At 71.4% G+C, this 56,776-nt stretch carries 47 protein-coding genes, 1 tRNA gene and 2 pseudogenes (1 of these 50 cut by a window edge); 27 read left to right on the plus strand and 23 right to left on the minus strand.

Going from position 1 to position 56,776, the window contains the following annotated elements; translation table 11 throughout:
• Positions 1-44: 44 nt before the first annotated feature.
• The 5 genes from ACFV7Q_RS16995 to ACFV7Q_RS17015 all read right to left on the minus strand — a co-directional run bounded on the left by ACFV7Q_RS16995 (position 45) and on the right by ACFV7Q_RS17015 (position 5,752).
• A complete protein-coding gene (locus ACFV7Q_RS16995) occupies positions 45-2,270 on the minus strand; it encodes an NADP-dependent isocitrate dehydrogenase (protein WP_385429091.1) in 2,226 nt (741 codons plus the stop codon).
• Between the two features lie 221 nt (positions 2,271-2,491).
• Positions 2,492-2,845 carry a DUF805 domain-containing protein gene (locus tag ACFV7Q_RS17000; protein ID WP_385429093.1) on the minus strand — a complete coding sequence of 118 codons (354 nt, stop codon included), beginning with the start codon at positions 2,843-2,845 and terminating at the stop codon, positions 2,492-2,494.
• A 387-nt stretch (positions 2,846-3,232) separates the two neighbouring features.
• On the minus strand, positions 3,233-4,315 hold the full coding sequence (gene corA, locus ACFV7Q_RS17005) for a magnesium/cobalt transporter CorA (RefSeq protein WP_385429095.1): 1,083 nt from the start codon (positions 4,313-4,315) through the stop codon (positions 3,233-3,235).
• A gap of 72 nt (positions 4,316-4,387) precedes the next feature.
• Complete coding sequence (locus ACFV7Q_RS17010) at positions 4,388-4,780, minus strand: molybdopterin-binding protein (RefSeq protein WP_385429097.1); 393 nt, start codon at positions 4,778-4,780, stop codon at positions 4,388-4,390.
• A gap of 9 nt (positions 4,781-4,789) precedes the next feature.
• Entirely contained in the window at positions 4,790-5,752 is a 963-nt protein-coding gene (locus tag ACFV7Q_RS17015; RefSeq protein ID WP_385429099.1) for a LysR family transcriptional regulator ArgP, read from the minus strand.
• Positions 5,753-5,821: 69 nt separating this feature from the next.
• On the opposite strand from ACFV7Q_RS17015, the gene ACFV7Q_RS17020 reads away from it, so the two are divergent.
• The 3 genes from ACFV7Q_RS17020 to ACFV7Q_RS17030 all read left to right on the plus strand — a co-directional run bounded on the left by ACFV7Q_RS17020 (position 5,822) and on the right by ACFV7Q_RS17030 (position 9,453).
• The gene (locus ACFV7Q_RS17020) at positions 5,822-6,445 is read left to right on the plus strand and encodes a LysE/ArgO family amino acid transporter (protein ID WP_385429100.1); all 624 of its coding nucleotides are present in this window, start codon (positions 5,822-5,824) and stop codon (positions 6,443-6,445) included.
• Between the two features lie 98 nt (positions 6,446-6,543).
• Positions 6,544-7,665 carry an NUDIX domain-containing protein gene (locus tag ACFV7Q_RS17025; protein WP_385429102.1) on the plus strand — a complete coding sequence of 374 codons (1,122 nt, stop codon included), beginning with the start codon at positions 6,544-6,546 and terminating at the stop codon, positions 7,663-7,665.
• Positions 7,666-7,899: 234 nt separating this feature from the next.
• Positions 7,900-9,453: a DHA2 family efflux MFS transporter permease subunit gene (locus ACFV7Q_RS17030; RefSeq protein ID WP_385429104.1), complete on the plus strand. Its 1,554-nt coding sequence runs from the start codon at positions 7,900-7,902 to the stop codon at positions 9,451-9,453.
• Here ACFV7Q_RS17030 and ACFV7Q_RS17035 read toward each other — a convergent pair.
• The 4 genes from ACFV7Q_RS17035 to ACFV7Q_RS17050 form a co-directional block, all read right to left on the minus strand.
• Entirely contained in the window at positions 9,442-10,434 is a 993-nt protein-coding gene (locus ACFV7Q_RS17035; RefSeq protein ID WP_385429106.1) for a hypothetical protein, read from the minus strand. The genes ACFV7Q_RS17030 and ACFV7Q_RS17035 overlap by 12 nt on opposite strands.
• Positions 10,435-10,527: 93 nt before the next feature.
• A complete protein-coding gene (locus ACFV7Q_RS17040; protein ID WP_385429108.1) occupies positions 10,528-11,064 on the minus strand; it encodes a cupin domain-containing protein in 537 nt (178 codons plus the stop codon).
• Positions 11,061-12,278 carry a cytochrome P450 gene (locus ACFV7Q_RS17045; RefSeq protein ID WP_385429109.1) on the minus strand — a complete coding sequence of 406 codons (1,218 nt, stop codon included), beginning with the start codon at positions 12,276-12,278 and terminating at the stop codon, positions 11,061-11,063. Before ACFV7Q_RS17045 ends, ACFV7Q_RS17040 begins: the two co-directional genes overlap by 4 nt.
• A gap of 28 nt (positions 12,279-12,306) precedes the next feature.
• On the minus strand, positions 12,307-13,356 hold the full coding sequence (locus ACFV7Q_RS17050) for a type III polyketide synthase (protein WP_385429111.1): 1,050 nt from the start codon (positions 13,354-13,356) through the stop codon (positions 12,307-12,309).
• Between the two features lie 223 nt (positions 13,357-13,579).
• Here ACFV7Q_RS17050 and ACFV7Q_RS17055 point away from each other — a divergent pair, with 223 nt between their 5' ends.
• Together ACFV7Q_RS17055 and ACFV7Q_RS17060 are read left to right on the plus strand one after the other, a co-directional pair.
• Entirely contained in the window at positions 13,580-14,824 is a 1,245-nt protein-coding gene (locus ACFV7Q_RS17055; RefSeq protein ID WP_385429112.1) for a cytochrome P450, read from the plus strand.
• A complete protein-coding gene (locus ACFV7Q_RS17060) occupies positions 14,821-15,045 on the plus strand; it encodes an acyl-CoA carboxylase subunit epsilon (RefSeq protein ID WP_385429114.1) in 225 nt (74 codons plus the stop codon). Before ACFV7Q_RS17055 ends, ACFV7Q_RS17060 begins: the two co-directional genes overlap by 4 nt.
• 48 nt (positions 15,046-15,093) lie before the next feature.
• On the opposite strand, the gene ACFV7Q_RS17065 is transcribed toward ACFV7Q_RS17060, so the two are convergent.
• A complete protein-coding gene (locus ACFV7Q_RS17065; RefSeq protein ID WP_385429116.1) occupies positions 15,094-16,941 on the minus strand; it encodes a VanW family protein in 1,848 nt (615 codons plus the stop codon).
• A gap of 308 nt (positions 16,942-17,249) precedes the next feature.
• Between ACFV7Q_RS17065 and ACFV7Q_RS17070 the strand changes: the two genes are divergently transcribed.
• On the plus strand, positions 17,250-17,981 hold the full coding sequence (locus ACFV7Q_RS17070; RefSeq protein ID WP_385429118.1) for a YitT family protein: 732 nt from the start codon (positions 17,250-17,252) through the stop codon (positions 17,979-17,981).
• 162 nt (positions 17,982-18,143) lie between these two features.
• Entirely contained in the window at positions 18,144-18,692 is a 549-nt protein-coding gene (locus tag ACFV7Q_RS17075) for a hypothetical protein (RefSeq protein WP_385429119.1), read from the plus strand.
• 3 nt (positions 18,693-18,695) lie between these two features.
• On the opposite strand, the gene ACFV7Q_RS17080 is transcribed toward ACFV7Q_RS17075, so the two are convergent.
• A complete protein-coding gene (locus ACFV7Q_RS17080; protein WP_385429121.1) occupies positions 18,696-19,334 on the minus strand; it encodes a TetR/AcrR family transcriptional regulator in 639 nt (212 codons plus the stop codon).
• Between the two features lie 96 nt (positions 19,335-19,430).
• Here ACFV7Q_RS17080 and ACFV7Q_RS17085 point away from each other — a divergent pair.
• Positions 19,431-20,488: pseudogene (locus ACFV7Q_RS17085) on the plus strand (aldo/keto reductase).
• Positions 20,489-20,534: 46 nt separating this feature from the next.
• Here ACFV7Q_RS17085 and ACFV7Q_RS17090 read toward each other — a convergent pair.
• Positions 20,535-21,476 (minus strand): NAD-dependent epimerase/dehydratase family protein, encoded by a 942-nt coding sequence (locus ACFV7Q_RS17090; protein WP_385429123.1) that lies wholly within the window; start codon positions 21,474-21,476, stop codon positions 20,535-20,537.
• A 221-nt stretch (positions 21,477-21,697) separates the two neighbouring features.
• Here ACFV7Q_RS17090 and ACFV7Q_RS17095 point away from each other — a divergent pair, with 221 nt between their 5' ends.
• Positions 21,698-23,767, plus strand: coding sequence for a phosphocholine-specific phospholipase C (locus tag ACFV7Q_RS17095; protein WP_385429125.1), 2,070 nt, complete (start codon positions 21,698-21,700; stop codon positions 23,765-23,767).
• 580 nt (positions 23,768-24,347) lie between these two features.
• Here ACFV7Q_RS17095 and ACFV7Q_RS17100 read toward each other — a convergent pair.
• Together ACFV7Q_RS17100 and ACFV7Q_RS17105 are read right to left on the minus strand one after the other, a co-directional pair.
• A complete protein-coding gene (locus ACFV7Q_RS17100; protein WP_385429126.1) occupies positions 24,348-25,346 on the minus strand; it encodes a bile acid:sodium symporter in 999 nt (332 codons plus the stop codon).
• A gap of 202 nt (positions 25,347-25,548) precedes the next feature.
• Positions 25,549-26,061 carry a universal stress protein gene (locus ACFV7Q_RS17105; RefSeq protein ID WP_385429128.1) on the minus strand — a complete coding sequence of 171 codons (513 nt, stop codon included), beginning with the start codon at positions 26,059-26,061 and terminating at the stop codon, positions 25,549-25,551.
• A 292-nt stretch (positions 26,062-26,353) separates the two neighbouring features.
• Here ACFV7Q_RS17105 and ACFV7Q_RS17110 point away from each other — a divergent pair, with 292 nt between their 5' ends.
• Positions 26,354-26,725, plus strand: coding sequence for an SAV_915 family protein (locus tag ACFV7Q_RS17110; protein WP_385429130.1), 372 nt, complete (start codon positions 26,354-26,356; stop codon positions 26,723-26,725).
• Between the two features lie 20 nt (positions 26,726-26,745).
• Complete coding sequence (gene lysA, locus ACFV7Q_RS17115; RefSeq protein ID WP_385429131.1) at positions 26,746-28,080, plus strand: diaminopimelate decarboxylase; 1,335 nt, start codon at positions 26,746-26,748, stop codon at positions 28,078-28,080.
• A gap of 6 nt (positions 28,081-28,086) precedes the next feature.
• On the opposite strand, the gene ACFV7Q_RS17120 is transcribed toward lysA, so the two are convergent.
• The 3 genes from ACFV7Q_RS17120 to ACFV7Q_RS17130 all read right to left on the minus strand — a co-directional run bounded on the left by ACFV7Q_RS17120 (position 28,087) and on the right by ACFV7Q_RS17130 (position 31,721).
• The gene (locus ACFV7Q_RS17120; protein ID WP_385429133.1) at positions 28,087-28,251 is read right to left on the minus strand and encodes a hypothetical protein; all 165 of its coding nucleotides are present in this window, start codon (positions 28,249-28,251) and stop codon (positions 28,087-28,089) included.
• 76 nt (positions 28,252-28,327) lie between these two features.
• Complete coding sequence (locus ACFV7Q_RS17125; RefSeq protein WP_385429134.1) at positions 28,328-30,262, minus strand: amino acid transporter; 1,935 nt, start codon at positions 30,260-30,262, stop codon at positions 28,328-28,330.
• A 268-nt stretch (positions 30,263-30,530) separates the two neighbouring features.
• On the minus strand, positions 30,531-31,721 hold the full coding sequence (locus tag ACFV7Q_RS17130; protein ID WP_385429135.1) for a cytochrome P450: 1,191 nt from the start codon (positions 31,719-31,721) through the stop codon (positions 30,531-30,533).
• Positions 31,722-31,904: 183 nt separating this feature from the next.
• Here ACFV7Q_RS17130 and ACFV7Q_RS17135 point away from each other — a divergent pair, with 183 nt between their 5' ends.
• Positions 31,905-32,582: a helix-turn-helix domain-containing protein gene (locus tag ACFV7Q_RS17135; protein ID WP_385429136.1), complete on the plus strand. Its 678-nt coding sequence runs from the start codon at positions 31,905-31,907 to the stop codon at positions 32,580-32,582.
• 82 nt (positions 32,583-32,664) lie between these two features.
• Here ACFV7Q_RS17135 and kdpB (ACFV7Q_RS17140) read toward each other — a convergent pair whose 3' ends face one another.
• Together kdpB (ACFV7Q_RS17140) and ACFV7Q_RS17145 are read right to left on the minus strand one after the other, a co-directional pair.
• On the minus strand, positions 32,665-34,815 hold the full coding sequence (kdpB, locus tag ACFV7Q_RS17140; RefSeq protein ID WP_385429138.1) for a potassium-transporting ATPase subunit KdpB: 2,151 nt from the start codon (positions 34,813-34,815) through the stop codon (positions 32,665-32,667).
• Between the two features lie 267 nt (positions 34,816-35,082).
• The gene (locus ACFV7Q_RS17145; protein ID WP_385429139.1) at positions 35,083-36,969 is read right to left on the minus strand and encodes an APC family permease; all 1,887 of its coding nucleotides are present in this window, start codon (positions 36,967-36,969) and stop codon (positions 35,083-35,085) included.
• 268 nt (positions 36,970-37,237) lie between these two features.
• On the opposite strand from ACFV7Q_RS17145, the gene ACFV7Q_RS17150 reads away from it, so the two are divergent.
• The 9 genes from ACFV7Q_RS17150 (at position 37,238) to ACFV7Q_RS17190 (ending at position 47,828) form a co-directional block, all read left to right on the plus strand.
• A complete protein-coding gene (locus ACFV7Q_RS17150) occupies positions 37,238-37,990 on the plus strand; it encodes a DUF4118 domain-containing protein (RefSeq protein WP_385429141.1) in 753 nt (250 codons plus the stop codon).
• Between the two features lie 250 nt (positions 37,991-38,240).
• Positions 38,241-38,330, plus strand: a complete 90-nt coding sequence (kdpF, locus tag ACFV7Q_RS17155) for a K(+)-transporting ATPase subunit F (RefSeq protein ID WP_360623224.1) — start codon at positions 38,241-38,243, stop codon at positions 38,328-38,330.
• An 8-nt stretch (positions 38,331-38,338) separates the two neighbouring features.
• On the plus strand, positions 38,339-40,003 hold the full coding sequence (gene kdpA / locus ACFV7Q_RS17160; RefSeq protein WP_385429143.1) for a potassium-transporting ATPase subunit KdpA: 1,665 nt from the start codon (positions 38,339-38,341) through the stop codon (positions 40,001-40,003).
• Complete coding sequence (gene kdpB / locus ACFV7Q_RS17165; protein ID WP_385429144.1) at positions 40,000-42,153, plus strand: potassium-transporting ATPase subunit KdpB; 2,154 nt, start codon at positions 40,000-40,002, stop codon at positions 42,151-42,153. Before kdpA ends, kdpB (ACFV7Q_RS17165) begins: the two co-directional genes overlap by 4 nt.
• Positions 42,154-42,158: 5 nt before the next feature.
• A complete protein-coding gene (locus tag ACFV7Q_RS17170) occupies positions 42,159-42,836 on the plus strand; it encodes a potassium-transporting ATPase subunit C (RefSeq protein WP_385429146.1) in 678 nt (225 codons plus the stop codon).
• A gap of 119 nt (positions 42,837-42,955) precedes the next feature.
• Positions 42,956-43,642, plus strand: coding sequence for a response regulator (locus tag ACFV7Q_RS17175; RefSeq protein WP_385429147.1), 687 nt, complete (start codon positions 42,956-42,958; stop codon positions 43,640-43,642).
• A 70-nt stretch (positions 43,643-43,712) separates the two neighbouring features.
• Positions 43,713-46,256: an ATP-binding protein gene (locus tag ACFV7Q_RS17180; RefSeq protein ID WP_385429149.1), complete on the plus strand. Its 2,544-nt coding sequence runs from the start codon at positions 43,713-43,715 to the stop codon at positions 46,254-46,256.
• 673 nt (positions 46,257-46,929) lie between these two features.
• Positions 46,930-47,736 (plus strand): SDR family NAD(P)-dependent oxidoreductase, encoded by an 807-nt coding sequence (locus tag ACFV7Q_RS17185; protein WP_385429151.1) that lies wholly within the window; start codon positions 46,930-46,932, stop codon positions 47,734-47,736.
• 14 nt (positions 47,737-47,750) lie between these two features.
• The gene (locus ACFV7Q_RS17190) at positions 47,751-47,828 is read left to right on the plus strand and encodes a 50S ribosomal protein bL37 (RefSeq protein ID WP_385429173.1); all 78 of its coding nucleotides are present in this window, start codon (positions 47,751-47,753) and stop codon (positions 47,826-47,828) included.
• 74 nt (positions 47,829-47,902) lie between these two features.
• On the opposite strand, the gene ACFV7Q_RS17195 is transcribed toward ACFV7Q_RS17190, so the two are convergent.
• On the minus strand, positions 47,903-48,364 hold the full coding sequence (locus ACFV7Q_RS17195) for a DUF1648 domain-containing protein (protein WP_385429153.1): 462 nt from the start codon (positions 48,362-48,364) through the stop codon (positions 47,903-47,905).
• Positions 48,365-48,908: 544 nt separating this feature from the next.
• On the opposite strand from ACFV7Q_RS17195, the gene ACFV7Q_RS17200 reads away from it, so the two are divergent.
• The 4 genes from ACFV7Q_RS17200 to ACFV7Q_RS17215 all read left to right on the plus strand — a co-directional run bounded on the left by ACFV7Q_RS17200 (position 48,909) and on the right by ACFV7Q_RS17215 (position 53,733).
• Positions 48,909-49,721 carry an SDR family NAD(P)-dependent oxidoreductase gene (locus ACFV7Q_RS17200; RefSeq protein WP_385429155.1) on the plus strand — a complete coding sequence of 271 codons (813 nt, stop codon included), beginning with the start codon at positions 48,909-48,911 and terminating at the stop codon, positions 49,719-49,721.
• An 80-nt stretch (positions 49,722-49,801) separates the two neighbouring features.
• The gene (locus ACFV7Q_RS17205; protein ID WP_385429157.1) at positions 49,802-50,581 is read left to right on the plus strand and encodes a GNAT family N-acetyltransferase; all 780 of its coding nucleotides are present in this window, start codon (positions 49,802-49,804) and stop codon (positions 50,579-50,581) included.
• A gap of 513 nt (positions 50,582-51,094) precedes the next feature.
• Positions 51,095-51,184, plus strand: coding sequence for a K(+)-transporting ATPase subunit F (gene kdpF, locus ACFV7Q_RS17210; RefSeq protein ID WP_385429159.1), 90 nt, complete (start codon positions 51,095-51,097; stop codon positions 51,182-51,184).
• Positions 51,185-51,186: 2 nt separating this feature from the next.
• Positions 51,187-53,733 carry an ATP-binding protein gene (locus ACFV7Q_RS17215; RefSeq protein WP_385429160.1) on the plus strand — a complete coding sequence of 849 codons (2,547 nt, stop codon included), beginning with the start codon at positions 51,187-51,189 and terminating at the stop codon, positions 53,731-53,733.
• Positions 53,734-53,929: 196 nt separating this feature from the next.
• On the opposite strand, the gene ACFV7Q_RS17220 is transcribed toward ACFV7Q_RS17215, so the two are convergent.
• Positions 53,930-54,003, minus strand: a tRNA-Pro gene (locus ACFV7Q_RS17220).
• A gap of 146 nt (positions 54,004-54,149) precedes the next feature.
• On the opposite strand from ACFV7Q_RS17220, the gene ACFV7Q_RS17225 reads away from it, so the two are divergent.
• Both ACFV7Q_RS17225 and ACFV7Q_RS17230 read left to right on the plus strand, forming a co-directional pair.
• On the plus strand, positions 54,150-54,851 hold the full coding sequence (locus ACFV7Q_RS17225; protein WP_385429162.1) for a transketolase: 702 nt from the start codon (positions 54,150-54,152) through the stop codon (positions 54,849-54,851).
• Between the two features lie 12 nt (positions 54,852-54,863).
• Complete coding sequence (locus tag ACFV7Q_RS17230; RefSeq protein ID WP_385429163.1) at positions 54,864-55,760, plus strand: transketolase family protein; 897 nt, start codon at positions 54,864-54,866, stop codon at positions 55,758-55,760.
• A 16-nt stretch (positions 55,761-55,776) separates the two neighbouring features.
• Here ACFV7Q_RS17230 and ACFV7Q_RS17235 read toward each other — a convergent pair.
• Positions 55,777-56,159, minus strand: a pseudogene (locus ACFV7Q_RS17235) (MmcQ/YjbR family DNA-binding protein).
• A gap of 85 nt (positions 56,160-56,244) precedes the next feature.
• On the minus strand, positions 56,245-56,776 hold the 3' portion of the coding sequence (locus tag ACFV7Q_RS17240; RefSeq protein ID WP_385429165.1) for a GAF domain-containing protein. Its footprint extends 20 nt past the window's final position; only the last 532 of its 552 coding nucleotides appear in the window; the start codon falls outside the window, past its right edge; the stop codon is at positions 56,245-56,247.

The following is a 56,776-nucleotide window of genomic DNA, read 5'->3' on the forward strand; positions in this document are numbered from 1 at the left end:
CCCGTGGATGACCTGCGGAGGCCTCAGAGCGAGGCCCGGGGACTTCAGGCCAGGGTCGCGAGCGCCTGGTTGAAGGTCGCCGACGGCCGCATGACGGCAGCGGCCTTCGCCGGGTCGGGCTGGTAGTAGCCGCCGATCTCGGCCGGGGAGCCCTGGACGGCGATCAGCTCGCCGACGATGGTCTGCTCGGCCTCGGTCAGCGTCTTGGCGAGCGGGCCGAAGGCGGTCGCCAGCGCCGCGTCGTCGGTCTGCTTGGCCAGCTCCTGCGCCCAGTACAGGGCCAGGTAGAAGTGGCTGCCGCGGTTGTCGATGCCGCCGACGCGACGGGTCGGCGACTTGTCCTCGTTGAGGAAGGTGCCGGTGGCGCGGTCGAGGGTGTCGGCCAGCACCTGGGCGCGGGCGTTGCCGGTGGTGGTGGCGAGGTGCTCGAAGGAGGCGGCCAGCGCGAAGAACTCGCCGAGCGAGTCCCAGCGCAGGTAGTTCTCCTTGACCAGCTGCTGGACGTGCTTCGGGGCGGAGCCGCCGGCGCCCGTCTCGAACAGGCCGCCGCCCGCCATCAGCGGGACGACCGACAGCATCTTGGCGCTGGTGCCCAGCTCCAGGATCGGGAACAGGTCGGTCAGGTAGTCACGCAGGACGTTGCCGGTCACCGAGATGGTGTCCTCGCCGCGGCGGATGCGCTCCAGGGAGAACTTGGTGGCCTCGACCGGGGACAGGACCTTGATCTCCAGGCCCTCGGTGTCGTGCTGCGGCAGGTACGCGTTGACCTTCTCGATCAGCTGCGCGTCGTGGGCGCGGGTGGAGTCCAGCCAGAAGACGGCCGGGGCGCCGGTGGCGCGGGCGCGGGTGACGGCCAGCTTGACCCAGTCCTGGATCGGGGCGTCCTTGGTCTGGCAGGCGCGGAAGATGTCGCCCTCGGACACCTCCTGCTCCAGGACGACGTTGCCGGCGGCGTCGACGAGGCGGACGGTGCCGGCCGCGGCGATCTCGAAGGTCTTGTCGTGGGAGCCGTACTCCTCGGCCTTCTGCGCCATGAGGCCGACGTTCGGGACGGAGCCCATGGTGGCCGGGTCGAAGGCGCCGTGCGCCCTGCAGTCCTCGATGACGGCCTGGTAGACGCCGGAGTAGCTGCTGTCCGGGAGGACGGCGAGGGTGTCGGCCTCCTGACCGTCCGGGCCCCACATGTGGCCGGAGGTGCGGATCATGGCCGGCATCGAGGCGTCGACGATGACGTCGGACGGGACGTGCAGGTTGGTGATGCCCTTGTCCGAGTCGACCATGGCCAGGGCCGGGCCCTCGGCGAGCTCGGCGTCGAAGGAGGCCTTGATCTCGGCGCCCAGGCCGTGCGGGACGGAGTCCAGGCCGTTCAGGATGGCGCCGAGGCCGTCGTTCGGGGACAGGCCGGCGGCGGTCAGGACCTCGCCGTACTTGGCGAAGGTCTGCGGGAAGAAGGCGCGGACGACGTGGCCGAAGACGATCGGGTCGGAGACCTTCATCATCGTGGCCTTGAGGTGTACGGAGAACAGCACGCCCTCGGCCTTGGCGCGGGCGACCTGCTCCGAGAGGAAGGTGCGCAGGGCGGCGACGCGCATGACGGAGGCGTCGACGACCTCGCCGGCCAGGACCGGGACGGAGTCGCGCAGGACGGTGACGGCGCCGTCGGCGGCGACGTGCTCGATGCGGAGCGTGCCGTTCTCGGCGACGGTGGCGGACTTCTCGGTGGAGCGGAAGTCGTTCTCACCCATGGTGGCCACGTTGGTCTTGGACTCGGCGGTCCAGGCGCCCATGCGGTGCGGGTGGGTCTTGGCGTAGTTCTTGACCGAGCCGGGGGCGCGGCGGTCGGAGTTGCCCTCGCGCAGGACCGGGTTCACCGCGGAGCCCTTGATCTTGTCGTAGCGGGCGCGGATCTCGCGCTCCTCGTCGGTCTTCGGGTCGTCCGGGTAGTCCGGGAGCGCGTAGCCCTGGCCCTGGAGCTCGGCGATCGCGGCCTTCAGCTGCGGGATCGAGGCCGAGATGTTGGGCAGCTTGATGATGTTGGCTTCCGGCGTCTTCGCCAGCTCGCCGAGCTCGGCGAGGGCGTCGGCGATGCGCTGGCCCTCCTCCAGGTGCTCGGGGAAGGAGGCGATGATGCGACCGGCCAGGGAGATGTCACGGGTCTCGACATTCACACCGGCCGTCGACGCGTAGGCCTGGATCACAGGCAGGAAGGAATACGTCGCGAGGGCCGGGGCCTCGTCAGTGTGCGTGTAGATGATGGTCGAGTCAGTCACCGGATGCTCCGCTCCACAGTCTGCGTCTCACGTCTGCAAGATTGCTCGACATCAAGATATCTCGTGATCGGGCCCGGTAGGACAGCCCCCTGCCGGAAGGGGGACGAGACACGTGTCACCCGGGTGACGTCCCCGGAAACGGCGGAACGCCGCCCGCGGCCGTTTCCGGCCGGGGCGGCGCTCCCGTGCTGCGGCGCGCGTGGCGCGCGCATCCGGCCCGATCAGGCCTGGACGGCCTTGGGGCTCGGGCCGTACTGGTTCGGCTGCGGGTGGCCCTCGGAGGCCATGAGGACGAGCAGCCAGATGCCGCCGACCAGCGGCACGAAGGCGATGAACATCCACCAGCCGGACTTGCCGGTGTCGTGCAGGCGGCGGACGGCGACCCCCAGACCCGGGAGGAGGACGGCGAGCGCGTAGATGAGGTAGAGCAGCGGGTAGGTGCCGATCGCGCTGTCGAGCACCGCGACGACGATCAGCGCGAGCACGTTGAAGAGGGTGAACATCCAGTACTCCTGCCGGCGGGCGCGGCCGGAGAAGACGGCGTACTTCTTCAGAACGTCGGTGTAGTGGTGCATGAGTCCCCCCAGAGGACGGATCGACGGCCCGTCCTGTTGGAGCAAGCCGGGGCAGAACTTATGCCCCGCTTACATCGCGGTCAAGCCACTTGTAGAGCGGGCGGAATGAGGGATTCCGATGCCGCGGGCTACCAATTCCAGCCCTCCCGAGGGCCACTTGGAACGCACCGGCGATCCCAGGTCACACGGGGTGACGAAACGCCGGTGGAACAACGCGCGCGATGGGGCACGCGTGCCGATTTGCCCCCTTCGCCGGCTGCCGGGCCCGCGGCCGCCGAGGGCCCGGCAACGGGCGGATCGCAGCCCTCCGTTGCCCACATCGTTACGCCACCGCGACCTCGCAGGGCCGGGCGGACCGGTGCCGCGCCGAGGGCCCGCGACGCCCGGTCAGAGCCAGCCGTTGCGGCGGAATCCGCGGTGGATGAGGAAGCACGCGAGGACCATCACGCCGAGGACCGCCGGATACCCGTACGTCCAGTGCAGTTCGGGCATGTGGTCGAAGTTCATGCCGTAGACCCCGCAGACCATGGTCGGCACGGCGACGATGGCCGCCCACGCCGTGATCTTCCGCATGTCCTCGTTCTGGGCCACCGTCACCTGGGCGAGATGGGCCTGGAGGATGGAGTCGAGCAGGGCGTCGTACCCGTTGATCTGGTCGGTCGCGCGCGTCAGGTGGTCGGCGACGTCCCGGAAGTACGCGCGCACCTCCACCGGAACGGCCCCTATCGGCTGGGTGGCCAGCTGCTCCAGCGGACGGGCCAGCGGGGCCCCCGCCCGGCGCAGCTCCAGCAGTTCGCGCTTGAGCTGGTAGATGCGGCCCGCGTCGCCCCGACCTCCGTTCTCGCTGAACACGGCGGTCTCGACGGCGTCGATGTCGTTCTGCACGGCGTCCGTGACGGCCACGTAGTCGTCGACGACATGGTCGGCGATGGCGTGCAGAACGGAGGCCGGGCCCTTGGTCAGTTGCTCCGGAGCCGCTTCGAGGCTCTCGCGGACCGGGCCGAGCGTGCCGCGACCGCCGTGCCGGATGGTGATGACGAAGTCGTCCCCGGTGAAGGCCATCAGCTCGCCGGTCTCCACCACCTCGCTGGTCGCGGTGAGTTCCTCGTGTTCCACGTAGCGCACGGTTTTGAAGACGGCGAACAATATGTCGTCGTACCGCTCCACTTTGGGGCGCTGGTGCGCGTGCACGGCGTCCTCGACGGCGAGCGGGTGCAGTCCGAACAGCTCGGCCAGCCCGGCGAGCTCCTCCTGCGTCGGCTCGTGCAGGCCGATCCACACGAAGCCCTCGCCGCTCTTGCGGACCCGCCGCAGCGCCTCCTCGACCTCGGCGCAGCCGTCCTGCCGCACCCCGTCCTGGTAGACGATGCAGTTGACCACCGCGCTGCCGAGCGGGGAACGGGCCGGGTGGCTCAGGTCGACGGCCCGCCGGTAGCTGCGGCGCACCGCCCGGCGCAGGTTGCTGAACATGGACAACGGTGTACTCCCCTTCGGCGGATCAGCGGCCAGTCTGCCACTGCGGCCGGTCCTTCCCCCGCGGGGTCAGGCGCGGTCGACGAACACGCTCGTCGCCTTCACCCGGGCCACGGCCCGAGCTCCCACCTGCAGACCCAGCTCCTCGACCGCCTCCCGGGTCAGCAGCGACACGACCCGGTGCGGGCCGGCCTGGATCTCCACCTGGGCGTCCACCGTGCCGAGCTTCACCGCGGTGACGATGCCCGGGAAGGCGTTGCGCACCGAGGTGGACGGGGCCTCCTCGGCCTCGGCCGCCTCCTGCGCCACCTGGACGCAGAACGCCGCGAGATCGGGCCCGTCCACCATGCGCCGCGCGCCCTCCCGCCGGGTGGGGAACCGCTCGGCGTCGGCCCACCGCCGGGCCGTGTCGACGCTCACGCCGAGCAGCCGTGCTGCCTGGCCGATCGTGTAGGAGTCCATGACCGCAGCCTACGGGCCGGACGGGGCCTGCGGTGCCGTGCCGGGGAGGAGGTCCTCGGCCGCGGCGGCGGCGACCACGTCCGCCACCAACGACAGGGCGGGCGAATCCAGCTTCCACTGCTGCCAGTACAGCGGCACGTCCAGGGGGCGTCCCGGCACCAGCAGGACCAGCTCGCCGGACCGGAGCAGCGGCTCCGCCTGCGGCTGCGGCACCAGCCCCCAGCCCAGTCCGGCGGCGACCGCGTCGCGGAACCCCTCCGACGTGGGCACGTGGTGGCGCAGCGGGCCGGCCCCGGCGTCCCCGTCGCCCGTCAGCGAGCGCACGAAGACGTCCTGGAGCACGTCCCGCCGGTCGAAGACGATCACCGGTGCCCGGCGCAGCGCCCGCTCCAGGGCCAGCCGTTCGGCCCGCTCCCCCGCGCCGGCCCCGGCGAGGTGCCGGGCGGCGAAGGCGGGGCTCGCCACCGGCAGGTACCGCGCCAGGCCGAGCCGCCGTACGGTGCAGCCGGCCACCGGGTCGGGGGAGGAGGTGACGGCCGCCATGACCTGGCCCTCCCGCAGCAGTGCGGTGGTGTGCGACTCGTCCTCCCGGTGCAGTTCGAAGAGGACCGGCGGGTCCTGCGGGACGCGGGTCAGGGCGGGCAGGAACCAGGTGGCCAGGGAGTCCGCGTTGACGGCGATGGGCAGCCGCACCGGCCCGCCCTCGTCCTGGGCCATCCCGAGCTCGGCCCGGGCGTCGCGCTCCAGGCGGGCCAGCTGCCGGGCGAACCGGATGACGACCTGCCCGGACTCGGTCGCCCGGACCGGCTTGGTGCGCATGAGCAGCACCCGTCCGGTCCGCTGTTCGAGGGCCTTGACCCGCTGGCTGACCGCTGACGGGGTCACGTGCAGGGCGGCCGCGGCCGCGTCGAACGTGCCCTCGTCCACCACGGCGAGGAGGGTGCGCACCTGGTCCAGGGGAAGCTCGTCCATCACGAACGCTAAGGGTACGTAAAAATCTTTAGCTGTACTGCACACCACGTCGTTCATATGGTCGAACGCATGACACACGGCATCACCACGGCGGCTCTCGCCGGCTTCGGAACCGGACTCTCCCTCATCGTCGCCATCGGCGCCCAGAACGCCTTCGTCCTGCGACAGGGGGTGCGCCGCCACGCCGTCCTCGCCGTGGTCGCCATCTGCGCCCTCTCCGACGCCGCCCTGATCGCCCTCGGCGTCGCCGGGGTGGGCGCCTTCGTCACCGCCTGGCCCGCCGCGCTGACCGCGGTCGGCCTCGCCGGCGGCACCTTCCTGATCTGCTACGGGGTCATGGCGGCCCGCCGGGTGCTGCGGCCCGTCGCCGGCGCCGCCCTGGACACCGACGGGGCCACCGCAGCCTCCCGCCGCCGGGCCGTCCTCACCTGCCTGGCCATGACCTGGCTCAACCCGCACGTCTACCTGGACACCGTGCTGCTGCTCGGCTCCCTCGCCGCCGACCGCGGGGACCTGCGCTGGGCCTTCGGCATCGGGGCCGGGCTGGCCAGCCTGATCTGGTTCACCACCCTCGGCTACGGCGCCCGCCTGCTCAGCGGCCTGCTCTCGCGCCCGAGGGCGTGGCGGGTGCTGGACGGCCTCGTCGCGGCGACCATGGTCACCATGGGCGGGATGCTGGTGGCCCGCGCCTGACCGCCGCCACGCACCGGCCGGGAGCTCCGGGCCGGGCGTGGCCCGGCCGGGCGCGGGGTACGCACCCCCCTGCCTCCGCACCACCCCAGGAGCCCGCCGTGCCCGACACCCCGCCCGACCAGCCCTCCGGCCCGCCCTGCGGCCACCCGTCCGCCCGCCCCTCCCCCGAGCAGGTGCGCGCGTACTACGCGGCCCGGTCGGCCCCGCTCGTCGCCGCCACCGGCCTCGTCCTGGACGACACGGGGCGGGTCCTGGTCCTGACCCCCTCGTACAAGGCGGGCCGGGAGCTGCCGGGCGGCACCGTCGAGGGCACCGAGACCCCGGAGGAGGGGCTGGCCCGCGAGCTCAAGGAGGAACTGGACCTAAGCGTTCCGGTCGGTCGGCTGCTCGCCGTGGACTCGCGGACCCCCGGATCGCTCGGGCGCTCCCTCGTCGTGCACGTCCACCTCGTCGGGCCGCTCTCCCCCACGCAGGCCGCCGCGCTCCGCTTCCCCGACGGGGAGGTCGCCGCCGCCCACTGGCTCTCACCGGAGGAGGCGTACGCGGTGCTGCCCGCCCGGGTCGCGCCCCGGCTCCGCGCCGGGCTGGCCGCCCTGCGCGCCGGCTCGATCGCGCACCTCGTCGACGGCGTGCCCCAGCCGGGCTCGCCGGCCGGCCTGGCCCCGGAGCGGCGTACGGCGCTGGAGCACGCCGGCCTGTTCGACGCGGCGAGCCACCGCGCCGCCCGCCCCAAGGCACTGACCGCGGCGAGCATGCTGTGCACGGACGGGACGGGCGGCGTCCTGCTGGTGGAGCCCGCGTACGGCAGGCCGGGCCGGTGGCACCTGCCCGGCGGCGGGATCGACAGCGACCTCGGCGAGACCCCGCGCGCCGCGGCCCGGCGCGAGGCGCACGAGGAGCTCGGCCTCCAACTGGAGCCGGGCCGGCTGCTCGGCGTCAACTGGGCCCACAAGCCGGGCTACCCGGCCCGGATCCGCTTCCTCTACGACGGCGGCGTCCTGGACGCGGACGCCCTCGCCCGGATCCGGCTGGCCCCCGGCGAACTGCTGCGCTGGCGGACGGCTGCCCCCGGGGAGCTGCGCGGCCTGGTCAAGCCGAACCTGCGCCGCCAGATCGTGGCCTGCCTGAGGGCGCGCGCGGAGGGCACGGGCCCGCTGGAACTGCACGCCGGCCGCCCGGCCGGCGCCGGGGACGGCGCTGCGGCCGGCCGGGAGCGGTAGGGCCCTCTCCCGGCCGCCGGTGAGCGGACGGGGCCCGTGGGCCGCGAGCCCTGCGGGCGGCGGGCGGCGGGGAGCGGGGAGCGGGGAGCGGGTACCCCGCTGGTCCATCCGGGCGGCCCCGTGGCGTGGCGACGCGCGGGCGGCGGGCCCGTCTCACGCATCGTCGAAGCAGACAGTCCCCCCACGCCCACACGCTCTCGCCTGCGAGAACGCGCGGAACCCATGGAGTCCACCATGTCCGCAGAACCGACCGGCTCAGCCCCCGGCCCAGCCTCCACCCCCGGACCCGCCACCGGCACCGCCCCGGGCGGCGGCCCCGCCGGGGTCACCGCCCCGCCCGATCCGCGCCGCTGGTGGGTCCTCGCCGTCATCGGCCTGGCCCAGCTGATGGTCGTCCTCGACGCGACCATCGTGAACATCGCCCTCCCCTCCGTCCAGGCCGACCTGCAGTTCTCCGACCACCAGCGGCAGTGGGTGGTCACCTCGTACGCGATCGCGTTCGGCAGCCTCCTGCTGCTCGGCGGGCGCCTGGCCGACCGGATCGGCCGCCGTCGGGCGTTCCTCATCGGCCAGCTCGGCTTCGCCGCCGCCTCGGCCCTTGGCGGCGCGGCGGCCACCTTCGGCGTGCTCGTCACGGCCCGCACCCTGCAGGGCGTCTTCGCGGCCCTGCTGGCACCGGCCGCCCTCTCGCTGCTCACCACGACCTTCTCGGCGCCCGCCGAACGCGGCAAGGCGTTCGGCGTGTTCGGGGCGCTGGCCGCGTCCGGGGGTGCCGTGGGCCTGCTGCTCGGCGGGGTGCTCACCGAGCACCTGAGCTGGCGGTCGACCCTGTACGTGAACGTCCTGTTCGCGGCCGTCGCCGTCACCGGCGGTGTGCTGCTGCTGCGCCGGTCGGCGCCCGCCACCCCGCCCCGACTGGACCTGCCGGGCACGGTCCTGGCCTCGTCCGGGTTGTTCTGCCTGGTCTACGGGCTGGCCACGGCGGGCCCGCACGGCTGGCAGTCGTTGCGACCACTGGGCCTCCTGGCCACCGGTGCCACGCTGCTGGCCGCCTTCGCCTGGTGGCAGCGGCGCAGCACCCACCCGCTGCTGCCGCTGCGGATCGTCCTCGACCGGGTCCGGACGACCGCCCTCATGTCCGTGTTCATCACGGGGGTGGGCATGTTCGGGGTGTTCCTCTTCCTGACGTACTACCTCCAGCACATCCGCGGCTACGGCCCGGCCCACGCCGGCCTGGCCTTCATGCCGATGTCCGGGTGCACCATGCTCAGCGCGATCGGCAGCAACCTGGGGCTGCTCGGCAAGGTGGGGGGCCGCCCGCGCATCGTCACGGGCATGCTGCTCTCGGCGTGCGGGATGGCCTGGATGACGAACCTGTCGGCCTCGGGCCCGTACGCCGTCGAGGTGCTGCCCGGCCAAGTGGCGACCGGTCTGGGCATGGGGCTGATCACGGCGGCGGCCATGAACCTCGGCACGGCGGGCATCGACCCGCGGGACGCCGGGGTGGGCTCCGCGACGGTCAACGCCATGCGGCAGGTCGGCGGATCGGTCGGGACGGCCCTCATGAGCACCCTGGCCGCCGGCACCTTCGCCCGCGTCCTGGACGGCCGGCAGCCCGCGCCGGAACTGATGGCGCGGGCTGCCCTGGAGAGTTATCACACGGTGTTCACGGCCTCGGCGGCGATCTTCACCGCCGGGGCCGTGCTGACCCTGTACCTGCTGCCCGGCGGCCTGTCCATGGAGCGCGCGCACGGCGCTCCGGGCGGCCGCCGTCCCTCAGGGCCTTGAGCCCGAAGGGCTCGACGGACGCGCGGGCGCCGCCGGCTCGTGGGGGGACGAGGGGGAGGAGACGGACGGCGCCGAGGGGGCCTCGGGGGCCGCGGGCGCGGCAGGCTTGGCCGGGGCCGCCGGGTTCGCGGGCGCGGCCGGCGCCGAGGGGGCCGTCGGGGTCGCGGGCGCGGGGGTCACCGCACAGTTCGCGATCGAGCTGCGGACCCGCTCGCCGGTCGAGAAGTGCTTCATCTTGCAGGAGTTGGTCCCGAGGCCGCCGTCGACCTGGCCGTAGCCGGGGCCGATGGTCAGGACGGTGTCGTCCTGACCGCGGACCTTGTCGTTGCCCGGGCCGCCCTGGACGATGCCCGCGGACTCCGCGCCGACCGACTTGGGCTCGATGACGTCGTGCTCGCTGCCGCCGAGGATGCGGCCGCCGAGGTCGACGTTGCCCGTGCGGATGGTGTCGCTGCCGTCGTTGCCGAAGACCTGGCCGCCACCGCGCTGGTACTCGCCGGGCTCGCCGAGCACGCTGCCCGTGGTGATCTTGTCGGCGCCGTGGTCGCCGTAGACGGTGGCGCCGTGCGCGGCCGTGCCCACCACCAGCGCGGTGATGATGGTGTCGTCGCCCGCGCCGCCGCGGACGGACGAATTGCCGTTGCGCGGGTAGAGGTTGTTGACCTGGATCGTGTCGTCGCCCTCACCGCCGAGGACCTGGGAGTCGACGACCATGCCCTTGACGCGGATGTTGTCGTTGCCGCCCATTCCGTCGATGATGACGTTCTCGACGTCGTTCTCGCACAGGATCGTGTCGGCGCCCGACGTGCCCCTCACCACCGTCAGGCCGGACCGGGCCTCGACACCGTTGATGTAGCACCAGTAGGACGGCAGGGAATCGGCGGCTTGGGCGGCCGGGCCCGCCGCCAGCGCGGCAGCGGTGACGACCGTGCCGGCCAGGGCGTACGTGGCGGTGCGAAGTTTGCGGCGAGTGCGCAGCATCAATTCTCCCGAGCGTGGGGGTGGGTGGTGGTGAGTGTGGTGCGTACGTGACGCGTGGCGCGTCATGCGTGAGGGGTGCGGCGTGGGGGTCGGTCAGGGCAGCTCGTGCCGCAGCGGCGTGAGCTGTTCGATGTCGTAGCGGGCCCGCAGGTCGCTGATCGCGGCGGGATCCGGGGAGGCGCTCGCGTCGAGCAGGGCGAGGAGCTCCTCGAAGTACCGCTCGTGGTCGGGTGGCGGTGAGGCCTGGAAGAACATGCGGGCCGGTTGGCCGGTGGGGTTGGCGAAGGCGTGCGGACAGCCTGGCGGGACCACGATGACCGTTCCGGGCGTGGCCCGTACGACCTGGCGCCCGTCGAGCGATTCCCAGTGTCGCCAGTCGTCGCCGCTGCGCACGCGCGGCTCGAACGCCATGACGTCGAGTTCACCCTCCAGGACGTAGAACAGTTCTTCGCTGCGTACGTGCCGGTGGGCCCCGACGTCGAACCCGGGCGGGACGACGACCTCGAAACTGGAGGCCACCGTGGAGTGCTCCCCGGTGACCTTGAAGGTGACCTGCTGGGCCTCGGTGTGGAGGGTGCGGCCGTGGCCGGGTGGGACGAGCAGGCCGTCACGGACCACGTGTGCGGTCATGACCAGGTCACCGGCAGGCCTTCGGGGCCGCGGATCAGCGCCCCCGGCCGCCAGCGCAGTTCGTCGAGCGGGACGGTGAAGCGGATGTCCGGGAAGCGGTCGAGCAGGGCGTCGACGAGCAGCTCGGACTCCAGGCGGGCGAGCATCGCGCCGGGGCAGAAGTGGGGCCCGTACCCGAAGGAGACGTGGGGGTTGGGGCTGCGGTCCAGGTGGAGCTCGTGGGGGTCGGGGAAGACGTCCGGGTCGCGGTTGGCGGCCAGGTAGGAGACGTAGACGGCCTCGCCGGCGCGGATGAGGTGGCCGGCGACGGTGACGTCCTCCAGGGCGATCCGGGAGAGCCCCACCGCATTGCGGTGGGGGATGTAGCGCAGCAGCTCGTTCAGACCCGCCGGGCGCAGGGCGCGGTCGTCGCGGAGCTTCTGCATCAGGTCCTGCCGGGTGAGCAGGATGTAGACCATGTTGCCCACGTTGTTGGTGACGGCCTCGCCGCCGATCTGGATGAGCAGGCCGAGGCCGGTGGCCTCCTCCAGGGTGACCTCACCGTCCCGGACCGCCTGGTCGAGGAGTCCGATGACGCTGTCGTCGTGCGGCACGTCCCCGGAGCGCAGGCGGGCGGCCAGGTAGGCCAGCGCCTCGTCCTTGGCGCGCTCGCTGCGCTCGGCGCCCTGGGCCGAGGAGAGGATGAGCGTGGTCCACTCGTGGACCATGGGCCGGTCCTCCTCGGGTACGCCCATCAGCTCGCACACGACGGCGAGCGGGAACGGGGCGAGGAGGCGCTCGGTCAGGTCGGCGGGCGGCCCGTCCCGCAGGATCTGCTCGACGATGCCGTCGAGCATCTCCTGGGCGCGTCTGCGGAGCCGCTCGACCCCGGTGGTGGTGAACGCGGCCGCGACGGTGCGGCGCAGTCGGGTGTGGTCGGGCGGGTCCTCGAAGCCGACCGCGCCCGGTGCGGGGATGAAGTGCGGGGCCAGCCGGGTGACGTCGTGTTCGGCGACCAGCTTGCGGCTGAACCGGGGGTCGTTGGCCACCATCCGCACGTCGTCGTACCGGCAGACGAGCCAGGCCCAGCCGGACCCGTTGGGGAGGCGGATCCGGGTGACCGGGCCCGCCTCCATCAGACCGGCGAGGACGGGGTCGAAGTCGACCCCGTCCAGGGCCGGGGTGGGCCAGTGCGTGACGGGTGGCCGTGCGGTTGCGGGGCCGTCCTTCAGCATGGTTCGGATTCCTCCCTCACCCGGTTCCTCATTGCGAGGTCCAGCTGCCCAGTGAGATCTCTGCGGTGATGCCCGGGCCGAATCCGGCCAGCAGGCCCTTCGCGGCGTCGGCCGTGCCGTTCTCGTCGAAGAGTCGGCGCAGTGCGTCCAGGACGACGGCGCTGGCGATGTTGCCGTACTCGGTCAGTGTGGCCCGGCTGAAGCGGAATGCCTCGGGTGCCACACCGAGGTACTTGCTGAGGTCGTCCAGGATGCGCGGGCCGCCCGCGTGGATGATGTAGAAGTCCAGGGCTGCGGCGTCCCATCCGTGGGCCTTGGCCAGCTCCTTGAGGGACGGGGCGAGCGGCTCCATGGTGCCGGGTACCCGCCTGTCCAGCTTGAAGTGGAACCCGGTGGACTTGACGTCGTACATGATCCAGTCCTCGGTCCGGGGGATGATGTACGAGCTGTTGCGGTGGATCTTCATGCCGGTGCCGCCGCGGCCGCGGACGACCGCGGCGCCCACTCCGTCGCCGAAGAGGCCGTTGGAGAGCAGGTTGCCGACCTCCAGGTCGCTGGGCTGGTAGCACAGCGAGCAGAGCTCGCAGGAGACGATCAGGGCGTTCGCCTCCGGGTACGCGGTGCAGAAGTCGTGGGCCCGGTTGACCGCCGCCCCGCCCGCCGCACAGCCCAGCTGGGCGATGGGCAGCTGCCGGGTGTCCGTACGGAAGCCCATCTCGTTGATCATCCACGCGGTCAGCGAGGGCATCATGAAGCCCGTGCACGACACGTAGATGATCATGTCGATGTCCTTGGCACGCAGCTGCGCGTCCTCCAGCGCCTGCCGCACCACCGCGGGGACCCGGGCCTTCGCCTCGGATTCGTACACGGCGTTGCGCGATTCGAAACCGGGGTGCTTGAGGGTCTCCTCGATGGGCTGCACGATGTGCCGCTTCGCGACGCCGGTGTTCCGGATGAGGCGCAGGGCCAGCTCGAGCTGCGGATGGTCCGCGTGGACGGACCGGCACAGGTCGAGGGTCTGCTCCATCGTGATCACGTGCTCGGGCACGGACACCGTTGGCCTGCACAGAGTCGCCATGGGTGGCTCTCCTTTCGTGTCTGACACAGCCTCACGGACCCCGGGCCGATGCGCGCGCGGGACTACGGCGTTGGTGAGATGGGCCGAACCGGTGACGCTGCCGGGGGAAGGCAGCGGTGCGCGTGGCGAGCGGGAAGAGATGGACTGGCCGATATGCCCCCGAATGCCCCTTTTCGCGGGATCGTGCCGCGGGGGGTGCCATCCACGCAGGGAGATGTGAACGATGAGGTCAGACCCGCACACGGCCGTGGAGCCCGGCAAGGACCCGGGCACGGACGAGACGGTGCACTTCTGGAGCCTGGACGACTTCGAGGCCCTCGACTTCGACCCGTTCCTGCACGACCGGCTGAAGGAGAAACGGGCCGCCCGGATCCAGCTGCCTTTCGGCCAGGGCAGTGCATGGCTGATGTCCCGCTACAGCGACGTCAAGGCGGCCACGACCGACCCCCGCTTCAGCAGGGAGGAACTGGTCGACCGGTCGATCACCGCCTCCTCCCCGCACGCCATCGCCTCGCAGAAGGCGTCCCTCAACTACGCCGACCCCCCGCGCCTGAACAACATGCGCCGGGTGGTGGCGCGGGCCTTCACCGGCAAGGCGATGAACAAGCTGCGCCCGACGGTGCAGCACACCCTGGACGGCCTCCTCGACGCGATGGAGCGGCACGGCTCGCCGGCGGACCTCGTGGAGCACCTGCACGGCCCGCTCCCCCTCGCGGCCGTCGCCGACCTGCTCGGCATGCCGCAGGAGATGCGGGCGAACATGACCTCCTGGGCGAACGTGGCCATGACCCCGGGTCCGGCCCCCGCCCAGAGCATCGACGCCCTCAAGACGGTCCGCGAGACCGTCGTCGCCCTGCTCGACATGCGCCGCAAGAAGCACGGCGACGACCTCGCCGGAGTGCTCACCGCCGCCGCGAAGGCCGGCGAGATCACCGACGACGAGGCCGTCTCCCTGGCCACCGCCATCCTGGTAAGCGGTGCGCACGCGGTCCGCAACAACAGCGCCAACATGGTGTACGCCCTGCTCACCCATCCGCAGCACCTCGAACGGCTGCGTGCCGAGCGGCATCTGATCCCCCAGGCCGTCGACGAGCTGCTGCGCTTCATCCCGCACCGCAGCGGAGTGGGCCTGCCGCGGATCGCGATGCGGGACGTCGAGATCGCGGGAGTCACGATCAAGGCCGGCGAGGCGGTCTACTCCTCGTACCTGGCCGCCAACCGCGACCCCGAGGTCTTCCCGAACCCCGACACCCTGGACTTCGACCGGGGCCCGATCGCGCACATGGCCTTCGGCAACGGCCCGCACCACTGCGTCGGCTCGATGCTGGCCCGGATGGAGTCCGAGCTCATGCTGGCCACGCTGCTCGACCGCTACCCGCGGCTGGCCCTGGCCGTCCCGCCCGAGCAGGTCGAATGGCAGACCGGCGGGCTGATCCGCGGCCCCAAGTCCCTCCCGGTGTCCTGGTGATACGCCGGCACCGGATCAGGGTGGTCAAGGGCCGCCCCGACCACATAGAACTGGCGGCCCTCACGGCCGCCCTGATGGTCCTGGTGCGTACGGGCGCGACGGCCGTGCCGCACCACTCGACCCGGCGTCACCGCGCCCACTGGGACCGCAACCTGCCCTCCCTGACCGACCATCCCGTGCACTCCTGGCGCGCCCGCCCCCGCTCCCCGTTCATCCACTGAGGTGGCGGGGCCGGACGGGACGGCCGCCGGGGCCGGCGGCGTCCGCGCTCACGCGGACGCTGCCGTGGCCGCCGGGGTGGCGGGGGTCGCCGGAGAGACCGGGGTCGTGGGCGCCGCCGGGGCCGTGGGAGCCGCCGGGGAAGCCGGGGCCGTGGGAGCCGCCGGGGTCTGCGGGTCGCAGGTCACCTCGTCGCGCGGGATGTAGTGCGTCCGGTACGTCTCCCGCTTGACCTCCTGCCCGCCCCGGACGAAGACCCGGTCGACGGCCACGTCGAAGCCCTCCAGCGGGGTCTGCACCTCGCACTGCGGGCCCGAGGCCTCGATCTTCTTCGGCGGGGTGACGTTCGTCCGGGGACCCTTCACGGCTCGGACCTCGTCGTACGCCTTCGTGCCCAGCAGGCTGATGGTCACCGAGGAGTCCGTGGAGGTGGCCTTGACGTACACCGCGCTGCCGGAGTCGTTCTTCCAGCGCAGGTCGAGGGTTCCCCAGGCGACGGTGGCCTCGCGGCCCTCGGGATAGCGCTCGATGTAGAAGGAGTGCGCCCCGTGTTCCACCGGCTTCAGGCCGGCGAAGAACATGGCGTTGTACATGGTCGTCGCGACCGCCGAGACTCCGCCGCCGGGCGACTTCACGTACCGGCCGTCGTTGATCATGATGCCGTCGACGAAACCGTTCTCCTCGGTCCGCTCGCCGACCGTCTCGTTGAAGCTCCAGGTCTCGCCCGGCCGGACGACGGATCCGTTGATCAGCTCCACGGCGCGCCCGATGTTGGTGGTGCGGTAGGGGGAGGCGGGGAAGTTGACGGTGAAGGACGACAGCTGCTCCTTGATGCCGAGCTGCCGGGCCTTCTGGGCGGTGAGCCGCGGCGGGACGGCCGTCGTGGCGAGTTCCGCCGTGCGGGCGTCGCCCGTACGGGTCAGCAGGGGCAGGACGGCGTCCCCCAGGGCCTTCGCGGTGACCTGGACGCCGCTGCGCGCGTCCTCGGCGACCACCGCACGGCCGGCGGCGTCCACTTCGAGGGTGACCCCCCGCGAGGGCGTGGTGATCGCGGACACCTGACGGGCGACGGCCGGCTCGGCCAGCAGTCCCGCGGAGTCGAGCTTCGGGACGAGCTTGCCCGCGCCGTCGGCCTTGAGCGTCAGGTGCCGGCCGAGGACCTCCGGGGTGAGGACGATCCGCTCGTCGCCCACGGTGAGGGTGACGGGCCCGGACATCGCGGGCTCGGCGAACTCCGTCATGGCCCGCGCGGTCTCCTGCGTGTCGACAGCCGGCTGCTTGAGCTCCACCGGAAGGGCGGCGGGTCCGGCTTGCGGGCTCAGGTAGGCGGCGCGGACGACCTCGGCCGCCCGGTCGGCCCGTACGGTCACCCCGGTCGCGGGGGCGACGGACCGGGCCGTGCCGTCCTGGAAGGTGACGGCGCCTTCACGCGCCGGACTCCCCGCGGAATCGGCGAGCCGCTCGGCCGCCAGGGCCGGGTCGGCGGGGCCGTCGGTACGGATGACGGGTTCGACCTCGCGTTCCTCGGCCGGTGTGACCAGCCGCCCGATCACGGTGAACGGGTCGGAGCCGGACTGCGCGGCACGGTCGACGGTGGCCTCGGTGTCGAGGGACAGGCCGAAGGCGGCGGGGACGGCCTGCGCGGTGCTGCCGCCCGCCACCTTCAGCGTGATCGGTGCGGCTGCCGCCGGGCCCAGATCGCGGTCCAGGGCCGCCCGGGCCTCCGCACGGCTCATGCCGCCGATGTCGACGCCGCGCACGGTGGTGCCGTCGACGATGCTGTCGCCCGCCACTGCCAGGCCGGCGAGGTACAGGCCGCCGAAGCCGAGTACGACGGCGCCGCCCGCGAGGGGCAGGGCCGTACGCCAGTCGTTCAGCAGGCGGTGTGCTCGTCGCATGTCTCTCCCGTGGCGGCGTGTGCCGTGTGGCCGTGGTGGCCGTGCGGCTGCGGTGGCCGTGATCCGGCCGTGGCGATGTGGCGGCCGGCGACACCCGAGACGCGAACCATGCGCCGGACCGCCCTCCAGCATTCACCAATTCGGACGAAAGTGGCCAAAAATGTGCGTGTTGTCACGCGCGGCCCGTAGCGGACGGCCCGGCCGGACAGAAGTAGGGCCACTTACCGGGAATTGGCCCTGTGCTGCAGCCGAGCGGATGCCACACCGTGTGGTCCAGCGTTCTTTGGCTCTCATGGAAGGCACCACGCGTGTCCACCGTCCCACCCTCCGCACGCCCCGCCGGGCGCCTCCCCCGCCGGCTGCTCCAGCTCTACGCCGGCCTCGCCCTCTACGGTGCGAGCTCGGCGCTCCTGGTCCGCGCGGGGCTGGGACTCGGCCCCTGGGACGTCTTCCACCAGGGCCTCGCCGAGCACACCGGGTGGAGCATCGGCACCGTGTCCGTGGCCGTGGGAGCGCTGGTGCTGCTGCTGTGGTGGCCGCTGCGGCAGCGGCCCGGCCTGGGCACCGTGTCCAACGTGTTCGCGGTCGGGCTCTCCATGGACGCCGCGCTGGCGGTGGTGCCCGACGTGCGGGGCACCCTGGCCCAGGCGGGCGTGCTGGCCGCGGGCGTGGTCCTCAACGGCGCCGCCACCGGCCTGTACATCGCCGCCGCCTTCGGGCCGGGCCCGCGCGACGGACTCATGACGGGCCTGCACCGGCTGACGGGCCGGTCCCTGCGGCTGGTGCGCACCGGGATCGAGCTCATGGTGCTCACGGCCGGATTCCTCCTCGGCGGCAGCGTCGGCCCGGGCACCCTCGTGTACGCGCTGGCCATCGGCCCGCTCGCGCAGTTCTTCCTGCGGGTCTTCGCCGTGCCGGGGGCCGGCGGACGGGGTCAGTCGTCGTCCTCCCGCGCGACGTCGTCGACGGCCCGCCCGTCCCCGGCGGGTCCGGCGGCCGGTCCGAGCGGGACGCCGGCCACCCCGGCAAGGGCCCGGTGAGGCAGGTCGAGCACGACCTGCCGGCCCTTTGAGCCGCCCGTAGCGGACGTGCGACGGAACCGCGCGCGCCCCGAGCGCGTTCTCCTCCGTGTCCCCGGCTCCGCGCCACGGCGGTACGGCGCGGACCGGGCCCGGCGGCGTACGAAGGAACCAGGGGGGACCATGACCGGACTGCGGAACGGCGGGACGGAGCGCCGCGGGTTCCTCGCCCTGCTCGGCGGGGTCGTGCTGTCGGCCCTCGCCGGGACGGCCGGCTGCTCGGAGCTCCGACCGAACGAGGACCACCTCCGCGTCCGGACCGACGTCGAGCCGCTGCACGAGCGGTTCCCGGCGCTGGGCGAGCTCTCCGACCCGCACTGGCTCGGGTACGACGTCGACGAGGCGGGCAGGCGGCAGACCCTACCCGGACCGGATGCGCGGATCCGGCTGGTCGGGCTGGCGCGGATGGCTCCGGGGGCGGTGGCCGCCGTGCTGGGGGCGGCCACCGCCGGGGAGCGGTTCGAGCCCGTGGACCCGCCCGCCGACCTCCCCGCCCCGTTGGCGACGCACGTGCCCGACCGCGCGGGCTGGCGGGCGAGTACGGCGTACGACCTGCGGGTCCTCGCCCAGGCTCCGTCGCAGTCCGCGACCGGCGACCGGGCCGACGGCCGTTTCCTCCTCCACGAGGAGGACGACCTGGTCTGGTTCGACACCGTCTTCCTGTACACCTGACGGTCAGTCGTCCGCGGTCCCCGGTCCCGGCGTGGTGAAGACGCCCGCCCGGGCGGCTGCCGCGGCCGCGCGGGCGGCGCGTTCGGCCGCGGCGCCGTCCGGCGGCGTGCCGGTCGTCAGCAGCCGGTAGTACAGGGGAGCGGAGACGAGCCGGATGACCTCCTCCGCGTCCGTGCCCTGCGGCAGTTCGCCGCGGTCCACCGCCTGCCGGACGCACGGCGCCCACTCCGCGACGCGTACGGCGTAGAAGCGGTGCAGGGCGTCCGCGGCCCTCGGGTCGGTACCGGCGGCGGCGATCACGGCCCGGAACAGCGGGCCCTGGCGCGGGTCGGCCAGGGTACGGCGGACCAGGTCGGCATTGGCCAGCAGGTCGCCGTCGAGCGAGCCCGTCTCGGTGCGGGGCACGGACTGTTCGGCCATGTCGCCGAGCAGGTCCGCGAGGAGTCCGGAGGGCGTCCCCCACCTGCGGTAGACGGTGGTCTTGCCCACCTCCGCGCGACGGGCCACCTCCGCCAGGTCCAGCCGGTCGAAGCCCGCTTCGGCCAGCAGGTCACCGGCAGCGCGCAGGACCGCTGCCCGTACCCGGGCCGTGCGGCCGCCGGGCCGCAGGGTGCCCGGTTCTACGCCACCCTCATCCGTCATAACGGTTCTCCAGTTCCATTAGTTCGCTCCGACTGTTACGGTGGGGTCAGCTTAAAGGGTCTACAGTTCCGTTAATTCCTCCCGAGGGGGCTCGTCATGGAATACAGGCAGCTCGGCGCTTCCGGTCTCACCGTTCCCGTCCTGAGCTTCGGCGCCGGCACGTTCGGCGGCGAGGGCCCGCTCTTCGGAGCCTGGGGCTCCACCGACGCCCGCGAGGCGCGCCGCCTGGTCGACATCTGCATCGACGCCGGGATCACTCTCTTCGACACCGCAGACGTCTACTCCGCGGGCGCCTCGGAGTCCGTCCTCGGCGCGGCCGTGCGGGGTCGCCGCGACCGGGTGCTGCTGTCCACGAAGGCCGGCCTGCCCACGGGGGACGGCCCCGGAGACGCCGGGACCTCCCGCTCGCGCCTCATCCGGGCCACCGAGGACGCCCTGCGGCGCCTGGGCACCGACCACATCGACCTGTTCCAGCTGCACGCCTTCGACGCGACCACCCCGGTCGAGGAGGTGTTGTCCGCCCTCGACCAGCTCGTGCGCTCCGGGAAGATCCGCTACGTCGGCGTCTCCAACTTCGCGGGCTGGCAGCTGATGAAGTCCCTGGCCGCGGCCGACCGCCACGGCTTCCCCCGGTACGTCGCCCACCAGGTGTACTACTCCCTGATCGGCCGCGACTACGAGTGGGAGCTGCTGCCCCTCGGCCGGGACCAGGGCGTCGGCGCCCTCGTGTGGAGCCCGCTGGGCTGGGGCCGGCTGACCGGGAAGGTGCGCCGCGGCCGGCCGCTGCCCTCCGGGAGCCGGCTGCACGCAACGGCGGACTACGGCCCGCCGGTCGACGAGGAGCTGCTCCACGACGTCGTCGACGTGCTCGACGGGATAGCCCAGGAGACGGGCCGGACCGTACCCCAGGTCGCCCTCAACTGGCTGCTGGGCCGCCCCACCGTGTCCTCCGTGATCATCGGCGCCCGGAACGAGGAGCAGCTGCGCCAGAACATCGGGGCCGTCGGCTGGAGCCTGACGCCGGAACAGAGCGCCCGCCTCGACGCCGTCAGCCACCGCCCGGCGCCGTCCCCTACTTCCCGTACGAGCGCCAGGAGGGGTTCGCCCGGCTCAATCCCCCGCTGACGGCCCCGATCCCGGGCCGGGCCGCGTAGGGAATCCGGGCACGGGGAATCCGGACGGCCGCCGGGCCGACGGCCGTCACCGGGCGGTCGCCAGCCGGTCGCGCCACCAGTCCACGGTCTCCTCGACCTGCCGGTCGAGCGGGGTGGCCCGAACCGTGAACGCGGCCTCGTAGGCGCTGGAATCGACGGCGAAGGGGCGGTCGAACTGATGGCGGACCTCTTTCAGTTCGCGGAGCAGCGGCGAGAAGAGCGAGGCCGCCCCCAGTACGGCCGGGGGGATCCTGCGCACCGCGACCGGCGCGGTTCCCGCCCGGTCGGCCAGGAGGCCGACCATTTCCCGGACGGACCGCGCGGGCCCCGTCGGAACGTGCCAGGGCCGCCCCCAGGCCCGCTCCTCGGCCGCGGCCTCGACCAGGGTCCTGGCGACGTCGGGGAGGTAGGTCCAGCTGTGCGGGGCGTCCGGGTCGCCGAGGATGGAGACCGGCCTGCCCCGCAGCAGGGCCGGCACGACCCGTGCGGCGAGGTGACCGCCGTCGGTCACACCGGGCCCGAAGAAGTCCGAAGCGCGCACCTCGACCGCTTTGATGCGGCCCTGCTCGTGCCGTTCCCGCACCTGCTGCCAGACGGCTGCGCGGACCCTTCCCTTGGTGCCGGTCGCCGCGAGCGGCAGCCGCTCCGTCACGGGGCCGTCCACCGGACCGTAGCCGTAGAGGTTCCCCAGCACGGCCAGGACGGCCCCGGTCGCCTCGGCCGCGTCGCAGAGCGAGGTGGCCAGCGCCGGCCATGCACCCGCCCAGCGGTGGTAGGGAGGTGCGGCGCAGCCGTAGATGGCGGTGGCGCCCTCCGCTGCTTCGGTCAGCCGCTCACCGTCGCGTGCGTCCAGCGCGAGGTGCTCGATCCCGGGTTCCGGACTGCGGCCCGACGCGGTGACGACCCGTACGGTACGGCCCTGTGCGGCCAGCAGCCGGGCGGTGGCGGCCCCGGCGGGCCCGAATCCTACGACTACATGAAGGTTCACCGAATGCACCTTAGCGCGCCCGTGTTCTGACTCCGTGTCACTTCTGCGGCGCTGCCTTCGGCGAGTGGGTGGGAGGCGGCGCAACGTGGCCGAACCGCTCCGCGATCCGGCTGCCGTTCGCCTGGCGTATCCCCCGCCGTTACGCCAGGCTCCTCCTCCCGTCCCCCGGGGGCGCTGTCCTGGGGGCGCTCCACACCCCTCAACCGCAGAGGTCATCCGCCATGGCAGAACTCAACCGCCGCCGGTTCCTGCAGCTCACCGGTGGCGCCGCCGCCCTGACGATGCTCAACGAGAGCATCGCGCGCGCCGCCGCGATCTCCGCGCAGGGGACCACCGGCACCATCGCCGACGTCGAGCACATCGTGGTCCTCATGCAGGAGAATCGTTCCTTCGACCACTACTTCGGCACGCTCCGCGGCGTGCGCGGCTTCGGCGACCCCCGCCCGGTGACCCTGCCCAGCGGAAGGCCCGTCTGGCACCAGGCCGACCGCACGGGCAGGGAGACGCTGCCCTTCCGACCGCCGTCGGACGACCTCGGCATGGAGTTCCTCCAGGGCCTCAACCACGACTGGGCAGGAGGCCAGAGCGCCTTCAACAAGGGCAAGTACGACAACTGGGTGCCCGCCAAGACGCCCACCACCATGGCCTACCTGACACGCGAGGACATACCGTTCCACTACGCCCTCGCCGACGCGTTCACCATCTGCGACGCCTACCACTGTTCCGTCATCGGCTCCACCGACCCCAACCGCTACTACCTCTGGTCGGGCCACACCGGCAACGACGGCACGGGCGGCGGCCCCGTCCTCGACAACGCCGAGCTCGGCTACGGCTGGACCACCTACCCCGAGCGCCTGGAGGCGGCCGGGATCTCCTGGAAGGTGTACCAGGACGTCGGCGACGGCCTCGACGCCGCCGGCTCCTGGGGCTGGATCAACGACGCCTACCGCGGGAACTACGGCGACAACTCCCTCCTCTACTTCAACGCCTACCGGAGCGCCGGGCCGGGCGACCCGCTGTACGACAAGGCCCGCACCGGCACGAACGCCAAGGCCGGCGAGGGCTACGTCGACCGGCTCCGCGCGGACGTCCAGGCCGGCGAGCTGCCCCAGGTCTCCTGGATCGCGGCCCCCGAGGCGTTCAGCGAGCACTCCAACTGGCCCTCCAACTACGGCGCCTGGTACATCGCGCAGGTGCTGGACGCGCTCACCTCCAACCCCGACGTGTGGGCCCGTACCGCCCTGTTCATCACCCACGACGAGAACGACGGCTTCTTCGACCACGTCGTCCCGCCGTACGCCCCCGCCAACGCCGACCAGGGGCTGTCGACCACTCCCACCGCCCTCGACGTCTTCCCGGGCAAGCCCGGCTACGTCGCCGGCCCCTACGGTCTGGGCCCGCGCGTGCCGATGATCGTGGTCTCCCCGTGGAGCACGGGCGGCTACTCCTGTTCCGAGACCTTCGACCACACCTCGGTCATCCGGTTCATGGAGAAGCGCTTCGGCGTCCACGAACCCAACATCTCGCCCTGGCGGCGCGCCGTCTGCGGTGACCTGACCTCCGCCTTCGACTTCAGCCGGAAGGACACCGGCACGGCCCCGCTGCCCGACACCGGCAGCTGGTTCCCGCCGGACCGCGAGCGGCACCCCGACTTCCTCGCCCCCGCCCCGGCCGTCGGCAGCATGCCCCGCCAGGAGAAGGGCCTGCGGCCCACCCGCCCGCTCAAGTACGCCCCGTACGTGGACGGCACGGCGCTCACCGGCGAGGGGAAGTTCCGGCTGACCTTCGGCGGCGGCCCGGACCTGGGCGCGCAGTTCTACGTCACCTCCGGCAACCGCGGCGACGCCCCCTGGACGTACACGGCCGAGGCCGGCAAGTCGATCGCGGACACCTGGAACACCCGCTACTCGGCCGGGGTCACCGACCTGACCGTGCACGGCCCGAACGGATTCCTGCGCAGCTTCCGGAACCACGGCACCACCCCTGGCCCCGAGGTCACCGCCCGCCACAACGCCTCCACCGGCAACCTGGAGCTCACCTGCACCAACAATGGGGGCACGACGGCCACCCTCACCGTCACCAACGCCTACGGCGGCGACCCGAAGCGCCTCACGGTCCCCAAGGGCGCCTCGGTCACGCACACCGTCCCGCTGAAGAACAGTCGCCGCTGGTACGACGTGACGGTCACCGCCTCCGGGACCCCGGACTTCCTGCGCCGCTTCGCGGGCAAGGTCGAAACCGGCACGGCCGGCCTCTCCGACCCGGCGATCCTGACCGACCGCTCTTCCTGACCTGGCCCGGGACCGGCCGGGTCCCGAAGGCCCCGAACACGGACTCGGCCGCCTGCCGGTGGGTGCGGGCGGCCGGTCGCCGCAGTCTTCACGCGCTCCACACCAGAGGACCGGCGGGTCCCCCGGACCGGACCACCTCCGGGCGGAGCCGTGCTCAGCCCGGTGGACGGGGCTCAGGTTTGGCGCCCAGTACGGCCCGTAGGACGGCCGCTACCGCTGCGCCAGCGTTCAGAGCTGGGCGACCTGAACGGCGAGGGGTCCAATGGGCCAGGGGCGAGTGGACCCTCCCACACCGCCGAGGGCAGCGCTCCTGAGCGACTGAAGTCGAGGCACCGCAGGTCAGGCACGCCGCGAGCCATGGCGAGCAGGCAGAGATGCGGCTCCTTCTCACGGTCCCAGAAGGTCCGGCGAATGACCTCCTGAGCTCCGGCCGCGAGGCCGAACTCCTCACCGAAGTGTTCGTCCTGCCGGGTGCGACCGAACCCCGAGTGAGCTGCCAGGGACGCGTTGCGGGAGCTCGCGGGGCGGGCGGCCGCCACAGACCCTGAGTCCTGTTCGGCCGGTGACATCTGCACGGTCCTCACCCGGCCGTGACCACGGGCCGCGCCGGGGCCGGGACGAGCCGGGGAACGAGCCGCACGTAGGCGACCATGCCGAGGACCTCGACGAGGGTCTGGGTGACCACGACCACCGCGGCGACCGCGAGGTCGTCCGGCAGGGCCAGGGCCAGGGGCAGGACGACGAGGGAGTTGCGGGTGGCTCCGGTGAAGACCACCGCCCGTGACGCGGCGGTGTCCAGGCGGAACAGGCGGGCGACGCCACGACCCGCGAACGCCATCACCACCAGGAAGGCGGCGTAGAAGGGGACGACGGCGGCGACATCGCCGAGGCTGCCGCCCAGCTTGGGGAGCTGGGAAGCCACGACCGTGATCAAGGTGGCGGCCATCAGCGGCACCATCGTCGTGGTGGCCGCCCGGGACACCGTCCGCCCGACCGGGCGTCGGGCCGCCCACGCCTGCAGGGCCAAGGCCAGGGCCAGCGGGATGACGATCAGGACGAGGAAGGCCTCCAGGAACGGGCCTGCGTCGACCACCTCCCCCAGGCCGGAACCCATGAAGAGGTACAGGAAGACGGGAAGCAGCAGCATCTGCGCGACCAGCAGCACGGGCGTGGCGGCGAGCAGGCGGCGGCTGTCGGCACCGGCGAGGCCGCTGAAGACGATGACGTAGTCCACGCACGGGCACAGCAGCACCAGCAGGACGCCCAGGCGCACCGCCTGATCGGCGGGCAGGAACGCGAACATCGCGGCCACGACGAGCGGTACGACGACGAAGTTGACCACCAGCGCGGCCCCCATGAACCTGCCGTCACGCAGCGACCTCACCAGGTCGCCCGCAGGGACCTGGAGGAAGGTGACGAAAAGCAGCGCACCCAACACCGGGTTGATCGCGTACTCCAGGCCGGGCCCGGCGGCCGGAGCAGCCCAGCCCAGAAGGGCGCCCAAGGCCAGGGCGGCCAGGTAGATCGCGATCTGGTGGTCCTCCATACGCTGGACCAGTCCGCCCTGTGCCGTGGACATGTTCCGCAGTCCTTCTGTTCGTACGCCGTGACCGGAACCCGGTCCGGACCGGCATCAACGAGGGAAGCCGGCTCCTGACCCATTCTCCCGGCGCGTGGGAAGGCCCAGGTCCACGGGGCCGCTCCGATCACTGCGGCAGGCTGCAACCTTGCGTCGGCGCAGCAGCAGCCGTACGGCGGCTCCGAGCGCGGGCACGATGCCCTCAGCGGGTGAGTTGCCGCAGGTCCAGGGGCATTCTCCAGAGGTTGCGGCGATGTGCCGCCTCGAACTCCTCCTGGAGAGGAAGCGGGGGAACGGTCAGGACGGGGCAGGCCGCGTGCGCGAGGCAGTACCGGGCCACCGAGGGGCGGACGAGGCGGCGCAGACCGGATCGCGACCCTGTGCCCACGACGAGGAGGTCCTCGGGGTCACGGGCCGTGTCCACCAGGGCTGCCCCCGCAGTGGCCCGTACCGTGAGGCCCGCGAGCGTGACGCCGGGCTTGTCGGCGCCGAAAGCGGTGTCCAGGGTCTCGCGCAGCCGTTCCACCGCGCCGGTACGGCAGTGCGCCAGGGCCGAGACGTCGCAGGAGGTGCGGCTTCCGAGTTCGCCGCCCGGCGCCTGCCAGGCCAGTACTGCCCACAGCTCCGCTTTCCGTGCGTGTGCTTCGGCAGCGGCCCGGTGCAGAGCCGCGAGACTGCCCAGGGTTCCGCTGACACCGACCACGACCTTCGGCACAGATCCTCCTTCTCCGCGCTTGTCCGCGTCGTCCATCCAAAGCCAGAAATGACGCACGAGACGGTTTTGCTGACGGCCTTCTGACGTGCGAAACCATGACCCTGACGGGTCTCTTACACCTCCCGCCCCTCGGTCGTCAGTGACCCGTATGAAACCGGCCCGCGGCCGTCAAGGTCCCGTCAAGGGTTGGCCATGGGCGTGCAGATCGGGGGATAGCTTCGGTGTCGCGCCCCGGATTGCCTCCCCGCAAGCGGGGCGTCACCTGCGTTTCGTGGTTCCCCGAGGAGGGCCCATGTGCTTGTTCCAGTACGACGACGATCCGGAGCCTGAGGAACAGGTCCCGGCCGGACCCCTGTACGTCCCGGTCCGGCCGGGAACGGCGGAGGTGGTGGTACGCCTCCTCCGCACCCCGCTGGGCGCGCGCACCGCGGTCGGCTTCACCGGCCCGGAGCAGTTGGGCGCCGTGTTCGGTGCGGAGCAGCCCTGGATCCGGCTGTCCGAGGCCGCGCTCCGGTCGATGACCGAGCCGCTCGGAGTGTCGTTGCTGACCATCGACCCCACCTTCACCGCGCCCGCGGTCACCGGCGCCGCTGCCTCCCGCCCGGTGGCGGTTCCGGCCGCGGTCTCGGCCGTGCGCGGTGCCACCGCTGCCCGGACCGCCTGAGGGAGAGAGGGACGAGCACGATGACCACAGCAGTCATCCCCGACGTCGAGCCGGCTGCGGACGACCTGTCGGTCTGGCCGGCTTCCACGACCCGGCTCACGGACGGCGACCTCGCCGTCGGCGCAGTGGCCCTCCGCGACATCGCCGAACGGTTCGACACCCCCGCGTACGTCCTGGACGAGGGCGAGGTGCGCGAGCGCTGCCGGACGTACCGGGACGCGTTCCCGGAAGCCGAAGTCCTCTACGCCGGCAAGGCGTTCCTCTCCCGCGCGATGGTGCGCTGGGTCCAGGAGGAGGGGCTGGGCCTGGACGTGTGTTCCGCGGGCGAGCTGGAGCTCGCCGTCACCGCCGGTTTTCCGCCCGAGCGGATCGTGCTGCACGGCAACGCCAAGTCGCCGGGCGACATCGCCAGTGCGCTGCGGCTGGGCGTCGGCCGGATCGTGATCGACAGTCCGTCGGAGATCGCCCGGATCGCCGCCGCCGTCGGGCTGGGAGGACCTCAGAAGGTGATGGTGCGGGTGGTGCCGGGCGTCTCCGCCGGCGGCCACGACAAGATCCGTACCGGTACGGACGGCCAGAAGTTCGGTCTTCCCCTCGCCGACGGGTCCGCGCAGCACGCCGTGACGAGGATCCTGGGACAGCCGCAGCTGGCACTGACGGGGCTGCACTGCCACATCGGCTCGCAGATCACCACGGTCAAGTCGTACGTGGTGGCGTTGCGCCGCATGGTGGGGCTGATGGCCCGCATCCGCGACACCAACGGCGTCGTCCTGCCCGAGCTGGACATGGGCGGTGGCCACGGCATCCCGTACCGGCCCGGCGAGCCCGCCCTCGACATCACCGCGCTCGCCCGGAGACTGCGTACCGAGCTCGTGCAGAGCTGCGCGGCCGCTGGCCTGGCCGAACCGCGGCTGGTCATCGAGCCGGGGCGTGCCGTTGTCGGACCGGCGGGGATCGCCCTGTACCGGGTCCTGGCCGTCAAGCACACCGGTGACACGGTGTTCGTGGCCGTCGACGGGGGCATGAGCGACAACCCGCGCCCCGCCCTGTACGGGGTGCGGTACGCGCCCCGCCTCGTCGGCCGCACGTCGACGGCCGATGCACGCAGGACGACCGTCGTGGGCCGTCACTGCGAGGCCGGAGACGTGATCGCCGCCGATGTGGAGCTGCCCGCTGACGTCCGCCCGGGCGACCTGATCGCGGTACCGGTGGCGGGGGCGTACCAGCTGTCCATGGCCTCCGGCTACAACATGGTGGGCCGGCCCCCGGTGGTCGCGGTCCGCGACGGCACGGCCCGGCTCCTCGTCCGGCGGGAAACCTTGGACGACTTCCGCAGTCGGGACGTCGGCGCGTAGCAGGTGTCAAGGCCTGTAAACGAGCTCGATCAGGATCGCAGCGATGACTGCCCAGACTCCGATGCCCAGCAGCCACAACAGGTCAAGGGCTGCACCGGTGACGACGAGGGTCAGTCCGACGGCGCCGAGGGCGTACATGGTTCGGCGGATGGGTCGATCGGAAGCGATCATAGTGACAGCATCCCGTCGGCGCCCCGCTCATGCGAGGTGCCGACGGGATTCCTGGCGTTCTCCATACGGGGCGCTGTCAGCCCGCGTGGACGTGGGGACGCCTGCTGCGGTCCGGTTCGGCCTCGCGGATGACTTCGCGGGTGACGGGGGCGACCTCGCCGACGCCGAAGAGGAAGAACCTCAGGAAGTTGGCCAGCGGGTTGCCCTCGGTCCACTCGAAGTAGATGTGCGGGCGCTGCCCCGTCTCGTCCCGCACGTGGAGCAGCAGGGCCGCGAGGGCGTTGGGCACGGACGAGGACTCGAGTGAGAGCACGCGGTAGCGGTCGTGCATGACCTCGCCCTTGACCCTCAGACCGGCCTCGAACTCCGACGGGTCGAGGACGGTCACTTCGACGAACACGAAGTCGTCACCGTGCGGGATGTCGTTGTCGCTGCGAATCTGGTCGATCTTGTCGCGGTACTCGGCCTTGTCCCGGTTGTCCGGCTCGTTGGCGATGAAGCGGATGGTGCGGGTGGCGGTGTCCCGGACGAATCGCTGGGCCATGTCGTCGAGCTCGACGTGCGTGACGCGGAGCTCGAACACGCGGGCAAGGCGGGACAGCAGGGACAGGGCCATGATGCCGGCGATGAAGCAGGCGCCGATCTTCACACCGTCGGGGCGCTCGATCACGTTCACGGCTGTCGTATAGATGAAGATGGCCGAGATGACGCCGAACGCGATGGTCCAGCCGCGCTCTCGTGCCCGGTGCGCGGCGATGGTCACGGCAACGGCCGCCGAGGTGATCAGGACGAGCACGCCGGTGGCGTAGGCGCCGCCCTGCGCGTCCACGTCCGCGTTGAAGATCCAGGTCACGAGGAAGGCGATCAGGGTGAACACGATCACCATGGGCCGCAGGGCCCGGGCCCAGTGCGGGGCCATGCCGTAGCGGGGCAGGTAGCGCGGCATCAGGTTCAGCAGGCCGGCCATGGCCGAGGAGCCCGCGAACCACAGGATGAGGATGGTTGAGATGTCGTAGACCGTGCCGAACGCCGAGCCGAGGTACTCGTGCGCGAGGTAGGCCAGGGCACGCCCGTTGGCCTCGCCGCCGGACTTGAACTCGTCCGCCGGGATCAGCAGCGTGGTGATGAAGCTGGAGCAGATCAGGAAGACGCTCATGATCACCGCGGCGGTGGTCAGCAGCTTCCTCGTCCCGCGGATCCGTCCGGCCGGCTTGTCCGGGTCGTCGCCCGGGTCGCCCTGGACGTGGGGCATCACGGCCACGCCGGTCTCGAACCCGGACAGGCCCAGTGCCAGCTTGGGGAAGACCACCAGTGCGACGGCGATCATCATGACCGGGTTGCCGTAGTCGGTGGTCAGCGCGTTGGTCCAGTTGGTGATCACCTCCGGATGGGCGGCCACCTGCCACAGGCCGACCGCGACGACGACCGCGTTGAGCAGCAGGTACGAGGCCACGAGGGCCACGGCCAGGCCGATCGCCTCGCTGAAGCCCTTGAGGAACACTGCCCCGAGGAGCGCGATCAGGATCAGGGTGATCAGCACCTCGTGCCCGTGCAGGGTGCTGGTGAGGTGCGGGTTCTCCACCATGTGCGCGGTGGCGTCGGCGGCCGACAGGGTGATGGTGATCAGGAAGTCGGTCGCGGCGAAGCCGAGGAGGGTGAGGACGAACAGCTTGCCCTTCCAGAACGACAGCAGCCGCTCCAGCATCGCGATCGAGCCCTCGCCGTGCGGGCTCTCCTTGGCGACCCGGCGGTAGACGGGCAGGGCGCCGAACAGGGTGAGCAGTACCAGGACGATCGTCGCCACGGGCGAGAGCAGCCCGGCCGCGAGTGCCGCGATGCCGGGCTGGTAGCCGAGGGTGGAGAAGTAGTCGAGACCGGTCAGGCACATCACCCGGTACCAGGGCTTGCCCTCGTGCGCGGTCTCCGGGTGCTGTTCCTGTTTGTGACGGCGGTCGGTCAAGCCTTCCAGCAGCCACGCGCGCAGGCGCGTGGAGCGGGCAGGGGTGGCCATCGTGGGGCGCTCCTGTCGTACGGCACAGATTCAGCCATCGACGTGGACGGCTGGGCCAGCGTACGCGGCGAAGACTCGGCCAGTACGCCTATATCCTCGTCTGACGAAATCCTGACGCGCTCTTAACGCATTCCCTTCCGGTGGCGTAGTGGCGCACTCGCGCCGGCGACAGAACCCGCCTGCCAGGCGAGTGCGGCGGTGCCGATGCGAAGGGAAGGCCGCGCCGCCGCGGCAGCACTCGGCCTCCACGGCGGTCCGTCCCCGGTGGTCACGCATCCCAGGTGACCGGGAGGCTCTTCACCCCGTAGATGTCCGCGGTCTCAGGGCGCAGGGCAACATCTTCTGCCGGAACGGCCAGGCGTAGCGTGGGGAAGCGCCCCAGCAGCGCGGAGAACGCGACCCGCATCTCGATGCGGGCCAGCTGCGCACCCAGGCACAGGTGGATGCCGTGCCCGAAGGCCAGGTGCCCGCCGTCCTGCCGGTGGATGTCGAGCACGTGGGGATCGGCGAAGCGCTCGGGGTCTCGGTTGGCGGTGTTGTACGACAGGACGACCGTCGTGCCGGCCTCGATGGTCTGGCCGCCCACCTCGACGTCCTCCAGCGCCGTCCGGTGGAACGTCTTGGCGACGCTCAGATACCGCAGCAGCTCCTCCACGGCCTGGTCGATGAGCGCGGGCTCGGCGCGCAGGGCTGCCAGCTGTGCCGGGTTCTGCAGCAGTGCGAAGGTGCCGAGGGACAACATGTTCGCGGTGGTGTCGAATCCGGCCGCCAGCAGGATCAGGCTGATCCCCTTCAGCTCCTCATCGGTCAGGTCGCTGTCGGTGAGTTCGCTGAGCACGTCGTCAGTGGGGTTCGCGCGCTTGGCGGCCACCAGCTGCGCAAGGTACTCCTGGGTCGCGGTGTAGGCCGCTATCAGCTCCTCGTCGCTCGTCCCCCCGCTCATGAACGTGTCGATCTGCTCCTGGAAGGAATCCCGGTCCTCGTACGGCACCCCCAGCAGCTCACAGATGATGATGGTGGGGATGGGCTTGGCGAACGCGGTCACCAGGTCCGCTGCCGACCCGGCCTCCTCCATGGCGTCCAGGCATTCGGCGGTGATCTGCTCGATCCGTTCGGTGAGCAGACGCATCCGCCGCGCCGTGAACTTGCCCACCAGCGGCTTGCGATAGCGGCTGTGCTGCGGATCGTCCATGAGGAGGAACTCACCGGGCGGCGCCGGGGGGAGCTCGAAGTCGACCACGTTCATGAGCTCCTTGCGCGAGCTGAACCGCGAGTCGGCCAGCACCGACCTGACCAGGTCGTATCCGGTGATCAGCCAGCCAGGTTTCCCACCGGGGTGGGTGTAGCGACTGATGGGGCCATGCCCGCGGGCTTCGGTCAGCTCAGCCGGCGGGTCGAAGGGACAGCCGGTCTGACGCTCCGTCGGCAGCGTCGTGACGGTGTGGAGGGACTCGCTCATGACCATTCCTCGTCTCGCGACATCACGTGTTTGACACACGCCGAAAGCTACGTTGCGTTCAGAATTCCGTCAATTGCATGCAGGGCGTATCCCCAGATAGATGACGGTAAATTGATGCAATGACGCTGATGGTGAATGCAATTCCGCGTTGCAATGAATGCGGGCGAAGGCAATACTGACGGCATGCCAGGAGGACGGTTGACCCAGCAGGAACGCCAGCGCATCGCGGCCGGACTCGCCGGCGGGCTCTCCTACGCCGAGATCGCCAGGCGGCTCGACCGGCCGACCTCGACGATCAGCCGGGAGGTCGCGCGCAACGGCGGCCCCAGCGGCTACCGGCCGCAGCAGGCGCACCGGGCGACGATCCAGCGGGCGCGGCGTGACACACCGACACCTTTGCGCACGGCCGGAGCGGCGCCGAGCGGCGCGGTGGAAGAGGAGATCATCGAGCTGGCGGTCAGGTCGGGTATGCCGAGGATGACAGCGCGCGTACACGTCGACCTGCTGCTGTCCGAGGACGGCAGGCGCACCGCGGCCGAGTTGACCCGCCGGCTGAAGGTCAGCCCGGCCTCCGTCTCCGTGGCCGTGAACTCCCTCGTCCAGCACGGGTACGTCCGACGGGAGCGCGATCCACGGCGGCGTCGCGACATCTACGTGGTCGACGACGAAGCCTGGTACCACTCGATCGTGATCAGCTCGCGGCAGACGCTCGAGTCGGCCCAGGCAGCCATGGCGGCGGCCGAGGTGCTCGGGCTCGACAGACCCGTGGGACAGCGTCTGGCAAAGGCAGGTACGTTCCTGGAGCGGGTCGTCCTGGACATGATGGAGTCGGCCGACCGCTGGCGCCCCTTCCTGAGGTAACGGGTTTCAGCCCGGGGGCCGAAGTGTCCCGGTGGGCGATCTCAAGGACTCGTACGACTGCACGGCAGACCCCCGACGGGATTCATCCGAGTCCGGGAAGGGTGGACACGACGAGGTCGATGAGCTTGATCCCGACGAAGGGGAGGATCAGGCCGCCGAGGCCGTAGACGGCGAGGTTGCGGCGCAGCAGGTCGTGGGCGGAGGCGGGCTTGTAGCGGACGCCGCGCAGGGCGAGCGGGATGAGCGCGATGATGATCAGCGCGTTGAAGATGATCGCCGAGGTGATCGCCGACTGCGGGCTGTGCAGGCCCATGATGTTCAGCGCCTCCAGGCCCGGGTAGGCCGCGGTGAACATCGCCGGGATGATCGCGAAGTACTTCGCGACGTCGTTGGTGATGGAGAAGGTGGTCAGGGCTCCGCGGGTGATCAGGAGCTGCTTGCCGATCTCGACGATGTCGATGAGCTTGGTGGGGTTGGAGTCGAGGTCGACCATGTTCCCGGCCTCCTTGGCGGCAGAGGTGCCGGTGTTCATGGCCACACCGACGTCGGCCTGGGCGAGGGCGGGCGCGTCGTTGGTGCCGTCGCCCGTCATCGCGACCAGCTTGCCGCCCGCCTGCTCCCGCTGGATGAGGGCCAGTTTGTCCTCCGGGGTGGCTTCGGCGAGGTACTCGTCGACGCCGGCCTCGGCGGCGATGGCGCGGGCCGTGAGCTCGTTGTCGCCGGTGACCATGACCGTACGGATGCCCATGCTGCGCAGCTCGGCGAAGCGCTCCCGGATGCCGTCCTTGACGACGTCCTTGAGGTGGATGATGCCGAGGACCCGCGGCCCCTCCCAGTCGTGGACGGCCACCAGCAGCGGCGTACCGCCGGACCGGGCGATGTGCTCGGACCAGGCGGCGGCTTCGGCCTGGACCGTTCCGCCGCGCATCGCCACCCAGTCCATGACCTGGGCGGCCGCGCCCTTGCGGATGGCGACGCCGGCGCCGTTGTCCCAGCGCAGGTTGACCCCGCTCATCCGGGTACGGGCGCTGAACTCGGTGAAGCGCGGGTTGGCGAGCTCGTGTTCAGCCGGGGGCGTGAGTCCGTACCGGGCGGCGAGCTCGACCACCGACCGGCCCTCCGGCGTCTCGTCGGCGAGGGAGGAGAGCTGGGCGGCGTCCGCCAGCTTGCCGTGGTCGACGCCCGGCAGCGGGATGAACTCGGCGGCCTCCCGGTTGCCGTGGGTGATGGTGCCGGTCTTGTCGAGGAGGAGCGTGTTCACGTCGCCGGCCGCTTCGACTGCCCGGCCCGACATGGCCAGGACGTTGCGCTGGACGAGGCGGTCCATGCCGGCGATGCCGATCGCGGAGAGCAGGGCGCCGATGGTGGTGGGGATCAGGGTGACGAGCAGGGCGACCAGGACGGTGGTCGACTGGGCCGCCTTCGCGTAGGCGGCCATCGGTTCGAGGCTGACGACGATCAGGATGAAGATGACGGTGAGCGCGGCCAGCAGGATGTTGAGGGCGATCTCGTTCGGGGTCTTCTGCCGGGAGGCGCCCTCGACCAGGCGGATCATGCGGTCGATGAAGCTGTCCCCGGGGCGGGAGGTGACTCGGATGACGAGCGAGTCCGACAGAACGGTCGTGCCGCCCGTGACGCCCGACCGGTCGCCGCCCGACTCCCGCAGGACGGGAGCCGATTCGCCGGTGACGGCGGACTCGTCCACCATCGCGGCCCCGTCGACCGCGTCGCCGTCGGCCGGGATCATCTCGCCCGCCTCGACGAGCACGAAGTCGAACGGCTGGAGTTCGGCGGGGGTGACCACCTCGGTCTCCGCGGTGCGCAGGTTCGTGCCGTACGTCCAATGCCGCAGGCGCACGGCGACCGTGTCGGTACGGGCCTTGCGCAGTGAGGCGGCCTGGGCGCGGCCGCGGCCTTCGGCCACCGCCTCGGCGAAGTTGGCGAACAGGACGGTCAGCCACAGCCAGACGCTGATCACCCAGGTGAACACGGACGGGTGGATCAGGGCCGAGAGCGTCGTCAGCACGGATCCCACCCCCACGACGAACAGAACGGGCTTCTTGACCAGTTCGCGAGGGTGGAGTTTGGCGACGGCCTCCCGCGCGGAGACCGCGAGTTGTCCGGGCTCCATCATGTTGGCCCGGCCGGGACGCCTGCGGGGCGGCCGGGTAACCGGAGACTGCGGCGGAGTCCCGAGACCCGGGGGAACGTGCTGCGCGGCGGCGGAAGACATCGAAAGACCTTCTCAGCGGAGTCGGCAGGGCAGGCGTCCCCTGCCCGCACGGCGGCGGACAGGGGACGCGGACTGCGCAGTGGATGGGCGCTGCCGGGACCGTTCACATGGAGCCCCCTCGGCCGTCGTCATGCGGGTCGGGGTCTCCGGCAGCGCAACAGGCAGAAAGCTACTGCCCGTTTCCCCTCAACCACCGTTTCCAACTGGGGAATTGGCATCTTCTTGACGGCGGCGCACGGGATGCGTCAAACCGCCGTCAAGAGCGCGTCAGCGGGCGTCGGCGGTGATGCGGAAACGCAGTCGGCAGATCACGGCGTCGGTGTCGCGGCGTACGGCGTGGGCGACGACGGCGCCGCGCTGGTTCTGCAGGATCCGCTGCCAGAGACGGTCGGGCTCGGTCTCCGGGATCAGGACGGTCACCTGGGCGCCGGGATGCTCCCGTGTCAGGTCCCGGACGTAGCCGGAGACGGGCCGGCCGAGCGAGCGGCTCGGGGAGGACAGTTCCACGAGCTCGACGCCCGGGTTCCACAGCTCCCAGTCGCGGCGCAGCGCCTCTGCCGCCTGCCGGTCCTCGGGGGCCGAGTGGGTGACGGTCACCGCGAGGACCTCGTCGCCGAGCGAGCGGGCCGCGGTCAGGGCCCGGCAGGTCAGCAGCGACAGTCCCGACACGGGGACGACGACCAGGGAGCGGGAGCGGTGCGGGACCTGCGGGACGCGGCCCAGTTCCAGGCGCTCGCCGATCTGCCTGTACGCGCGGTGGACCCGCTCGAAGGCGAGGACGAGCAGCGGCAGGGCGACGACGATCAGCCAGGCGCCCTCGGTGAACTTGGTCGCGGTCACCACGACCGCCGACACGCCCGTCAGCAGCGCGCCGAAACCGTTCAGAGCGGCCTTCGCCTGCCAGCCCTTGGGTCGTTCCAGCGACCAGTGCCGGACCATGCCGACCTGGCAGATGGTGAAGCCGACGAAGACGCCAATGGCGAAGAGCGGGACGAGGGTGTTGGTTTCGCCGCCGGAGAACAGCAGCAGGGCGGCGGACACGGCGGCCAGGGCGAGCACGCCGTGGCGGTGGACCTGGCGGTCGGCCTTGAGCGCGAAGAGGTGCGGCAGGTAGTTGTCCCGGGCGAGCAGGCTCATCAGGACCGGCAGGCCGCCGAAGGAGGTGTTCGCGGCGAGGGCGAGCAGCACCATGGTGGCGAACTGGACGACGTAGAAGGCCGCGTTGTGGCCGAAGGACGCGTCCGCGAGCTGCGCGAGGACGGTGACGCCCTCCACCGGCTGGAGGTGGAAGCGTCCGATCAGGATGGACAGGCCGAGCAACATCACGCCGAGCAGGGCACCGAGGGCGACCTCGGTGCGCTGGGCCCGGCGGGCGGCCGGCGCCCGGAAGGACGGGACGGCGTTCGCGACGGCCTCCACACCGGTCAGCGCGGAACAGCCGGCGGCGAACGCTTTGAGCAGCAGCAGGGCTCCCACGGTGGTGGCGCCCTCGCCGAGGGCGGAGGCGTGTCCCGCGGCGGACTCGGTGCTCACCGGTCCGTCCCGGAACAGGCCGACGGTGATCATCGCCAGGATCGAGCCGACGAACACGGCGGTGGGCACGAGGAACGCCTTGGCCGAGTCGACCACCCCGCGCAGGTTCACGGCGGTGACCAGGACGAGCACGCCGAGGCAGATCCACACCCGCTCCGCGTACAGCTCGGGGAACGCGGACGTCAGGGCCGCGACGCCGGCGGTGACGGACACCGCGACGTTCAGTACGTAGTCCAGGATCAACGACGCGGCGGCGACCAGGCTGGTGCGGCGGCCGAGATGGCGCTTGGCGACGGCGTAGGAGCCGCCGCCGTCCGGGAACGCAGCGATCACCTGCCGGTACGAGGCCACCAGCACGGCCAGCAGCGCGGCCATCGCAAGGGTGACGGGAAGGGTGAAGCCGAGTCCGTACGCGCCGGCCGCTGCCAGCACGAGCACGATCGACTCGGGCCCGTACGCGACGGAGGCCATGGCGTCCAGCGACAGGGCGGCCAGTCCCTGGAGCGCGGTCAGCTTGTGCCGCTCCCCCGCCCCGCTCGCGTCCCGCGCGCCGGTATCAGGGGGCTCCTCCTGGCCCGCACCCTGTCCGGCCGCAGTCGGTTCACCTGTGTGTATGGCCATGTCGCCGATTCCTCCGAGTGAGCAAAGTGAGGACAGCGTCGGGGCCGCGCGGGGCGCAAACCAGCATTCTTGGCGGGATCCATACGCCCACCGCCCCACTCTTCACGCACTCCATACGCCGGAACCGGAACGCCATATGGGAAGCGTCAAGACCCCGCCGGTGCACGCGGCTTCCCCGTCGGCCAGGGACACAGTTGATGTGGATGCACCTGATCCGACCCGAGGGGTTCCCGCACCACGGGTCACGTCATCGGACAGGAGGCGCCACATGTCCGGGTACCGCTTCCACAGTGGGCTCGTCATGGCTGCGGCCTTGGCAGCACCCTTCGCAGTGGCTCTCGCGCTCGTGCCCTTCCGTACCGATCTCTCGGCGACGAACGCCGCTCTGATCATGGTCGTGTCGGTGGTGGCCGTCGCCGCCGTGGGCACCCGGGCGGCCGGCGCGGTCGCCGCGCTGTCGGCGGCCGCCTGGTTCGATTTCTTCCTCACCAGGCCCTATCAGCGCTTCACCATCGCTGACCGCGACGACATCGAGACCGCCGTCCTCCTGCTCGTCGTCGGCTTGATCGTCTCCCAGCTCGCAGTGCGGGTCCGTCGGCTCCGGGCAGTGGTGGTCACCGACTCCGCCCATCTGGCCCGGCTTCAGGAGACCGCCCGTCTGGCCGAATGCGGAGGCTCGCCCGAGGCCGTGGTGGAGCACGTCCGGAGGGAACTCGTCGATCTGCTCGGGCTGCGCGGCTGCCGCTTCGAGTACGGCAGCCTGATGGGCCGCCTGCCCCGCCTGGAGCACGACGGCGGCCTCTGGCTCCGCAGCGGTGCCCGGGTCGTCGAGTACGCCACGTGGCCCGACGGCGAAACCGAACTGCGTGCCGTCGGCGGTGGTCACTACTACGGCCGGTTCCTCCTCGACCCGGTTCCGGGCCGTCCCCTGCCTCCGGAGGAAGCCCGGCTGGTCGCCGTCGCCCTTGCCGCCCAGGCTGGCGCGGCCCTGGACACGGCGGGTCTGGCCCGGACGGGATGAAAGCCGCACTTCGCCGCCGGTCACAGCGATCGCCGTAAGGAGTGCGTTAAAGGTTCCCGTGCCCCCGTATGGACCTCATCAAGGTCTCTTAACGCGGAGGGCGACTCACGGTTTGCTCTGTCTCGGCCACTCCGGCCGATTCCATCTCATCACTTCATCAGGAGCTCACGATGGCCGACCTGGCCTTCGTCCTCACCACGGTCGCGATCTTCGCGCTGGTGGGTCTCATCGCCAAGGGGGTGACCAAGCTGTGACCGTCGAGAACATCGTCGGCCTCGTCGTGGCCGTCGCCCTGCTCGGTTACCTCGTCCTCGCCCTCGTCAAGCCGGAGAGGTTCTGAGTCCCGATATGAGTCCCCAGATCGCTGGTGTGCTCCAGCTGCTCGCGCTGATCGCCGCGCTCGCGCTGGCCTACCGTCCGCTCGGCGACTACATGGCCCGCGTCTACTCCTCCGAGAAGCACTACGCACCGGAGAAGTGGATCTACAAGGCCATCGGCGCCAACCCGTCCGCCGAGATGCGCTGGCCCGCCTACCTGCGCGGCGTCCTGGCCTTCTCGGCCGTGAGCGTCCTCTTCCTCTACGCCCTCCAGCGGCTCCAGGGCTCGCTGCCCGGCTCGCTCGGCTTCGCCTCGATCGACCCGGACCAGGCGTTCAACACCGCCGCCTCCTTCGTCGCGAACACCAACTGGCAGTCGTACTACGGCGAGCAGGCCATGGGCCACGTCGTGCAGACCGGCGGCCTCGCGGTGCAGAACTTCGTCTCCGCCGCCGTCGGCATGGCCGTGGCGGTGGCCCTCGTACGGGGCTTCGCCCGGTCCCGCACCGGCGAGCTCGGCAACTTCTGGGCCGACCTGGTGCGCGGCGTCTTCCGGATCCTGCTGCCGATCTCCGTGATCGGCGCGATCATCCTCGTCGCCTGCGGCGCGATCCAGAACTTCGCCGGGATCCACGAGGTCGGGCAGTTCATGGGCGGCACCCAGCAGTGGAACGGGGGCGCGGTGGCCTCGCAGGAGGTCATCAAGGAGCTGGGCACCAACGGCGGCGGCTACTTCAACGCCAACTCCGCCCACCCCTTCGAGAACCCCACCCCCTTCTCGAACCTGTTCGAGATCTTCCTGATCCTGGTCATCCCGTCCGCGCTGACCCGGACCTTCGGCAAGATGGTCGGGTCCGTGCGTCAGGGTTACGCGATCCTCGCGACCATGGCGATCATCTGGATCGGCTTCACCGCGCTGATGATGTGGACCGAGTTCGCCGGCAACGGCCCGGCCTTCGAGCTCGCCGGCGGGGCGATGGAGGGCAAGGAGACCCGGTTCGGCATCGGCGGCTCGTCGATCTTCGCCGTGGCCACCACCCTGACCTCCACCGGCGCGGTCAACTCCTTCCACTCCTCCTACACCGGCTTCGGCGGCGGCATCACCATGCTGGGCATGCAGCTCGGCGAGATCGCACCGGGCGGTGTGGGCTCCGGCCTCTACGGCATGCTGATCATGGCGATCATCGCGGTGTTCATCGCCGGCCTCATGGTCGGCCGCACCCCCGAATACCTGGGCAAGAAGATCGGCACGCGCGAGATCAAGCTCGCCGCCTGCTACATCCTCATCACCCCGGCGCTGGTGCTCTGCTTCACCGCCGCGGCCATGGCCCTCCCGACCCCGGGCAACTCGATGACCAACTCCGGCGCTCACGGTTTCTCCGAGATCCTCTACGCCTACACCTCCGGCGCCAACAACAACGGCTCCGCCTTCGCCGGCCTGAACGCCGACACGCAGTGGTTCAACTCGACCATCGGCATCGCCATGCTGCTGGGCCGCTTCCTGCCCATGGTGTTCGTCCTGGCCCTCGCCGGCTCGCTCGCCGGGCAGAAGCCGGTCCCGGAGACGGTGGGCACCCTGCGCACCGACAAGCCCCTCTACGCCGGCCTCCTCGTCGGAACCATCCTCATCATCACGGGTCTGACCTACTTCCCGGCCCTGGCGCTGGGTCCGCTCGCCGAAGGGCTGGCGTCATGACCTCCGAAGTCAAGAAGCAGGACACCATGCCCCCGGCCAAGGACACTGTCACAGCCACTCCCACCCGTGCCCCGCACCAGGATGTCCCCACCGGCCACAAGCCCGGCGGCGGCCGCGTCGGCGGCGGTCTCTTCGACCCCAAGCAGCTGCTGAAGTCCTTCCCGGACGCCGTGCGCAAGCTCGACCCGCGCGTGATGGTCAAGTCGCCGGTCATGTTCGTGGTCCTGATCGGCTCGGTGGTCACCACCGTCCTGGCGATCAAGGACCCGACGGACTGGTTCGGCTGGGCGATCACCGCCTGGCTCTGGCTGACGACGATCTTCGCCAACCTGGCGGAGGCCGTGGCCGAGGGCCGCGGCAAGGCCCAGGCCGACACCCTCCGCAAGGCCAAGACCGACACCGTCGCCCGCCGGCTCACCGCCGACGGCAAGGCCGAGGAGCAGGTCCCCGGCACCGATCTGAGGATCGGTGACCTGGTGGTCTGCGAGGCCGGCGACGTCATCCCCGGCGACGGCGACGTGGTCGAGGGCGTCGCGTCCGTGGACGAGTCGGCCATCACCGGTGAGTCGGCCCCGGTCATCCGGGAGTCCGGCGGCGACCGCAGTGCGGTCACCGGCGGGACGAAGGTCCTCTCCGACCGCATCGTCATCAAGATCACGACGAAGCCCGGTGAGACCTTCATCGACCGGATGATCAACCTGGTCGAGGGGGCCGCCCGGCAGAAGACGCCGAACGAGATCGCCCTCAACATCCTGCTGGCGTCCCTCACGATCGTCTTCCTGCTGGCCGTCGTCACCCTCCAGCCCTTCGCGATCTACGCGGGCGCCGAACAGTCGATGATCGTGCTGACCGCGCTGCTGGTCTGCCTGATCCCGACCACCATCGGCGCGCTGCTCTCCGCGATCGGCATCGCCGGCATGGACCGCCTGGTCCAGCGCAACGTCCTCGCCATGTCCGGCCGCGCGGTCGAGGCCGCCGGCGACGTCTCCACCCTGCTGCTCGACAAGACCGGCACCATCACCCTCGGCAACCGCCAGGCCGCCGAGTTCGTCCCCGTCAAGGGCACCACCGCGGCCGAGCTCGCCGATGCCGCCCAGCTGTCCTCCCTCGCCGACGAGACCCCCGAGGGCCGGTCCATCGTGGTCCTGGCCAAGGAGAAGTACGGGCTGCGCGAACGCCACCAGGGCGAGCTCGCCCACGCGGAATGGATCGCCTTCACCGCCCAGACCCGCATGTCGGGCGTGGACGTCGACGGCCGCAAGGTCCGCAAGGGTGCGACCGGGTCCGTCGTGGCCTGGGTGAACGAGCGCGGCGGCGAGGTCTCGGACGACGCCCAGACACTCACCGACACGATTTCGCAGGCCGGCGGTACGCCGCTGCTCGTCGCGATCGAGGACGAACAGGGCGCCCGTGTCCTCGGTGTCATCCACCTCAAGGACGTCGTCAAGGAGGGCATGCGCGAGCGGTTCGACGAGCTCCGCCGCATGGGCATCAAGACGGTCATGATCACCGGCGACAACCCGCTCACCGCCAAGGCCATCGCCGAAGAGGCGGGCGTCGACGACTTCCTCGCCGAGGCCACCCCCGAGGACAAGATGGCCCTCATCAAGCGCGAGCAGGCCGGCGGCAAGCTCGTCGCCATGACGGGCGACGGCACCAACGACGCGCCCGCGCTCGCCCAGGCGGACGTCGGCGTGGCCATGAACACGGGCACGTCGGCCGCGAAGGAGGCCGGCAACATGGTCGACCTCGACTCCAACCCGACCAAGCTCATCGAGATCGTCGAGATCGGCAAGCAGCTCCTGATCACCCGCGGAGCCCTGACCACGTTCTCCATCGCCAACGACGTCGCGAAGTACTTCGCGATCATCCCCGCGATGTTCGCCGTGGTCTACCCGGGCCTGGACAAGCTCAACATCATGGGCCTGGCCTCGCCGGAGTCCGCGATCCTGTCCGCCGTCATCTTCAACGCGCTGATCATCATCGCGCTCGTGCCGCTCGCCCTCAAGGGCGTGCAGTACCGCCCGACCAGCGCCGACAAGATGCTCCGCCGCAACCTCGGCCTCTACGGCCTCGGCGGCCTCATCGCCCCGTTCATCGGCATCAAGCTCATCGACCTGCTCATCTCCCTCATCCCCGGGATCGCGTGACCGTCATGAACACTTCCGTAGGCAACACAGCACGTCTGATCGGGGCGGGCTTGAGGGCCCTGCTCGTCCTGACGATCGTGTGCGGCGTGCTCTACCCTCTCGCCGTGACCGGGATCGCCCAGGCACTGTTCAACGACAAGGCCAACGGCTCGGAGATCAAGGACGGGAGCGGGCAGGTCGTCGGCTCCTCCCTCATCGGACAGACCTACAACCTGCCCAAGAAGGACCCCAACGACGCCGAAGAGGCGGCCAGGCCGGACTTGAAGTGGTTCCAGCCGCGCCCCTCCAACGGCCTCGGCTCCAACAGCGTCAACACCCAGTACTCCCTGATCCTCTCCGGCGCCACCAACCGGGCCGGCGACAACCAGGAGCTGATCAAGTGGGTCACCGACGCCAAGGCTGCCGTGGTCGCCGACAACTCCACCGCCACCTACAAGGTCAAGCCGCAGGACGTACCGGCGGACGCGGTCACCTCCTCCGGCTCCGGCCTGGACCCGAACATCTCCCCGGAGTACGCCGAACTCCAGATCCACCGGGTGGCTGAGAAGAACGGCCTGACCGTCGCCCAGGTGGAGAAGCTCGTCAAGGACAACACCGAGGGCCGCACCCTCGGCTTCATGGGCGAGCCCCGCGTCAACGTGCTGGAACTCAACACCGCCCTCAAGGCGCTGTCCAAGAACTGATGGTTCACCTCGCACGGACCGAGAGCCGGCAGGGCGCCGAGTTCCCCCAGCCACCGCTGGGGGCCCGCGGCGCCCCGCCGGTCTCTCCCGTGCTCGTATCGAAGGAAGGCTGCACACCGATGACCCGGGTGCTCGTGGTGGAGGACGATCCTCAGCTCGTCCGCGCACTCAAGATCAATCTCCAGGCGCGGAAGTTCGACGTCGAGGCGGCGTCCGACGGCGGCTCGGCCCTGCGGCTCGCCGCCGCCCGCAAACCCGATGTCATCGTCCTCGACCTCGGGCTGCCCGACATGGACGGCATCGAGGTCATCAAGGGAGTGCGCAGCTCCAGCAAGGTCCCGATCCTGGTCCTGTCCGCCCGGCACACGTCGGAGGACAAGATCCGGGCGCTGGACGCGGGCGCGGACGACTACGTCACCAAGCCCTTCAGCATGGACGAGCTCCTGGCCCGGCTGCGGGCGGCCACCCGCAGACAGGCGGAGCCGGACCGGCGGGCCGACGACGTCACCGTCATCACGACCGACGGGTTCAGCATCGACCTGCTGGCGAAGAAGGTGCGGCGCGGCGACCGCACCGTACGGCTGACCCCGACCGAATGGCACCTCTTGGAAATCCTCGTCACCCACCCCGGGCACCTTGTCTCCCAGCAGCAGCTGCTGCTGGAGGTCTGGGGGCCCACGTACAGCGAGAACACCAATTACCTGCGCGTCTACATGGCCCAGCTCCGGCGCAAACTGGAGGCGGACCCGTCCCACCCCCGGTACCTGATCACGGAACCGGGCATGGGTTACCGCTTCGAACCGTGACCGGCCCGCGGCCGGAACGGTTCCGGGACCACGCGCACAGACCTGTCAGCACACACGAGAAGTCGGCATCATGGGACGCGGAAAGCTCCGTATTTACCTCGGCGCGGCACCGGGCGTCGGCAAGACGTATTCGATGCTCTCCGAGGCACACCGTCGGATCGAGCGGGGCACCGACTGCGTCGTCGGCTTCGTCGAGCACCACAACCGGCCGCGCACCGAGGTGATGCTGCACGGCCTGGAGATGATCGAGCGGCGCGAGATCGAGTACCGGGGCAGCACCTTCACCGAGATGGACGTCGACGCGATCCTCGCGCGGCGTCCGGCCGTGGCACTCGTCGACGAGCTCGCGCACACGAACGTGCCCGGGTCCCGCAACGCCAAGCGGTGGCAGGACGTGGAGGAGCTGCTCCAGGCCGGGATCGACGTGGTCTCGACGGTCAACATCCAGCACCTGGAGTCGCTGGGCGACGTCGTCGAGACGATAACCGGGGTCCGGCAGCGGGAGACCGTCCCGGACGAAGTCGTCCGCCGGGCCGACCAGATCGAACTGGTCGACATGTCCCCGCAGGCCCTGCGCCGCCGCATGGCCCACGGCAACGTCTACAAGCCCGACAAGGTCGACGCCGCGCTCTCCAACTACTTCCGCCCCGGCAACCTCACCGCCCTGCGCGAGCTGGCCCTGCTGTGGACCGCCGACCGGGTCGACGAATACCTGCGCGAGTACCGCGGCGAGCACAACATCCGCACCACCTGGCAGGCCCGCGAACGCATCGTCGTCGGACTCACCGGCGGCCCCGAAGGCCGCACGCTCATCCGTCGCGCCGCACGCCTGGCCGAGAAGGGCGCCGGCGGGGAGGTCCTGGCGGTCTACATCGCCGCCAGCGACGGCCTCAGCTCGGCCTCGCCCAAGGAGCTGGCCGTCCAGCGCACCCTGGTGGAGGACCTCGGCGGCACCTTCCACCACGTCATCGGGGACAAGGTCTCCGACTCCCTCCTGGAGTTCGCCCGCGGGGTCAACGCCACGCAGATCGTGCTCGGCGTGAGCCGGCGCCGCTCCTGGCAGTACGTGTTCGGCCCGGGTGTGAGCGCCACCGTCGCCCGCGAGTCCGGCCCCGACCTGGACGTACACATCGTCACCCACGACGAGGCCGCCAAGGGCCGCGGCCTGCCGATCCCCCGTGGCGCCCGGCTGGGACGCTCCCGGATCATCTGGGGCTGGCTGACGGCCGTCGCCGGCCCGGCCCTGCTCACCCTGCTGCTCAGCCAGGTCGTTCCCGATCTCGGGCTCGCCAACGACATGCTGCTGTTCCTCACCCTCACCGTGGCGGCCGCGCTGCTGGGCGGGCTGCTCCCGGCACTCGCCTCCGTGGCCGTCGGCTCGCTCGTCCTGAACTACTTCTTCACCCCGCCCCTCCACCAGCTGACCATCTCCGACCCCCGCAACATCGTCGCCATCTCGATCTTCGTCGGTGTGGCGGTGTCGGTGGCCTCCGTGGTGGACCTGGCCGCCCGCCGCACCCACCAGGCCGCACGGCTGCGCGCCGAGTCCGAGATCCTCTCCGTCCTCGCCGGGAGTGTGCTGAGGGGCGAGGACTCCCTCGAGGCTCTGCTGGAACGGCTCCGCGAGACCTTCGCGATGGACTCCGTCGCCCTCCTGGAACGCTCGAGTGAGGTCGACTCCTGGACCACGGCGGCCGCTGTGGGCGACCAGCCCGTCGGCCGCCCGGATGACGCCGACGTGGACATGCCGATCGGGGAGAACATGTCCCTGGCCCTGTCCGGCCGCGTGCTACCCGCCGAGGACCGGCGCGTCCTCGGGGCCTTCGCCGCCCAGGCCGCCGTCGTACTGGACCGGCAGCGGCTGGTCGACGAGGCCGAGGAAGCCCGCCGACTGGCGGAGGGCAACCGCATCCGCACCGCCCTGCTGGCCGCCGTCAGCCACGACCTGCGCACGCCGCTGGCCGGCATCAAGGCCTCCGTCACCTCGCTGCGCTCCGACGACGTCGAATGGTCCGAGGAGGACAAGGCTGATCTCCTGGAAGGCATCGAGGACGGTGCGGACCGCCTCTCCGCCCTCATCGGCAACCTGCTCGACATGTCCCGGCTCAACACCGGCACCGTCGTACCGCTGATCCGTGAGACCGACCTCGACGAAGTGGTCCCGATGGCGCTGGGCGGCGTACCCGAGGACAGTGTGGAGCTCGACATCCCCGAAACGCTCCCCATGGTCGCCGTCGACCGGGGCCTGCTCGAACGCGCCGTCGCCAACATCGTCGAGAACGCCGTCAAGTACAGCCCCGCCGGCCGGCCGGTCCTCGTCTCCGCCAGTGCACTGGCCAACCGGGTGGAACTGCGCGTGGTGGACGGCGGCCCGGGTGTCCCGGACGAGGCCAAGGAGCGGATCTTCGAACCCTTCCAGCGCCACGGCGACGCCCCGCGCGGCGCCGGCGTCGGACTCGGCCTCGCCGTCGCCCGAGGCTTCACCGAAGCCGTCGGCGGCACCCTCACCGCCGAGGACACCCCCGGCGGCGGCCTCACCATGGTCCTCACCCTGCCCATAGCCGGAGACGGCCCTGCGGTGGCGGCGGAGCTCCCGACCTCAGCGGTTACCTGAAGAGCCGGCGAACAGGACGGCCGACAACACACGTGAGCCGTCCGGCCCGGTATCCCCACACCGGTCGCCGGACGGCTCATGTGTTGTGCGACGGGCATCCGGCGCGTGCTCGCTCCGAGTCCGGACCCCCCGGCCGGATCGTGCGTGCCGCCGGCGGTGTTCAGGTCACTCGCCGCTGGATACGTGCCACGGAACCGTCATTCCGTCACCGTCGCCACAGCAGTCTCACCTATATCAGCGCAGGTACATGACCGTCTTGACGTGTTCCTTCCGCGGCGGCACCCATCCTTGACGGACTCCTGATGGGTGTCCGAACTGCTGTTGCGCTGCGCAGCTTTCGCGCCATCAGAAGGTCATCAAGGACCTGCCAGGAGGCTTGCCGCCGCACATCGGATGCGCTGGGATGAGGTCATGAACAGCGGTCCGCGCTACGACGACCGGCCACCGAGTCAGGTGCCGCCGGCAGCGCACGCTGTCCCCGCAACCGTCTGACACCGACGCGCGCGTCTTCTCCGCGTACCCGCCCTCGGCCTTGCGCTTCCCGAAATGCCGCCGCCGGAGCTCCGTACGCGTCTCCCCTTCACCGCACGACTGAGCCGACGTCCCGCCTCACCCGCAACGGTGGGATCCGGTACGTCGGCCACGCCCGTTTCCAGGAAAGCGAGAATCCGCCATGCCTCCGTCCCTGCTCGGACGCACCGTCCTCGTCACCGGAGCCACCTCCGGCATCGGCCATGAGACCGCCCGACTGCTCGCCGAACGCGGCGCCACCGTGCTCCTGCACGGCCGTACTGCCGAGGAGGCCCGGGCCGCCGCGGACCGGCTGATCGCGGCGTCCGGCACCGACGCCTCCCGCCTGCGCCCCCTCGCCGCCGACTTCGTCCACCTGGGGGAGGTCGAGTCCCTCGCACGTACGGTGGTCCGGGAACACCCGCGGCTGGACGTGCTCGTGAACAACGCCGCCATCGCCGCGCCCGAGCGCCACACCGTCACGGCCGACGGCAACGAGATCGCCTTCCAGGTCAACTTCCTCGCCCACTACCTGCTCACGAACCTCCTCGAGGAAGCCCTGACCAGCGACCCGGGCGGGCGCGTCGTCAACGTCTCCTCCTCCCTCCACCGCACCGCCGCGATCCAGTGGAACGACCCCAACCGCACCCGCCGGTACGCCCGGCTGGCCGCCTACGCCCAGTCCCAGCTGGCGCTCACGATCTTCGCCGCGGACCCGCGGGTGACCGCCGTCTCCGTCAATCCCGGGACCTGCGAGACCGGCCTACTGCACCTGTACGGGTACCAGGGAGCACCCGCCGCCGAAGGCGCGCAGCACGTCGTACGGCTCTGCGACCCGGCAACCGAGATCGTCAACGGCGCCTACTACGACCGCTCCGAACACATGGCTCCGGCCGCCGCCGCGACCGAGGACCGCACCGTCAAGCGCCTCACCAAGCTCGCCGACCTCCTCGTCGGCCACACTTCTTGAAGGGATTCACCACGATGTCCAAGCGCGCCCGCAAGAAGCGAGCCCGTCGCAAGAAGGCCGCCAACCACGGCCGCAAGGCCGGCCAGCGCTAGCCTCCACCAGTTCCCGCCGCGGGGCGGCCCTCCTACCAGGGCCGCCCCGCACACGTTCCTGCATGCACCCTCCATCAGGTGCGGGCCCGGGTGCGGACCACGCCCAGCCAGCCACCCAGTCCGGCCAGTACCGCTGACAGCCCCGACACCACGGCCCACACCACAGGCGAATCGGCCTCACGCCAGTCCGCGTGGTCCAGGTTGGACAGGACCACGCACGCCTGCACACCGGCGAGGAAGACACCGCCGGACAGCAGAGCAGCGGCGGTCCCCGCCCTGAACCGCACGCTCGCGCCCACTCCGGCGCGCCGGCACACCAGCAGGACGACCAGCACGAGCACGGCCCACATCAGGCCCGGCAGCAGCGCCGCGGCCCAGAAGGGCATCGAGTCGTCGGGAGCACCCGCGCTGCCGTCCCAGTGGGTCGCCAGCCGGTCCGGCAGCCTGTTCCGCACGGCCCACGGCAGGCCGGTCACGGTGGTCAGGACCGCCACCGACCACACTCCGACGCTCCACCCGGCAACGCTTCTTCGCATCGGTCGATCCCCCATGGCCGCTCCCTCGTCCCACGCGGCCCGACAGTGAGCCGCTCTTCGCCGACCAGGCTTCCCGGCACACCACTTTCACCCTATCCGCCCAGCAGGACGGACGCAGTACGGGACGCCCGCAGGCGGAGGCACTCCGAGCCCGGTCGCCCGGCTGCCGACCCGACCGTCATGACCGCATACGGGTGTCGTCAAAGACGGGTGAGGCCCCTTGAGTCCGGTCCGGCAACGCAGTTGTATGGCTGACGTGAACAGCGGTCTGCGTCATGACGACCAGCCACCGTCATGGCGGAGCCGTGCCGGTGTCACGCCGGTGCCACCGGCCGGCCGCGCTGCTCATCCACCGGTGCGGTAGGGCTTGCTTCCCCGCGCCCTCCCTGCCCACGGCCGCTGACTGCCCGTCACCTCACCCGGCCGTGCCCCACCCGGGCACGCCCCGCACCATCAGGGGCGTGCCCGGGACTCGTTCCCTCAGCTCCACACCCATCGCCCGCACCTGCGCTGGTCGCACGTGCCCGTACCCAGGAAACGGACCATGTCGTCTGCCACCCTGTCCGGCCGCACCGTCCTGGTGACCGGAGCCACTTCCGGCATCGGCTACGAGACTGCACGGCACCTCGCCGAACGCGGCGCCACCGTCCTTCTCCACGGCAGGAACGCCGAAGAGGCCCAAGCCGCCGCAGCCGATCTCGCCTCGACTGCCGCCGAGTCCTCCACCTCGCAACTGGTGCCGGTGTCAGCCGACTTCAGCCGCCTGGAGGAGGTGGAGCGGCTCGGAAGGTTCGTGGCGGGTCACTACCCGCGCCTGGACGTACTGGTCAACAACGCGGGCATGGCCGCACCCGAGCGGCACACCGTCACCTCCGACGGCAACGAGATCGCCTTCCAGGTGAACTTCCTGGCCCACTACCTGCTCACCCATCTACTGGAGCCGGCCCTCACCTCCGAACCGGGCGGCCGCGTCGTCAACGTCTCCTCCGCCCTGCACCGGACCGGCTCCATCCAGTGGGCCGACCCCAACCGCACCCGCCGCTACTCCCGGCTCGCCGCATACGCGCAGTCGCAGCTGGCACTGACCGTTTTCGCCGCCGACCCCCGCGTCACCGCTGTCTCCGTCCACCCCGGCGTGTGCGACACGGGCCTGCTCCACCTGTACGGACACGAGGGCGCGACCCCCGCCGAGGGTGCCCGGCACGTCGTACGGCTCTGCGACCCGACCACCGAGATCGTCAACGGCGCCTACTACGACCGCTCCGAGCGGGTCGCGCCGGCCCCCGCCGCCACTGATGACCGCACCGTCAAGCGCCTCACCAAGCTCGCCGACGTCCTCGTCGGCCACACGGCCTGAACACATCCATCACACAGACCCGGCGGGTGGGGCGGCCCAAGGCGGTGGGCCGCCCACCCGTCGATCCCGGGGGCATCACCGTGATCGAGATCCTGTCACACCAACTTCCCTCCCTGAACCGGTGGTTCGCGGCGGGCGCCGCCGGTCCGGCAGCCCTGGTGGAACACTCCCTGGCCACGGGCACCGGCCGCTGGTGGGCCGACCGGGCCGTCCAGCCACGGGTGCTGGCCGTATCCTGCGCCGACCAGGTGCTGCTGCGCGGCGACCCGGCCTCGCTGGTACCCGGCTCCCTCGCCGCCTTCGCCCGCAGCTACGTCGAGGCACCCGCCCGCTTCGGGCCGGCCCTGTACTCCGCGTTCGACCGGGTGACCCCGTGGGAGCGGATGGTCTACGTCCACCAGCACCGGGTGAACATGCCCAAGGTGCCGCGCGGTGTGACCGTACGGAGGCTGACCGCCGACGACGCACCCGCCCTCGCCGCACTCGACCCTCAGGCCGCATGGATCCACGCCACCTGGGGCAGCCCTACCCACCTGGCCGCTGCAGGCTACGGCTGGGCCGCCTTCGACCGGGACGGGTGGATGGCCGCCGTGGCCGTCACCCGCTTCCGGGGCAGCGCGTACGAGGACCTCGCCGTCCTCACCCACCCCGACCGGCGCCGTGAACACCTGGCGCTGGCCTGCGTGACCGGGCTCACCGCCGATGTCGCCGCGCGCGGCCGCACTGCCAGTTGGTGCTGCTCCCGGGACAACCGCGCCAGCCGCCTCCTCGCCTGGACCGCCGGATTCCGGCTGGTCCGCGAATACGTCCACCACGTGACGGGACGGCCCTCGGCCCGCGGAACCAGGATCGCCGCCTGACCACCCGCAGGAAAGAACCCCAACCACAACAAGCAGGGCCGGCCTCCGCCGGCCGCTGCCCCACCGGGCGAGCGGTGTCGGCCGCTGGACCTCCTCGGCGCTGACGTACAGCAGCGGGGGAGAGCACGACCAGGCCGATGACCTCGGGACTCACCCGGACCTCCGACACTCCGGGTACCAGTGCGACGGCGAGGCCGGCCACAACGAGCGGTGAGGGAGCCGGAATTCGCCAGCGCCGTACGCCCGTGGCCACCACTGTGACCAGCACCACGAGAAGCATGACCGTACCCACGCTGCGCATGTGGCCCCACCCGAGTCGATGCGGACCGAACGGACCGCACTTCGCCGATCAGGCTTCCCGGCACACCGCCTTCACCCCATCGGTGCACCGGCCGTCAACGCGGCATCAGTGATCCGCTCAGGTGGTGTCAAGAACGGGCCGGGGACGTGTCGCCGGCTTGATCGCTGGTGTTCGCTGGTGAGGTTGAGGTCGTACGGAGAGGTCGAATACGGGTGAGCACGGAGACTGTCGTAGGCATCCTCATCGCGGTGAGCCTCGTCGGCTATCTGGTCCTGGCGCTCTTCTTCCCGGAGAAGTTCTGACCATGGCCGTGGTGGAGGGAACGGTCCCCGCAGCCGAATTCGCAGGACGGCCGGGCATACGGCCCGGCAGGCTCAAGGTCTTCCTGGGCGCGGCGCCCGGAGTGGGCAAGACCTACCGGATGCTCGACGAGGCCCACCGCCGGGCGGCCCGCGGCGCGGACGTGGTGGCCGGCTTCGTCGACTGTCACGGCCGCCCGCACACCGAGGCCAGGCTCGGAGGGCTGGAGGTCCTCCCGCCTGCCGGGTACGAGTACCCCGGCGGCCGCTACTGCGAGCTGGACCGGGAGGCGCTGCTGGCCAGGCGGCCGCAAGTCGTGCTGATCGACGAGCTCGCCCACACCAACGTCCCCGGGGCGGGCCGTCATCCGAAGCGCTGGCAGGACGTCGAGGAGATCCTCGCCGCCGGGATCGATGTCGTCACCACCCTCAACATCCAGCACCTGGACTCGCTCAGCGACGTAGTCGGCAAGATCACCGGGGTGCCGCAGCGGGAAACCGTCCCCGACGAATTCGTCCGCCGCGCCCACGAGATCGAACTCGTCGACATACCCCCCGAGGGGCTACGCCGTCGGATGGCCCACGGCAACATCTACCCACCGGAACGGATCGACGCCTCCCTCGCCAACTGGTTCCGGCCGGGCAACCTCATCGCCCTGCGGGAACTGGCCCTGCTGTGGCTGGCCGGGCGCGTGGACGAGGCCCTGCAGAAGTACCGCACCGAACACGGCATAGACGGCGTCTGGGAGACCCGGGAACGGGTCGTGGTCGCCCTCACCGGCGGCCCGGAGGGCGAAACGCTCATCCGCCGCGCGGCACGCATCGCCGGCCGCTCCGCCGGCGGGGAACTCCTCGCCGTGCACGTCACCCGCAGCGACGGCCTGGCCGCCGGGGTGTCGCACGCGGCGCTGGCTTCCCAGCGGGCCCTGACCGAGGACCTCGGCGGCAGCTACCACTCGATCGTCGGCGACGAAGTGCCCACCGCCCTCGTCGACTTCGCGACGGCGGAGAACGCCACTCAGCTCGTGCTCGGCACGAGCCGGCGCGGCCGGGTGGACCGTTTCCTCACCGGCCGGGGCATCGGCGAGACGGTGGTGGAGCTGTCCGAGGACATCGACGTCCACATGGTCACGCACGAGCGGGCGGGACGCGGCCGGCTGCTCCCCTCCCGCAGGCGCACCCTCCCCACCTCCCGGCTCGTCGCGGGACCGGTCGCCGCCCTGCTGCTCCCCTTACTCCTCAGCGCGGTCCTCGACCGCATGCGCGGCACCCTGAACCTCACCAGCGAAGCCCTGCTGTTCCTGGTCGTCGTGGTCGGCGTGGCCTGCATCGGCGGGGTCACCTCCGCCCTGGTCGCAGCGCTGACCGCCGCGCTGCTGCTCAACTACTGGTTCATGCCGCCCATGGGCCGGTTCACCATGGGCGACCCGGACAGTGTGCTGGCCCTGGTGGTCTTCGCCGGTGTCGCCGCGATCGTCGCGGCCGTGGTCGACCGGTCCCTACGGCTGTCCCGCCGTGCGGCGCGGGCCACGGCCGAGGCCGAGACACTCTCCTCCCTGGCGGGCAGCATCGTGCGGGGCGACCAGACGATCCCGGCGCTGCTGGAACGCACGAAGGAAACCTTCGGCATGGAGTCCGTCGAACTGGCCCTGGAGCCCATCGCTGCCGATGGCGGACCGACCTCCGCCCTGGTGGTGGCGGCGGGACCCGAGGCGGCGCTCGTGCTGCGGGGGCGTCCGCTGCCGTCCTCCGACCGGCGCGTGCTGGCGGCCTTCGCCGCGCACGTCGGCGCCGCCGTCGAGAAGGCCCGCCTGACCGAGGCCGCCGCCGAAGTGGAACCCATCAAGGCAGCCGACAAGCTGCGCACGGCCCTGCTCCGGGCGGTCAGCCACGACCTGCGCACCCCGCTGGCGGGCGCGCTGGCCGCAGTCAACTCCCTGCGCAGCACGGACGTCGAGTTCTCCGACGAGGACCGGGCCGAACTGCTGGCTTCCGCCGAGGAATCACTGCTCAGGCTGCACCGCCTGGTGGAGAACCTGCTCGATTTGAGCCGCCTGCAGGCCGGAGCGCTGACCCTCGAACTGCGCCCCGCCTCGCTGGAGGAGGTACTTCCGGCCGCGCTGGAATCGTTGGAACTGGATACGGTGGCCGGCCCCCGCGTCGACGTACAGAGCCTGGAAGCGGCACCGGCGGTGCTGGTCGACCCGCCCCTCCTCGAAAGGGTGCTGGCCAATCTCGTCGGCAACGCGGTGCGCCATTCCCCCGGAGACCGTCCGGTCCTGGTGACCGCCAGCGCCCTCGCCGAGCGGGTCGAGATCCGGGTCGCCGACCGTGGCCCCGGGATCGACGCCACCGACCGCGAGCGCGTCTTCGAACCCTTCCAACGCCTCGGCGACCGGGACAACTCCGCCGGCCTCGGCCTCGGCCTGGCCCTGGCCCGGGGGCTCACCGAAGCGATGGGCGGCACCCTCGCACCCGAGGACACGCCCGGAGGCGGACTGACCATGGTGGTGTCCCTCCCCACCGCCGAACCGATCCGGCAGTACCCCTGACTCACCCACCAGAAGGCCCGGCGCCGGCAGGCACCCCACGAGCGTGACGGCCGGGACACTGCCTGGCAGGATCACAGAGGAGGTTCCGGGGTGCTCGGAGGCGACGGGCCGGCTGGTCCCCACGTGGTCCCCGAAAATGATCCAGGGGCTGTTTTGGAATGATCCAAAACAGCCCCTGATCTGCGACTCTTTCGAGTCGGGACGACAGGATTTGAACCTGCGACCCCTTGACCCCCAGTCAAGTGCGCTACCAAGCTGCGCCACGTCCCGATGCCCGCTGACCTGGGGTTTCCCCCGGCCCATCGCGCACGAGAACAATACCGCACTTCCCGGGTTGGTCGCGCGCAGGTTTCGGTCGTGGGGTCGGCGGGGGCGGCAGTTGACCTCGACCGCGGTTGAGGTTGCAGGATCAATGCATGACACAAGGAACCGCGGACACGGAGTTCCGCCACCAGGACCTGGGGCGTCTCATGGCGCTCATGACCGGGGCAGAGAAGCACGGGCCGGCCGCCACGTCGACCCTGGACGTGCTGTGGGTGCTCTACGACCGGGTGCTGCGGGTCGAGCCGGGCACCGCCGAGGACCCCGCGCGGGACCGCTTCCTGCTGTCCAAGGGGCACGGGCCGATGGCGTACTACGCCGTGCTCGCCGCCAAGGGCTTCTTCCCCGTGGACTGGCTGAGCGGCTTCGGCTCGTACGACTCCCCGCTCGGCCACCACCCCGACCGGGTGCTGGTCCCCGGCGTCGAGATCGCCAGCGGCTCGCTCGGGCACGGGCTGCCACTGGCCGTGGGCAGCGCGCTCGGTCTGCGGGCCCGGGGGCTGGCCGATCCGGCGGTGTGGGTGCTGGTCGGCGACGCCGAGCTCGACGAGGGCAGCAACCACGAGGCGCTCGCCTACGCGGGTGCGGCAGGGCTGGAGCGGCTGCACACGGTGGTGATCGACAACGACTCGGCGACCCACGGCTGGCGGGGCGGGATCGCCTCCCGCTTCGAGGCGGCCGGCTGGTCCGCGGTGACCGTGGACGGCCGGGACCACGAGGCGCTGTACGCCGCGTTCACCGCACCGCATCCGGGACGGCCGCACGCCGTGGTCGCACGCGTCGAGAAGAAGGCTTGAGGGGAGAAGACCATGGACAACATGCGGGAGCGGTTCATCGCGGTCACGTCGCGGGTGCTCGACGAGGACCCCCGACTGGCCCTGGTGCTGGCCGAGATCAGCATGGACGGGTTCCGGCCGGCCCTGGAGCGCCACCCGGACCGGGTGATCAACGTCGGGATCCGTGAGCAGCTGCTGGTCGGGGTGGGCGGCGGGCTGGCCCTCACCGGCTTGCGGCCGGTCATGCACACCTTCGCGAGCTTCCTCGTCGAGCGGCCGTTCGAGCAGCTGAAGCTGGACTTCGGGCACCAGGGCACGGGCGGGGTCCTGGTCAGTGCGGCCGCCAGCTACGACTGGCCGGCCGGCGGTTTCACGCACATGTCACCGGGTGACGTGGCGCTGATGGACACCCTGGACGGCTGGACGGTCCACGTGCCGGGCCACCCGGACGAGGCCGAGGCCCTGCTGCGGCACGCCTATGCCGCTGGCGACGACAAGGTGTACGTCCGGCTCTCGCTGCAGTCGAACACGGCTCCGCGCCCGGTGGACGGCCTGCACATGCAGACCGTACGGGAGGGGGGCGCCGGGGTGGTGGTCGCCGTCGGCCCGCTGCTGGACGAGGTCCTCGCCGCGACCGAGGGCCTCGACGTGACGGTGCTGTACGCCGCCACCGTGCGCCCCTTCGACGAGGCGGCGCTGCGCGCGGCCGTCGGGCGGGCCACGGCCGACGTCGTCCTCGTCGAGCCCTACCTGGCCGGCACCTCCTCGACGGCCGCCGCGCAGGCGCTCGTGGACGTGCCGCACCGGGTCCTCGGACTGGGGGTCGGCCGGGCGGAGCTGCGCCGCTACGGCACGATCGAGCAGCACACCGCGGCCCACGGCCTGGACGCACGCTCCCTACGGGAACGGATCACCGCGTTCCTGCGGTGATGCCGCCCACGCCGGGTCAGTCCCCCACCAGCTCCGGATGGGCCTCGGCCAGCCGCTCGGGTGCTGCCTGCCGCCAGGAGTCGACCAAGACGGCCCGCAGCTCGGCCGTGTCCTCCAGCGCCCCGGGCGGACCCGGAGCCAGGAGTAGTCGTCGTCGTGGCCGGCCCGGACGAAGAACTTCTCCGGCTCGGCGGCGATCAGCTCCGCCCGGTCCTCCTCGGGGCACTTGACGCCCATCGTGGTGTCGTCGTCGCCCAGGGCGGCGAACACCCTGCCGCCCACCCGGAACGCGGGCATGCCCCAGGAGAGCTTCCCGCTGCCGTCCGGGAGCGACAGCGCGGTCGTACGGACGTCCTCGGCGGTCACCCCCGTTTCAGGGCTCCTCTCCGGTCGGGCCACGGGGCCACCGGCCACGGGCCACGGGCCACGTCAGGGACCGTAGCGCCCGGCAGCCCGGCACTGACGACCGCCCGTCCGAGGCCGTTCAGCCCGCCCGCGCCGCGTCCTCCCGCGCCCCCACCAGGTCCGCGAGGTCCGCCGCCAGGGACTTCACGGCCGCCAGGCCATCCGTCCCCCACCTGCGGGGCTCCACGTCGACCGCGCACACCGTGCCCAGGACCATGCCTTGACGGTCGGTCAGCGGAGCGCCCGCGTACGACCGCACCCCGCTCTCGTCGACCACGGCGTTCCCCGCGAACCGCGCGAAGTCCCGTACGTCCTCCAGTACCAGCGCCCGCCGCCGCACGACCACGTGCGGGCAGTACCCGTGGTCCCGTGGCAGCACCCGCGCCGGGTAGCCGCTGGGCGGCGCGTCCGGCGCATGGTGCAGGCCGGCGAAGAACTGCCGTTCCTCGCCGACGAAGTTGACCCCCGTGTACGGGGCCTGCAGCACCTCGGCGATCCGCCGGGCGAAGGCGTCCAGCTCGGTGTCCGGCCGCTGCCCCAGGCCCAGTTCGCGCAGCCGGACGGCGCGCGCGGGTGCCTCCCGGTCCACCGGCGTGAGCAGCAGGTGTCCG

It is taken from the genome of Streptomyces sp. NPDC059851 (assembly GCF_042732005.1).
Taxonomy (GTDB): Bacteria; Actinomycetota; Actinomycetes; order Streptomycetales; family Streptomycetaceae; genus Streptomyces.

Bases quoted from the DNA above. Each gene is read 5' to 3' on its own strand.
- ACFV7Q_RS17000 (WP_385429093.1), bottom strand. From the start codon at position 2,845: ATGCACCACTACACCGACGTTCTGAAGAAGTACGCCGTCTTCTCCGGC.
- corA (WP_385429095.1), bottom strand. From the start codon at position 4,315: ATGTTCAGCAACCTGCGCCGGGCGGTGCGCCGCAGCTACCGGCGGGCC.
- ACFV7Q_RS17010 (WP_385429097.1), bottom strand. From the start codon at position 4,780: ATGGACTCCTACACGATCGGCCAGGCAGCACGGCTGCTCGGCGTGAGC.
- ACFV7Q_RS17015 (WP_385429099.1), bottom strand. From the start codon at position 5,752: ATGGACGAGCTTCCCCTGGACCAGGTGCGCACCCTCCTCGCCGTGGTG.
- ACFV7Q_RS17020 (WP_385429100.1), top strand. From the start codon at position 5,822: ATGACACACGGCATCACCACGGCGGCTCTCGCCGGCTTCGGAACCGGA.
- ACFV7Q_RS17030 (WP_385429104.1), top strand. From the start codon at position 7,900: ATGTCCGCAGAACCGACCGGCTCAGCCCCCGGCCCAGCCTCCACCCCC.
- ACFV7Q_RS17035 (WP_385429106.1), bottom strand. From the start codon at position 10,434: ATGCTGCGCACTCGCCGCAAACTTCGCACCGCCACGTACGCCCTGGCC.
- ACFV7Q_RS17040 (WP_385429108.1), bottom strand. From the start codon at position 11,064: ATGACCGCACACGTGGTCCGTGACGGCCTGCTCGTCCCACCCGGCCAC.
- ACFV7Q_RS17045 (WP_385429109.1), bottom strand. From the start codon at position 12,278: ATGCTGAAGGACGGCCCCGCAACCGCACGGCCACCCGTCACGCACTGG.
- ACFV7Q_RS17050 (WP_385429111.1), bottom strand. From the start codon at position 13,356: ATGGCGACTCTGTGCAGGCCAACGGTGTCCGTGCCCGAGCACGTGATC.
- ACFV7Q_RS17055 (WP_385429112.1), top strand. From the start codon at position 13,580: ATGAGGTCAGACCCGCACACGGCCGTGGAGCCCGGCAAGGACCCGGGC.
- ACFV7Q_RS17065 (WP_385429116.1), bottom strand. From the start codon at position 16,941: ATGCGACGAGCACACCGCCTGCTGAACGACTGGCGTACGGCCCTGCCC.
- ACFV7Q_RS17075 (WP_385429119.1), top strand. From the start codon at position 18,144: ATGACCGGACTGCGGAACGGCGGGACGGAGCGCCGCGGGTTCCTCGCC.
- ACFV7Q_RS17080 (WP_385429121.1), bottom strand. From the start codon at position 19,334: ATGACGGATGAGGGTGGCGTAGAACCGGGCACCCTGCGGCCCGGCGGC.
- ACFV7Q_RS17095 (WP_385429125.1), top strand. From the start codon at position 21,698: ATGGCAGAACTCAACCGCCGCCGGTTCCTGCAGCTCACCGGTGGCGCC.
- ACFV7Q_RS17100 (WP_385429126.1), bottom strand. From the start codon at position 25,346: ATGTCCACGGCACAGGGCGGACTGGTCCAGCGTATGGAGGACCACCAG.
- ACFV7Q_RS17110 (WP_385429130.1), top strand. From the start codon at position 26,354: ATGTGCTTGTTCCAGTACGACGACGATCCGGAGCCTGAGGAACAGGTC.
- lysA (WP_385429131.1), top strand. From the start codon at position 26,746: ATGACCACAGCAGTCATCCCCGACGTCGAGCCGGCTGCGGACGACCTG.
- ACFV7Q_RS17120 (WP_385429133.1), bottom strand. From the start codon at position 28,251: ATGATCGCTTCCGATCGACCCATCCGCCGAACCATGTACGCCCTCGGC.
- ACFV7Q_RS17125 (WP_385429134.1), bottom strand. From the start codon at position 30,262: ATGGCCACCCCTGCCCGCTCCACGCGCCTGCGCGCGTGGCTGCTGGAA.
- ACFV7Q_RS17130 (WP_385429135.1), bottom strand. From the start codon at position 31,721: ATGAGCGAGTCCCTCCACACCGTCACGACGCTGCCGACGGAGCGTCAG.
- ACFV7Q_RS17135 (WP_385429136.1), top strand. From the start codon at position 31,905: ATGCCAGGAGGACGGTTGACCCAGCAGGAACGCCAGCGCATCGCGGCC.
- kdpB (WP_385429138.1), bottom strand. From the start codon at position 34,815: ATGTCTTCCGCCGCCGCGCAGCACGTTCCCCCGGGTCTCGGGACTCCG.
- ACFV7Q_RS17145 (WP_385429139.1), bottom strand. From the start codon at position 36,969: ATGGCCATACACACAGGTGAACCGACTGCGGCCGGACAGGGTGCGGGC.
- ACFV7Q_RS17150 (WP_385429141.1), top strand. From the start codon at position 37,238: ATGTCCGGGTACCGCTTCCACAGTGGGCTCGTCATGGCTGCGGCCTTG.
- kdpA (WP_385429143.1), top strand. From the start codon at position 38,339: ATGAGTCCCCAGATCGCTGGTGTGCTCCAGCTGCTCGCGCTGATCGCC.
- kdpB (WP_385429144.1), top strand. From the start codon at position 40,000: ATGACCTCCGAAGTCAAGAAGCAGGACACCATGCCCCCGGCCAAGGAC.
- ACFV7Q_RS17170 (WP_385429146.1), top strand. From the start codon at position 42,159: ATGAACACTTCCGTAGGCAACACAGCACGTCTGATCGGGGCGGGCTTG.
- ACFV7Q_RS17175 (WP_385429147.1), top strand. From the start codon at position 42,956: ATGACCCGGGTGCTCGTGGTGGAGGACGATCCTCAGCTCGTCCGCGCA.
- ACFV7Q_RS17180 (WP_385429149.1), top strand. From the start codon at position 43,713: ATGGGACGCGGAAAGCTCCGTATTTACCTCGGCGCGGCACCGGGCGTC.
- ACFV7Q_RS17185 (WP_385429151.1), top strand. From the start codon at position 46,930: ATGCCTCCGTCCCTGCTCGGACGCACCGTCCTCGTCACCGGAGCCACC.
- ACFV7Q_RS17190 (WP_385429173.1), top strand. From the start codon at position 47,751: ATGTCCAAGCGCGCCCGCAAGAAGCGAGCCCGTCGCAAGAAGGCCGCC.
- ACFV7Q_RS17195 (WP_385429153.1), bottom strand. From the start codon at position 48,364: ATGCGAAGAAGCGTTGCCGGGTGGAGCGTCGGAGTGTGGTCGGTGGCG.
- ACFV7Q_RS17200 (WP_385429155.1), top strand. From the start codon at position 48,909: ATGTCGTCTGCCACCCTGTCCGGCCGCACCGTCCTGGTGACCGGAGCC.
- ACFV7Q_RS17215 (WP_385429160.1), top strand. From the start codon at position 51,187: ATGGCCGTGGTGGAGGGAACGGTCCCCGCAGCCGAATTCGCAGGACGG.
- ACFV7Q_RS17225 (WP_385429162.1), top strand. From the start codon at position 54,150: ATGACACAAGGAACCGCGGACACGGAGTTCCGCCACCAGGACCTGGGG.
- ACFV7Q_RS17230 (WP_385429163.1), top strand. From the start codon at position 54,864: ATGGACAACATGCGGGAGCGGTTCATCGCGGTCACGTCGCGGGTGCTC.